The sequence below is a fragment of the Pseudomonas sp. D3 genome, from assembly GCF_029320995.1.
Lineage (GTDB): Bacteria > Pseudomonadota > Gammaproteobacteria > Pseudomonadales > Pseudomonadaceae > Aquipseudomonas > Aquipseudomonas paraveronii.
The window spans coordinates 1,151,731-1,209,401 of sequence record NZ_CP119772.1 but is presented as its reverse complement, the minus strand read 5'-3'; the positions used below and the strand labels follow the sequence as shown (position 1 = coordinate 1,209,401).

Here is a 57,671-nt window from a genome sequence, read left to right as displayed (position 1 = left end):
GTACCGCTGGCAATCGCGCGCAGGCCGTTGCGGTTGACCTGCACCGGAATGCTGTGAGTGGTGTCCGTCAGCAGCAATACGCGCGAGGTGTAGGGCATCAACTCGACCACCTGCCCCATCAAGCCACGGGCATCGAGTACCGGCTGGCCAAGGACTACACCGTCGCGCTCACCCTTGTTGATGATGATGCGATGGGTAAAGGGGTTGGGGTCCATGCCGATCAACTCGGCGACTTCGACCTTCTCGTTGACCAGCGCGGAGGAGTTGAGCAACTCGCGCAGCCGAACGTTCTGCTCGGTGAGGGCCGCCAGCTTTTGCATGCGCCCCTGCAGCAGCAGGTTTTCAGTCTTGAGTTTTTCGTTCTCGGCGACCAGCTCGGTGCGGCTGCCGAATTGGCTGGCCACGCCCTGGTAGAGACGTTGCGGCAGGTCGGTGATCCAGTAAGTCTGCATCAACACCAGCGACATTTGGCTACGCACGGGCTTGAGCAGTGCAAAGCGGGCATCGACCACCATCAGCGCGACCGAAAGCACGACCAGCACCAATAAGCGCACGCCCAATGAGGGGCCTTTGGCGAAAAGCGGTTTAATAGGCCGCTCCTCCCAGGCAAATGTTCTCTCTATTCATACGGCATCTAACCGGCCTGGATGCAGATTGAAGAAGATAAACGCCAACAGGCAGCACTGCAAAGTGCTGCCTGCGGGCGAAACATGGGCTTACCAGCAACCACTTATTCGCTGGAGAGCAGGTCCATGGTGTGTTTATCCATCATTTCCAGTGCACGGCCACCGCCACGGGCGACGCAGGTCAGCGGGTCTTCGGCGACGATCACCGGCAGACCGGTTTCCTGGGCCAGCAACTTGTCGAGGTCGCGCAGCAAGGCGCCACCACCGGTCAGTACCAGGCCACGCTCGGCGATATCGGAAGCCAGCTCCGGAGGCGATTGCTCCAGGGCACTCTTCACTGCCTGAACGATGGTGGCGAGGGACTCTTGCAGAGCTTCCAGCACTTCATTGGAGTTCAGGGTGAAGGCACGCGGCACGCCTTCGGCCAGGTTGCGACCGCGAACATCGACTTCGCGCACTTCGCCGCCCGGATAAGCGGTACCGATTTCCTGCTTGATGCGTTCGGCGGTGGATTCGCCGATCAGGCTGCCGTAGTTGCGACGCACATAAGTGATGATCGCTTCGTCGAAGCGGTCGCCACCAACACGGACGGACTCGGCATACACCACGCCGTTCAGGGAAATCAGGGCGATTTCAGTGGTACCACCACCGATATCCACCACCATCGAACCGCGCGCTTCTTCAACCGGCAGGCCGGCACCGATCGCAGCAGCCATTGGCTCTTCGATCAGGAACACTTCACGAGCACCGGCACCAAGCGCCGATTCACGGATGGCACGACGCTCCACCTGGGTGGACTTGCACGGAACGCAGATCAGCACACGAGGGCTGGGCTGCAGAAAGCTGTTTTCGTGAACCTTGTTGATGAAGTACTGCAGCATCTTCTCGCAGACACTGAAGTCGGCGATCACGCCGTCTTTCATCGGACGAATGGCAGCGATATTGCCTGGTGTTCGCCCAAGCATACGCTTGGCCTCGGTGCCAACGGCAACGACACTTTTCTGATTACCATGGGTCCGAATAGCCACAACCGATGGCTCATTCAGGACGATACCGCGCTCGCGCACGTAAATAAGGGTGTTGGCAGTGCCCAGGTCAATGGAAAGATCGCTGGAAAACATGCCACGCAGTTTCTTGAACATGGGGAAAGGACCCTAGGCAACGCGTGGGTAAAAAAGTGCGGCAAACTCTAACAACGACAGGGATTTTGGGCAAGGCGCCAATGTGCTAAATTGGCCGACTTTCTACGCACCAACCCCCACAATCGCGGCCATATGACCGTAGAAATGCGGTAGTGTTCCGACAATCTAACACACGGACGCCCTCCGTTCTGTTTTCCACTGGAGAATCCCATGGCGCTTGAACGCTCCGACGTGGAAAAAATCGCACATCTGGCCTCGCTTGGCCTGAATGATGCCGATCTTCCACAGACCACCGCAGCCCTGAACAGCATTCTCGGGCTGGTTGACCAAATGCAGGCCGTGAATACCGACGGCATCGAGCCCCTGGCTCACCCGCTGGAAGCCAACCAGCGCCTGCGCGCAGACGTCGTGACCGAAGTCAATCATCGCGAGGCCTACCAGTCCATCGCGCCAGCGGTCGAAAACGGCCTGTATCTGGTTCCGAAAGTCATCGACTAAAGGGAAAGAGCCTTTCATGCATCACATGACTCTGGCCGAGATCGCCCGCGGTCTCGCCGACAAAAAGTTTTCATCCGAAGAGCTGACCAAGACCTTGCTGGCGCGTATCGGCGCGCTCGACCCCAAGGTCAACAGCTTCATCAGCCTCACCGAGGAGCTGGCCTTGAGCCAGGCCAAGGCCGCCGACGCACGTCGCGCCAACGGTGAGAACGGCGCGCTGCTGGGCGCACCGATCGCCCACAAGGACTTGTTCTGCACCCAGGGCATTCGCACCAGTTGCGGCTCGAAGATGCTCGACAACTTCAAGGCGCCCTACGACGCCACCGTGGTGTCCAAGCTGGCCGCCGCCGGGGCCGTGACCCTGGGCAAGACCAACATGGACGAATTCGCCATGGGCTCGGCCAACGAGTCGAGCTACTACGGCGCGGTGAAAAACCCGTGGAACCTGGACTGCGTGCCAGGCGGTTCATCCGGCGGTTCGGCGGCGGCGGTTGCCGCGCGCTTCCTGCCGGCCGCCACGGCCACCGACACCGGCGGCTCGATCCGCCAGCCCGCCGCGTTCACCAACCTCACCGGGCTGAAGCCGACATACGGTCGCGTGTCTCGCTGGGGCATGATCGCCTATGCCTCCAGCCTCGATCAGGGCGGCACACTGGCACGCACCGCCGAAGATTGCGCAATATTGTTACAAGGTATGGCAGGCTTCGACGCAAAGGACTCCACCTGCATCGATGAGCCGGTGCCGGACTACAGCGCCAGCCTCAACACCTCGCTCAAAGGCCTGCGCATCGGCGTGCCAAAAGAGTATTTCAGCGCCGGCCTCGACCCGCGTATCGCCGAACTGGTCCACAACAGCGTCAAGGAGCTGGAAAAGCTCGGCGCCGTGATCAAGTCCATCAGCCTGCCGAACAACCAGCACGCGATTCCGGCGTACTACGTGATCGCCCCGGCCGAAGCGTCCTCCAACCTGTCGCGGTTCGACGGCGTGCGTTTCGGCTATCGCTGCGAAAACCCGAAAGACCTCAACGACCTGTATAAACGCTCCCGTGGCGAAGGCTTCGGTGTCGAAGTGCAGCGCCGGATCATGGTCGGTGCCTACGCCCTGTCGGCCGGTTACTACGACGCGTACTACCTCAAGGCGCAAAAAATCCGTCGCCTGATCAAAAACGACTTCATGGCGGCCTTTGAAGAAGTCGACGTGATCCTCGGCCCAACCACGCCGAACCCGGCCTGGAAGATCGGCGCCAAGACCGGCGACCCGATCGCCGAGTACCTGGAAGACCTGTACACCATCACCGCCAACCTCGCGGGCTTGCCGGGCTTGTCCATGCCCGCCGGTTTCGTCGATGGCCTGCCGGTCGGCGTGCAATTGCTTGCCCCGTATTTCCAGGAAGGCCGCCTGCTCAATGTGGCGCACCAGTACCAGTTGAACACTGACTGGCACACCCGCACCCCTACCGGCTTCTGAGGAGAACACTATGCAATGGGAAGTTGTGATCGGGCTGGAGATTCATACCCAGCTCGCCACCCAATCGAAGATTTTCTCCGGTAGTGCCACCACGTTCGGCGCAGAACCCAACACCCAGGCGAGCCTGGTAGACCTGGGCATGCCCGGTGTGTTGCCGGTGCTGAACCAGGAAGCGGTGCGCATGGCGGTGATGTTCGGCCTGGCGATTGACGCCGAGATCGGCCAGCACAACGTGTTCGCACGCAAGAACTACTTCTACCCGGACCTGCCCAAGGGCTACCAGATCAGCCAGATGGAGTTGCCGATTGTCGGCAAGGGCTACCTGGACATCCCGCTGGAAGACGGCACCATCAAGCGTGTCGGTGTGACCCGCGCGCACCTGGAAGAAGACGCCGGCAAGAGCCTGCATGAAGAGTTCAACGGTGCCACCGGTATCGACCTGAACCGCGCCGGCACGCCGCTGCTGGAGATCGTGTCCGAGCCGGACATGCGCAACGCCAAGGAAGCCGTGGCCTACGTCAAGACGATCCACGCGCTGGTGCGTTACCTGGGCATTTGCGATGGCAACATGGCCGAAGGCTCGCTGCGCTGCGACTGCAACGTGTCGGTCCGGCCAAAGGGCCAGGTCGAGTACGGCACCCGCTGCGAGATCAAGAACGTCAACTCGTTCCGTTTCATCGAGAAGGCGATCAACACCGAAGTGCGTCGCCAGATTGAACTGATCGAAGACGGCGGCAAGGTGATCCAGCAAACCCGCCTGTACGATCCGAACAAAGACGAAACCCGCGCCATGCGCAGCAAAGAGGAAGCCAACGACTACCGTTACTTCCCCGACCCGGACCTGTTGCCGGTAGTCATCGAAGATTCGTTCCTCGATGACGTCCGCGCCACCCTGCCGGAATTGCCGCCGCAGAAACGCGAGCGCTTCCAGGCGCAGTTCGGCCTGTCGGTCTATGACGCCAGCGTCCTGGCTTCGAGCCGTGAGCAAGCCGACTACTTCGAAAAAGTCGTGAGCATCGCCGGGGACGCCAAGCTGGCGGCCAACTGGGTGATGGTGGAGCTGGGCAGCCTGTTGAACAAACAGGCCCTGGAAATCGACGAAGCGCCAGTCTCGGCCGAGCAACTGGGCGGCATGTTGCTGCGGATCAAGGACAACACCATCTCCGGCAAAATTGCCAAGACCGTGTTCGAAGCCATGGCCAGCGGTGAAGGCAATGCCGATGAGATCATCGACAAGCGTGGCCTCAAGCAAGTCACCGACAGCGGCGCCATCTCCGCCGTGCTCGATGACATGCTCGCGGCCAACGCGGAACAGGTCGAACAATACCGCGCGGCAGACGAAGCCAAGCGCGGCAAGATGTTCGGCTTCTTTGTCGGCCAGGCCATGAAAGCCTCCAAAGGCAAGGCCAACCCGCAACAGGTGAACGAACTGCTGAAAAGCAAGCTCGAAAGCTGATAGCGGTGAACGGTCCGAGTGAGATTTCATGCTCGACTCGGACCTCCTGTGGGAGGGGGCTTGCTCCCGATAGCGGTGATTCAGTCAAAACAGTAGTGACTGACACTCCGCTATCGGGGGCAAGCCCCCTCCCACATTTGTGATGAGGGCACCTTGATAATGAAGCGCTTACTTGGCCTTTTAGCCCTGTTCTCTTTACTGGCCGGTTGCGCCAGCGGCCTCATCAACCCCAACGGCTACGACGAAACCGGCACCGCCTCCTATTACGGCGCCAAGCACCATGGCAAAAAAACTGCCAGCGGTGAACCCTTCAACCAGAACGCCCTGACCGCCGCCCATCGGCGCCTGCCTTTTGGCACGCAGGTCAAGGTGACCAATCTCGATACCGACAAATCGGTGGTGGTGCGCATCAATGATCGCGGCCCGCACACCCGTGGGCGGCTGATCGATCTGTCACGCCAGGCCGCCACGCAACTGGGCATGCTGGGCAGCGGCACCGCGCGGGTGCGCGTGCAAGCCCTGAGCAATTGAAGACGGAGCCCTGGCCATTTACGGATTAACCGCCCTCTCGCCCTGGAGCCTGATCGAATTGATCAGCGGCCTGGTGTTGCTGATCGTCGGTGCCGAAATCCTGGTGCGCGCCGCGGTGCGCCTGGCTGCCAGCCTTAAGGTCAGGCCGTTGATCATTGGCCTGACGATCGTCGCCTTCGGCAGCAGTGCGCCGCAGATGACGGTCAGCCTGCAAGCCACCCTGGCCGGCAACACCGACATTGCGGTGGGCAGCGTGATCGGCAGCAGCATTTTCAACATCCTCGTCACCCTGGGCCTGTCGGCGCTGATCGTTCCGCTGCGGGTCTCGAGGCAACTGGTGCGCCTGGATATCCCGGTGATGATCCTCGCCGGCCTGCTGGTATTTACCCTGGCGGCCAATGAAGAACTGACGCCGGTCGACGGTTCGCTGCTGCTGGTGGCCTTGCTGGCCTACCTCGGCGTGCTGCACTACCAGACCCGCCATTCACGTCGCCCGCGCACGCTGGACACCGTGGCCAAGGCGCCCTGGCTGAGCAGCGTATTGCTGATGTTCGGCGGATTGCTGGTGCTGGTGCTGGCCGGGCATTTGTTGCTGGGTGCGGCTGTGGATGTGGCGGGCGATCTGGGCCTGTCGGAGCGCATCATCGGCTTGACGCTGATCGGCGTCGGCACTTCGCTGCCGTGCCTGGCCACCTCGCTGATCGCAGCCCTGCGCGGCCAGCGGGAAATCGCCGTGGGTAACGTGATCGGCAGCAACCTGTTCAACCTGCTGGGCGTACTGGGGCTGACCGCACTGCTCGCGCCCTCGCCGCTGTCGGTGTCGCCCAATGCCCTGGATTTCGACCTGCCGGTGATGCTCGGCGTGGTGGTGCTGTGCCTGCCGGTGTTTTATTCCGGCTACCGCGTGACCCGTGCCGAAGGCCTGGTGCTGCTGGGGCTGTACCTGGCGTATGGGCTACATGTGATGGCATTCACCACCGGCATGCCGTTGGCCAACAAACTCGAACAACTGATGCTGTATTACGTCCTGCCAGTGCTGGTGGCTTTCCTGTTGTTCAGCACGCTGCGAGCCTGGCGCCGCCAACACAAGAGGGAATCGCAATGACCGATCCGAAAAAGCCAGGGGTAGAAATGCGTCGTCAGGTGATGGGCGATGCGTTCGTCGACCGCGCCTTGGGCAACGCGACCGAATTCACCCAGCCGCTGCAGGACTTCGTCAACGAACATGCCTGGGGCAGCGTGTGGAACCGCGACGGCTTGCCGCTGAAGACACGCAGCCTGATCACCCTCGCCGCCCTCACCGCGCTCAAGTGCCCGCAGGAACTCAAAGGCCATGTGCGCGGCGCGCTGAACAACGGCTGCACGGTGGAGGAAATCCGCGAGGCGCTGCTGCATTGCGCGGTGTATGCCGGTGTGCCGGCGGCGATCGAAGCGTTTCGGGCGGCGCAGGAAGTGATTGAGGCGTATCAGGCAGACAAGCCGTGACGCTCAGATAGCGATCACAAGATTCAGATCCAGCCACCCGCCTGCAACACGAAGATCCCGATATTCGTGGTCACCGCCGCCATCAAGGTGGTGATCACGATAATCGCCGCCGCCAGCTCATGATTGCCCTCGGCCGCCCTGGCCATCACAAAGCTCGCGGCTGCGGTCGGTGCGCCGAAGTACAGGAACAGAATCCCCAGTTCCGGCCCACGAAACCCCAGCAACCACGCCCCCAGAGTGGCGACCAGCGGCAGCCAGATCATCTTCATCAAGCTCGCACTCAACGCCATGTTGCCGCTCTTGCGCAACGCCGCCAGCGACAAGGTGCCGCCGATGCAGATCAGCGCCAACGGTAAAGTCATGTCGGCCAGGTACTGCGCGGATTTTTCCAGCCAGCCCGGCAAGCCGATCTGGAAATAGGCGAACGGCGCGGCCGCGATCACGCTGATGATCAGCGGGTTGGCCAGGACACTTTTGCAGATGCTCCACGGGTCGGATTTGATCACCGGGCTGTACACCGCCAGCACAATGGTCGACAGCGTGTTGTAGAACAGGATCACCAACGCCGCGAGGATCGCGCCGAGGGAGATGCCGTAATCACCGTACATACTGGCCGCCAGCGCCAGGCCGATCACCCCGTTGTTACCGCGAAAAGCGCCCTGGGTGTAGATGCCCCGGTCTTCACGCTTGCAGCGGAAAATCGCCCAGCCCCAGGCCAGGGCAAAACTCAACAGCGTGGCGACGGCGAAGTAGATCAGCAAACCTGGCTTGAGCGCCGAATGCAGGTCGGCATGCAGGATGCCGAGAAACAGCAGCGCCGGCATGGTGACGTTGAACACCAGCGACGACGCGGTGTGGATGAAGTTGTCGTTGATCCAGTTGATGCGCTTGAGCAACACGCCGAGGAACAACATGGCAAACACCGGCGCGGTGATGGTGAGGGTGGAGAGGAAGATAGCCAGCATGCCGGGGAGAACCTTGGTGAGCGTCGTTAGGGGGCTAATGATAAGCCATACGGCCCAGCGGCGCCTGATAGACCGCTATCGGGGGCAAGTCGAACCGTCGCATCGCCCCTCCCACATAGGGTCTGCGGTGTTCATCCATTATATGTCTGACGCAGACTCAGTGTGGGAGGGGCGGTGCGACGGTTCGACTTGCCCCCGATGAAGGCGACTCGGTCTCAAGTAATCGGCGCCGGGTTGAACAACGTAATGTCGTTATGCAGCTTGTGCTGCTCCGCCCACGTCTGCTTCTTGCCGCTGGCCACATCCAGGTAGAAGTGGAACAACTCCCACCCCAACTCCTCGATGGTCGCGCGCCCGGTGGCTATGCGCCCGGCGTCGATATCGATCAGGTCCGGCCAGCGCTGCGCCAACTCCGTGCGGGTCGAGACCTTCACCACCGGCGCCATCGCCAGACCGTAAGGCGTGCCGCGCCCGGTGGTGAACACATGCAGGTTCATCCCCGCCGCCAGTTGCAAGGTGCCGCACACGAAGTCGCTGGCGGGCGTGGCGCAAAAGATCAGGCCTTTGCCCTTGAAGCGCTCACCCGGGCCGAGCACCCCATTGATCGCGCTGCTGCCAGACTTGACGATGGAGCCCAGGGACTTCTCGACAATATTCGACAACCCGCCCTTCTTGTTCCCCGGCGTCGTGTTGGCACTGCGATCCGCCTCGCCCTTGGCCAGATAACGGTCGTACCAGTCCATCTCTCTGACCAATGCTTCGGCCACGTCCCTGGTCTGTGCGCGAGCAGTCAGCAGGTAGATGGCATCACGCACCTCAGTGACTTCGGAAAACATCACCGTCGCCCCCGCCCGCAGCAACAAGTCCGAGGCGAAACCCAGCGCCGGGTTGGCGGTGATGCCGGAAAACGCATCACTGCCGCCGCACTGCATGCCCAGGATCAGCTCGGACGCCGGCACGGTTTCCCGGCGGCGCTGGTCGAGTTTCTTCAGGCGCGCCTCGGCCAGCGCCATGATCTGCTCGATCATCTCGCCAAACCCGTGGCTGGAATCCTGCAGCCGATACAGCCACGGCTCGCTCAGGTCGACGGAGCTGTCGTTATCGTGCATCACCTGCCCGGCCTGCAATTTCTCGCAGCCCAGGCTGATCACCAGGGCTTCGCCGCCCAGGTTCGGGTTGCGCGCCAGGTTGCGCACGGTGCGGATCGGGATATACGCATCCGTCGCAGTGATCGCCACCCCACAACCGTAGCTGTGGGTCAGCGCCACCACGTCATCGACATGCGGGTACTTGGGCAGCAATTCGTCCTTGATGCGCTTGACCGCATGGTCCAGCACACCGGTGACGCACTGCACCGTGGTGGTGATGCCGAGGATATTGCGCGTGCCGACCGTACCGTCGGCATTGCGATAGCCCTCGAAGGTAAACCCTTCCAGCGGTGCCTGGGCCTCAGGCACCTCGGTAGACAGCGGCAAGCTGTCCAACGGCGGCGCGGTAGGCATGCGCAGTTGATCTTCCTGCACCCAACTGCCGCGTGGGATCGGCGCCAAGGCGTAGCCGATGGTTTGGCCGTAGCGAATAATCCGGCCGCCTACGGGGATATCTTCGAGGGTCACTTTGTGGCTTTGTGGAATGAAATCCACGGTCACCAGGCCGTCCGGGAATTCGGTCCCGGCCGGTACACCCTGGTCATTGACCACGATCACCACGTTGTCGCGCTCGTGCAAACGAATCGAGCGCGGCGAGTCGGCATGTTCAATCAACTGCATCACTCGGCCCCTTCAGGAATGCGCTTGGGTAAGGTGGGTCAACTCGGGCCCTTGGCTTGGCGGCTCTTTGAGCACCACGCGTTTGATCGGGCCGACAATCACCAGGTAACTGAACACCGCCACCAGCGCATTCGCGCCGACAAACACCAGGGCCCATTTGAACGAACCAGTGGTACTGATGATGTAGCCGATGACAATCGGCGTGGTGATCGACGCCAGGTTACCGAAGGTGTTGAACAGGCCGCCACTGAGGCCAGCGATTTGTTTCGGCGACGTGTCAGACACCACCGCCCAGCCCAGTGCGCCAACACCCTTGCCGAAGAAGGCCAAGGCCATGAAGCCCACCACCATCCACTCGATATCCACGTAGTTGCAGGCCACGATGCTGCTGGAGATCAGCAGGCCGCCAATAATCGGCGCCTTGCGGGCGAAGGTCAGGGAATGGCCTTTGCGCAGCAGGTAGTCGGATATCACCCCGCCCAATACACCGCCGATAAACCCGCAGATCGCCGGCAATGAGGCAACGAAACCGGCCTTGAGAATGGTCATGCCACGGTCCTGCACCAGATACACCGGGAACCAGGTCAGGAAGAAGTACGTGATGCCGTTGATGCAGTACTGGCCCAGGTACACGCCGAGCATCATGCGGTTAGTCAGCAACTGACGGATGTAATCCCACTTCGGACCGTCGGTTTTCTTACCCTTGCCCTTGTCCTGATCCATATCGACCAACGCACCATTGGCCGCGATGTGATTGAACTCGGCTTCGTTGATCATCGGGTGCTGGCGCGGGCTGTGGATAACTTTCAGCCAGACCAGTGAGAAAACAACGCCGATCACGCCCATCACGATAAACACGTGCTGCCAGCCGAAGCTGTAGACGATCCAGCCCATCAGCGGCGCGAACAGCACCGTGGCGAAGTACTGCGCCGAGTTGAAAATCGCCGAGGCCGTACCACGTTCGGCGGTGGGGAACCAGGCGGCCACAATCCGTGCATTGCCCGGGAAGGACGGCGCTTCGGCCAGGCCGACCATAAAGCGCAGCATAAACAGCGCCACGACCGCCGTGGAGATACCGAACTCACCGACGTAGCCTTGCAGCACGGTGAACAGTGACCAGGTGAAGATGCTCAGGGCATAGACTTTTTTCGAGCCGAACCGATCGAGCAGCCAGCCGCCGGGAATTTGCCCGGCCACGTAGGCCCAACCGAATGCAGAGAAGATGTAACCGAGGGTGACCGCGTCGATGCCGAGGTCTTTTTGCAGGCTGGAACCCGCTATCGCGATGGTGGCCCGGTCGGCGTAATTGATCGTAGTCACCAGGAACAGCATGAGCAGGATCAAATAGCGGACATGGGTCGGCTTGGTCGCTTGCATATAGAAGTACTCCCACTAATTATTTTTTTTGCGGGTAATGCGTGTTTTGTCCAGTGGTCACCGGCGCCTACACAAGCCGGTGACCACTGGGTGCTGCGTGTTACGAGCCGATGTAGCTGGTTTTCACCACGGTGTAGAACTCTTGCGCATAGCGACCTTGCTCACGCGAACCATAGGATGAGCCCTTACGGCCGCCGAACGGAACGTGATAGTCCACGCCAGCCGTCGGCAGGTTGACCATCACCATCCCGGCCTGGGAGTGGCGCTTGAAGTGGTTGGCGTATTTGAGCGAGGTGGTGGCAATCCCCGCCGACAAACCGAACTCGGTGTCGTTGGCCATGGCCAGCGCCGCCTCGTAGTCCGCCACGCGCACTACGTTGGCCACTGGGCCGAAGATCTCTTCACGGCTGATGCGCATGGCGGCTTCGCTGTCGGCAAACAGCGTCGGCGCCAGGTAATAGCCCTCGGTGTCGCAGGTCACCAGGCCGCCACCGCTCACCAACCGCGCACCTTCGCTCTGGCCGATGTCGATGTATTTCAAGTCCTGGTCCAACTGGGCCTGGGAGACGACCGGGCCGATGTCGGTGCCGCTTTTCAAGGCATGGCCGACCTTGATCGACTTCATGCGCTCGGCCATGGCCGCGACGAACTGGTCATGAATGCCGGCCGTCACGATCAAGCGGCTGGAGGCGGTGCAACGTTGGCCGGTGGAATAGAACGCGCTCTGTACCGATAACTCGACGGCCTGCTTGAGGTCGGCGTCATCGAGAATGATCTGCGGGTTTTTGCCGCCCATTTCCAACTGCACCTTGGCTTGGCGCGACACACAACTGACCGCGATCTGACGCCCCACACCGACCGAGCCGGTGAAGCTGATGCCGTCGACTTTCGGGCTGTTGACCAACACCTCGCCGACCACACGCCCGCTGCCCATCACCAGGTTGAACACACCAGCGGGGAAACCGGCGCGGGAGATGATTTCCGCCAGGGCCCAGGCGCAGCCCGGCACCAGCTCCGCCGGCTTGATCACCACGCAGTTGCCGTAGGCCAGGGCCGGAGCGATTTTCCACGCGGGGATGGCGATCGGGAAGTTCCACGGGGTGATCAAGCCGACCACGCCAAGGGCTTCGCGGGTGACTTCAACATTGACGCCCGGCCGCACCGACGGCACGTAGTCGCCGGACAGGCGCAGGCACTCGCCGGCGAAGAACTTGAAAATATTCCCGGCGCGGGTCACTTCGCCAATGGCTTCAGGCAGGGTCTTGCCCTCTTCCCGAGCCAGCAGCGTGCCAAGTTCTTCGCGGCGGGCGAGGATTTCGCTGCCGACTTTATCCAACGCGTCATGGCGGGCCTGGATTCCGGAAGTGGACCAGGCCGGGAACGCAGCACGGGCAGCATCGATGGCGGCGTTGACCTGGGCGACATCCGCCTTGGCATATTCGCCGACGACATCGGACAACTCCGACGGGTTGAGGTTGACGCAATAATCAGCGCCGGCCACCCATTGGCCGTTGATGTAGTTCTCAAAACGTTTGGCTTGGGACACGAATCTTCTCCTGACGCAAAAGGCCGCTGATTGCTCAGCGGCCTTATAGATAAGTTATTGCGGACCTTGCTTGTCGATCAGCGCGGCCAGGGCTTCGTATTCTTCCGGCAGCAGCTCGGTCAGTGGCGTGCGTACCGGGCCTGCGTCGTAGCCGACGATTTTGGCGCCTGCCTTGACGATGCTCACCGCATAGCCGGCCTTGCGGTTACGGATGTCCAGGTACGGCAGGAAGAAGTCATCGATGATCTTGCCGACAGTGGCGTGATCGTCGCGGGCGATGGCGTGATAGAAGTCCATCGCGGTTTTCGGGATGAAGTTGAACACCGCCGAGGAGTACACCGGCACGCCCAGCGCCTTGTAGGCAGCGGCGTAAATCTCTGCAGTCGGCAAGCCACCCAGGTAGCTGAAACGGTCGCCCAGACGACGGCGGATCGACACCATCAATTCGATGTCACCCAGGCCGTCCTTGTAGCCGATCAGGTTCGGGCAACGTTCGGCTAGGCGCTCCAGCAGTGGCGCAGTCAGGCGGCAGACGTTGCGGTTGTAGACCACCACGCCGATCTTGACCGACTTGCACACCGCTTCCACGTGGGCGGCAACCCCGTCCTGGCTGGCTTCGGTCAGGTAATGCGGCAGCAGCAGCAAGCCTTTGGCTCCGAGGCGCTCGGCTTCCTGAGCGTATTCGATGGCCTGACGGGTCGAACCACCCACACCGGCGAGGATCGGCACGCTGGTGGCGCAGGTATCCACTGCCGTCTTCACAACCTGGGAATATTCGCTGGCGGCCAGGGAGAAAAACTCACCGGTGCCGCCGGCAGCGAACAGTGCAGTGGCGCCGTAGGGGGCTAGCCACTCCAGACGCTTGATATAGCCGGCCTGATGGAAATCACCTTGTGCGTTGAAATCGGTCACGGGGAAAGACAGCAGACCGTGGGAGAGGATGGACTTCAGTTCTTGTGGATTCATTATTCGAACACCCTGGCAAAGACTTTCTATCGAAAGGTTATTGTTGGTTCTGGTTATGTCATACGTCATCGTACAACTATAAAATATTTCGTCAACTGCAATTCATCGACGTTCATCGAACCGCCTGTTGAGACAGCGCGTGTTGACGTAGGATTTTTTTCCTCTATGCTCAAATAACTGTATATGCATACAGTAAAAAGGAAGGTCCCCACGACATAGCAAGGAGCTAACATGTCCGGTCTTGAACTCGCAGCACCCGAAAAAAACCTACCCACCCTGCGTTTCGAAGGCGCTGAACACACCGCCATCGGTGACGACACGCTGTTGCGCTTCGCCAAGGACGCCCCGGCGATTGCCGCCCGACACGTCGAACTGCACCTGCCCAACGGCCTGGCGCTGACCTATGGTCAAGTGATCGCCCTGGGCGGTGACTTCTATGGCATTCCCGGCCAACCCATCAGTGATGGCACCTCCCCTGCCGAGCGCGTGCAACGCTTTAGCGCCGCATTCAACTCGCTGGCGGTGCTGCCGGCGTCACGGGAGGAAGCACCGAAGATCCTGGCGGTGATGCAAAAGGAGATCAACGCGGTCAACCAGGCGATCAAGGACGGCAAATCACCCCACGACGCCTACGCTGCGCTCGGTGATACGTTGTCCGAGGAGTGGAACCGCATCACCGGCGGTGGCAGTGTGGTTTCGGCGCTGTTTCCCCTGGGGCGTTACTTGAAGCTGGCGGCGGACAACGCCGACCACTTCGGCGAATGGGCGCTGTCGGCCTACCTGGCCGGGCATACGGCAGCGCTGCAACAAGCGGTCATCGCCCATCAGAGCGGCACCGACCAGGCGCTGGAACTGGCCTATGCAATGAACAGTTTTGCCGATCACTTCCTGACCGACCTGTTTTCCGCCGGCCACCTGCGAGTGCCGCGCAAACAACTGGCCGCCGTGGTGACGCCCGGGGATTTGGGCTCACTGGTCAGCCGCTTCATGCACGATGAAGACAGCAAGTTCGGGCTCAAGGTACGCAATGCCGTCGGTGACGAGTGGCATGCCTACGGGGATAAACGCTACTTCGATGCCGACGACGCGGCCAACCGGGCCCAGGTCCAACGCGCCGTGCAGGCGTCGGCCGATGAGATTTTCGACGCGTTTATCAGCGGCGTCGCGCCCTCCCCGGCCCACTTCAAGGCGCCGCTGTATGTGCCGGATCTGAATGCGGCGCAGAACCCGGCGAATAACTTTTCGCCGTTGTTCAAGATGCAGGGAGACAAGGTGCTGCGGCGCAAGGACGTGAATGACTTGAACGACAAGCATTGGACCGCTGATTGGTGGGGGTGGAGTACTTACTTGCTGCTCAAGGACTACACGCCCAATACACCTGCTTGAGGCGTACCGTTTGTCGTGACTGCATGACTGTCCTCAAGGGCCAAGTCCTTGGCTCTTGAGGCTTTTCATTCCCGTCATCCGCAGACGCAGAGCCAGGCAGACCCGTGGGTTCTGGTAACGGCTAAGTACATCTTCATGGCGGCACAAATCGAGCAGAACGTGATCGTGCTTGATGCCTTGACCACAGCGCCGCCTACCGACATTCGCCCACCGGCGGTTTGATCACTCGGCCCGTTCTGCCGCTTCATGGGCATGGCGCAGCCGCTCCCGACTGTTCGTCAAATGCAAGCGCATCGCCGCCCGCGCCGCGTCCGAATCCTGACGCGCGATTGCTTCATAGATTTCTTCGTGTTCGCGGCTCAAGCGCTTCATGTAGTGCTGCTGGTCATCCTGGGCCAGGCGCGCCGAGTTCAGGCGGGTACGCGGAATGATGCTAGTGCCCAGGTGAGTCATGATGTCGGTGAAGTAGCGGTTGCCGGTGGACAGGGCAATCTGCAGGTGGAACTGGAAGTCCGACGCTACCGCATCGCCGGCATGGGCGGCGCTTTCATTCAAGGCGTCGAGGGCGGCACGCATGCCGGCCAATTGTTCGTCGCTGCGGCGCAACGCGGCCAGGCCCGCAGACTCCACTTCCAGGCTGATACGCAGTTCCAGGATCGCCAACACATCACGCAGGGTCACGACGGTGGCCGGGTCAATGCGGAAGCCGCTGGGGCTTGGCGTGTCCAACACAAAGGTGCCGATACCGTGGCGGGTTTCCACCTGTCCCGCCGCCTGCAAGCGCGAGATGGCTTCACGCACCACCGTGCGGCTGACGCCATGGGCCTCCATGATCGCCGATTCGGTGGGCAATTTGTCGCCACGCTTGAGTTGGCCGTCGCGGATCTGCTCGGACAACACCGTGACCAATTCCTGGGCAAGGCTGCGGCGCTTGCGGGGAAAACGCGGGGCGGTGTTGGTGCTTTCCATGTTGGGTCATCTTTCTTGGTGAACTGAAGACGCATCATAGCCCATGGCGGTTGTACGATCACCGTCCCCGGCATGTCTTTCATCTACAACGACCAGGCAAAAAAATGCCCCGGCAACCGCCGAGGCATTTTTCAGGCTCGCCCGAAGGCAACAGCCGCTTACTTCACCACTTTCAGACTGGGCCGGCCGCTTGGACGCGGTGGCTCGGTATCCGGTGGCGGCACTTCATCGTCGTCTTCCCCTTCGATCGCGTCGTCATCCTCGAAAGGCGACTCCAGATCGAACACCATGCCTTGACCATTTTCCCGGGCGTAAATCCCGAGGATGGCGCCAATCGGCACGTACAGCGTATGCGGCACACCGCCGAAACGCCCTTCGAAGCTGACGGCTTCGTTGTCCATGTGCAGGTGGCGCACCGCACTCGGCGATACGTTCAGCACAATCTGCCCGTCACTGGCAAAACCCTGCGGAACCTGAACCGCAGGAAACTCGGAATTGACCAGCATGTGCGGGGTGCAATCGTTGTCCACAATCCACTCATAGAGCGCGCGAACCAGGTAGGGTCGACTGGAGTTCATCAACGGCTCCTTAAGCCTTAGCGCATATCGCGTTCGACACCAGACAGACTCGTCTGGAAAGCCTCACGCGCAAACTGGCGCTCCATGTAATCAAGCAGCGGCTTGGCCGGCCGCGGCAGTTCAATGCCCATAATCGGCAAGCGCCAGAGTATGGGCAATAGGCAGCAATCCACCAGGCTTTGTTCCTCGCTGAGGAAAAAAGGCTTGTCGGCGAACAGTGGCGAAACACCCGTCAGGCTCTCGCGCAATTCCTTGCGCGCCACGACACGGGCCGCCTCTTTGCTGCGCGAATCCAGAATCAAATCCACCAGCCCGCACCAGTCGCGCTGAATCCGATGGATCAGCAGGCGGCTGTTGGCACGCGCCACCGGGTATACCGGCAGCAAAGGCGGATGCGGGTAACGCTCATCCAGATATTCCATCACCACGGTTGACTCCCACAACGCCAGGTCACGATCGACCAGGGTGGGCAAGCTGCCGTAAGGGTTCACTTCGATCAGTTTCGGCGGGTGACGACCCACCTCCACACTGATGATCTCGGCGCTGACACCCTTCTCTGCGAGCACGATGCGTACTCGGTGGGAATAGTGGTCGGCGGGGTCGGAGTAACAGGCCAACCGATTGGTCACGCCCATGGCGGTCCTCCTCGCTTGTTGAAATTATCGGAAGCTCAAAAACGAGCGCGCCCAGAGAGCATCTCGGTAGTACCTGATGACCAGGTCGCTACGGTTTAGAGATGCCGCTGGGCGCGCAAGATTAACAGCAATTGCTTACGGTTGGATCAATGCACATCCTTCCAGTATTCGCGCTTGAGCAGATAAGCGAATACGAAGAAGAAAGCCAGGTACAGCAAGACATACGTACCAATGCGCTGGTGCTGCAGTTTGACCGGGTTGGCCGAGTAGGCCAGGAAGGTCACGAGATTCTTGACCTTCTCGTCGAACTGCTCTTCGTTCAGCGCGCCGGACTTGGGCACGATGGTCAGTTGATCGCACGCTTCATGTGTCAGCGGCGTGCCGGTCAACGGGTCAAATTGCTTCTTGCCGCCATCTACTACCTGAACCTGCTTGCATCCTATCACTTGGCGACCCTGCAGGCCGACCAGAACGTTAGGCATAGCGACGTTCGGGAACACCACGTTGTTCACGCCCCATGGACGTGCAGGGTCTTCATAGAAGGATTTCAGGTAGCCGTAGAGCCAATCGGTGCCGCGAACCCGCGCCACCAGGGTCAGGTCGGGCGGCGGAGCGCCGAACCAGGCCTTGGCGTCCGCCGGCTGCATGCCGATGTTCATGTGGTCGCCAATCTTGGCGCCGGTGAACACCAGCTTATTGAGCATCACCTCGTGCGGAATGCCCAAGTCATCGGCCACGCGCTCGTATCGCTGGAACTTGGCGCTGTGGCACCCCATGCAATAGTTGGCGAACGTGCGAGCGCCGTCCTGCATGGCCGCTTTGTCAGACACGTCGATAGCGACTTTTTCCAACTCGGGGCCTTGCTCGGCAGCGAAGGACAGTAGCGGCAGCGCCGCAAGCATCAATGCAACGAATAATTTTTTCATCAGCCAGTCACCCTTTCCGGAACCGGTTTGGTCTTCTCAAGCCGGGTGTAGAACGGCATCAGAATGAAGTAGGCGAAGTACAGGAAGGTGCAGACCTGCGACAGCAACGTGCGCTCAGGAGTCGGCGCCAGTACACCCAGTACACCCAGGATAACGAACGCAATGCAGAACACCCACAGCCAGATCTTGCTCAACCAGCCCTTGTAGCGCATGGACTTGACCGGGCTTCGGTCGAGCCACGGCAGCACGAACAGCACTGCGATGGCGGCGCCCATGGCGATCACGCCCATGAGCTTGTCGGGGATCGCCCGCAAGATCGCGTAGAACGGTGTGAAGTACCAGACCGGGGCAATATGCACAGGCGTCTTGAAGGCGTTGGCCTGTTCGAAGTTAGGTTTCTCCAGGAAATAACCACCCATCTCCGGGAAAAAGAACACGATCGAGCAGAACACGAACAAGAACACGACGACACCGACAATATCTTTTACGGTGTAGTACGGGTGGAACGGAATGCCATCCAGCGGGATGCCGTTCTCGTCCTTGTGCTTCTTGATGTCCACACCATCAGGGTTGTTCGAACCCACTTCGTGCAGCGCCAGGATGTGCAGCACCACCAAACCGAGAATCACGATCGGCAAGGCCACCACGTGCAAGGCGAAGAAGCGGTTCAGGGTGATGCCCGAGATCAGGTAGTCACCACGAATCCATTGGGTCAGGTCGTTGCCGATCACCGGGATCGCGCCGAACAGCGAGATGATCACCTGGGCGCCCCAGTACGACATCTGGCCCCACGGCAGCAGGTAGCCCATGAAGGCTTCAGCCATCAGCGCCAGGTAGATCAGCATGCCGAACACCCACACCAGCTCACGCGGCTTCTGGTACGAACCGTAGAGCAAACCACGGAACATATGCAGGTAGACCACGATGAAGAACGCCGAGGCGCCGGTGGAGTGCAGCAGGCGCAGGATCGAGCCGTACTCGACGTCACGCATGATGTATTCGACGGAAGCAAACGCCTCCTCCGCCGACGGGGTGTAGCTCATGGTCAGCCAGACGCCGGTGACGATCTGATTGACCAGCACCAGCAGTGCCAGGGAGCCGAAGAAGTAGAAGAAGTTGAAGTTTTTTGGCGCGTAATACTTGCTGAGATGGTCTTCCCACATTTTGGTGGCGGGGAAGCGCGCATCGACCCAATCCATGAACTTACTCATCACGCGTTCTCCTTGTCGAGGCCAATGACAATGATGTCGTCAGATTCGTAGTTATGCGGAGGCACGGGCAGGTTCAGTGGAGCAGGTTGCGATTTGTAGACGCGGCCGGCCAGGTCGTAGTGCGAACCGTGGCAGGGGCAGAAATAACCGCCGACCCAATCCTTGCCCAGGTCGACTGGCGCCACTTCAGGGCGGAAAGTAGGTGAGCATCCCAGGTGGGTACACAGACCGACCAGCAGCAGAATCTCTGGCTTGATCGAACGTGCTTCGTTTTTGGCGTAGGCGGGTTGGTCGGAAAACTCAGATTTTGGGTCAGACAACTGGCCTTCGATCTTTTTCAGATTTCCCAGGATTTCCTCCGTTCGACGAACAATGAAGACCGGCTGACCGCGCCACTCAGCAATCATCTGCTGGCCTGGCTCGATCTTGCCAATATTCACTTTCACCGGTGCACCTGCGGCTTTCGCCTTGGCACTGGGAAACCATGACCCCACGAACGGGACCGCAGCCCCCACCGCTCCTGCAGCACCCACCACGGATGTGGCTGCTACCAAGAAGCGACGCCGGCCTGCATTCACGCCGTCATTGCTCATTCAGTCCTCTCCCATCAGCTTTTTGGCCTGTTAAATCAGGCGTCTACTAAGTATTAAATCTGAACTTATAAAAATTTTGCCGAATGGTAATGAAAAGCCCCACCTCTGACAAGGGAATTACCCGGAGCTCCAGCTCCAAGCCTTGTAGTATAGGGGGTCTACGGCTGTGGCAAGTTGTCACGCCGAAATTTATACATAAATCGCAGGCAATAAAAAACGCCCAGCTCCGTGAGGAGGCTGGGCGTTTTTGTGGAACGTAAAGCGAATTAACGCTTCGAGTACTGCGGACGCTTACGCGCTTTACGCAGACCGACTTTCTTACGTTCAACTTCACGGGCATCACGAGTCACGAAGCCAGCTTTGCGCAGAGCGCCACGCAGGGTTTCGTCGTACTGCATCAGAGCGCGAGTGATACCGTGGCGGATTGCGCCAGCTTGACCACTTACACCGCCACCGATAACGGTGACGTAGATGTCGAACTTTTCACCGGTCTCGGTCAGTTCCAGCGGCTGACGAACTACCATGCGGGCAGTTTCGCGGCCGAAGAAATTTTCCAGAGTGCGGTTGTTGATCGAGATGTTACCAGTGCCCGGACGCAGGAAAACGCGTGCGGTTGCGGTTTTGCGACGGCCAGTGCCGTAATTTTGAGTCGCCGACATAATGAACTATTCCGTTAAAACTTCAGTTCTTGGGGCTGCTGAGCAGCATGAGGGTGAGCAGCGCCCGCATAGACTTTCAGCTTGCGAAACATATCGCGACCCAGTGGGCCCTTCGGCAGCATGCCTTTAACCGCGATTTCAATCGGGGCCTCAGGCTTCTTGGCGATCAGACCTTCGAAATTAGAAGACTTGATGCCGCCTGGGAAACCGGAGTGACGGTAGTACATTTTGTCTTGCGCTTTGTTGCCGGTAACACGTACCTGCTCAGCGTTGATGATCACGATGTAGTCACCGGTGTCAACGTGAGGGGTGTATTCAGGCTTGTGCTTGCCACGCAGACGGCTGGCGACTTCAGTGGCCAGACGACCCAGAGTCTGACCAGCGGCGTCGACGACAAACCAGTCGCGCTGAACTGTTTCCGGTTTTGCAGTAAAAGTTGTCATTCTTTAATAGCCTCAGGGGCCGCCCTGTAAATTAGACGGCGGATCTTACTGAATAGTGCGTACTTTGACAAGTCAAAGGCAGCCGGATACAGACGCTATCGGGGGCTCGGGTCGGCGCGTCCGTTCAACGGCAAGATTCTTCGGCAGGCGGCGCATCACTTCCACTGCAGAAAGAGGTGGGCAATTATGCAGATTGCGAAAAAAATTTCAACCTGCTTTTATGATTGTTTTCCCCAAAGGAGCACCCGATGGATTATCGACAGCTGGGCCGTACCGATCTGAACGTAAGCGCGATAGCCTTGGGCACCATGACCTGGGGCGAGCAGAACAGCGAGGCAGAGGCCTTCGCACAGATCGAACGGGCCAAGGCCGCAGGGATCAACTTCCTCGACACGGCGGAAATGTACCCGGTGCCGCCCAAGGCCGATACCTACGCCACCACCGAGCGTTACATCGGTAATTACTTCAAAAGCCACGGCGACCGGGCCGACTGGATTCTCGCCAGCAAGATCGCCGGCCCCGGCAACACCATCGACTACATCCGCGGCGGCCACCCGCGCCACAACCGCAAGCACATCGTCGACGCCCTGGATGCCAGCCTCAAGCGCCTGCAGACCGACTGGATCGACCTCTACCAGTTGCATTGGCCGGAGCGCAGCACCAACTTCTTCGGCCAGTTGGGCTACACGCACAAGGACGAAGACGACCTGACGCCGCTGGAGGAAACCCTCGAAGCGCTGGACGCGCAAGTGAAGGCCGGCAAGATCCGCCACATCGGCCTGTCCAATGAAACACCCTGGGGCACCATGAAATTCCTCGCCCTGGCCGAAGCCCGTGGCTGGACCCGCGCAGTGTCGATCCAGAACCCCTACAACCTGCTCAACCGCAGCTTTGAAGTGGGCCTGGCGGAAATCGCGATTCGCGAACAGTGCGGCTTGCTGGCTTATTCGCCCTTGGCGTTCGGCATGCTCAGCGGCAAATACGAAGGCGGCGCACGCCCGGCAAAAGCCCGCCTGACGGAATACAGCCGCTTCAGCCGCTACTTCAACCCGCAGTCGGAAGCGGCGTGCAGCCGCTATGTGGCACTGGCCCGCGCACACGGCCTGGACCCGGCGCAGATGGCGTTGGCGTTCGTTACGCAGCAGCCGTTCGTGACCAGCAACATCATTGGTGCGACGACGCTTGAGCAACTGGACAGCAACCTTGCCAGCGCAGACCTGAAACTGTCGAAAGAGGTGCTGGAGGGGATTGAGGCGATTCAGAAGGATCATCCGAATCCGGCGCCTTGATTGACCTTTAGGCCGCCATCGGGGGCAAGCCCCTCCCACATTCGACCGCATTCTCATATGGGAACTCGGTCAACTGTGGGAGGGGGCTTGCCCCCGATGAGGCCCTCAGCCACACCACCGAAATCAGAGCGCCCGCGCAATAATCTCCTTCATGATCTCGTTGGTCCCCGCATAAATCCGCTGCACCCGCGCATCCGCCCAGGCGCGGGCGATCGGGTATTCCCACATGAAGCCGTAGCCGCCATGCAATTGCACGCACTCGTCGAGCACCTTGCATTGCAGGTCCGTGGCCCAGTACTTGGCCATCGCGGCGGTGGGCACGTCGAGCTTGCCCTCAAGGTGCAATGCCAGGCACTTATCGACGAACACGCGGCCGATCTGGATCTCGGTGGCCATCTCCGCCAATTTGAAGCGGGTGTTCTGGAAATCGGCAATCGCCTTGCCGAACGCCCTCCGCTCACGGGTGTAGTCGAGCGTCCATTGCAGCGCTGCTTCGGCTGACGACAGCGCGCCAATCGCCACGGTCAAGCGCTCCTGGGGCAACTCCTGCATCAAATAGGCAAAGCCCATGCCCGCCTGGCCCAGCAAGTTTTCCTTGGGTACACGGACATCCTGGAAGAACAGCTCAGAGGTGTCCTGGGCCTTCATGCCGACTTTCTCCAGGCGCTTGCCCTTATCGAAGCCCGGCGTGGCGGCCTCCACCAGGAACAGGCTGGTGCCCTTGGCGCCGGCCTTGGGGTCGGTCTTGGCGACCACGATCACCAGATCGGCGAGAAAGCCGTTGGTGATGAAGGTCTTGGAGCCGTTGATCACATACTCATCGCCGTCCAGCACTGCGCTGGTCTTGACCCCTTGCAGATCGGACCCGGCACCCGGCTCGGTCATTGCGATGGCCGTGACCATCTCGCCGGAGATCAATCTGGGCAGGTATTTGTGCTTCAACGCCTCACTGCCGTAATGCAGGATGTACGGCGCGACAATATCCGAATGCAGGGAGAAACCGATGCCGGTCAGCCCCAGACGGCTGATTTCTTCGATCACCACTGCGCTGTAAAGAAAGTCCGCACCCAGGCCGCCGTACTCCTCCGGCAGATGGGAGCACAACATCCCCGCCTCGCCGGCCTTGTTCCACAGCGTGCGGTCGATATAGCCCTGCTTCTCCCATTGCGCGTGGAACGGCGCGGCGTCTTTTTCAAGGAAGGTGCGCACGCTCTGGCGGAAGAGCTCGTGTTCCGAACTGAACAAGGTTCTGGGGATCATGGGTCACCTGCGTGGATTGTCGGACAAAGACGAACCACAGAGCCTATGCCCCGACGACGTCACGGGACACTGGACACATGCGACAAAAAATAAGACGATCCAGCCGTCTGGTGACCACTTTCCCCTATAAGAATAAATGAAATTATGTCTAACCAAATCTCCACGCCCCTGCGGCGCGTCAGCATTTTGGCCATTGATCGGGTATTCGCTTCCACCCTCATGCAAGCCAAGGATTTCTTCCACCTCGCCAGCCTGCGTTACGGCAAACAACAAGGCCTGGGCCTGACCCCCGCGTTCGAAACCCGCCTGGTCAGCCCCGACGGGCAATCGGCACACAGCTTCAGTGATGTGATCATGCCGATGGACGGCGGGCTGGAAGACGCCGACATCATCGTGCTACCGGCTTTCTGGGATGACTTCGACGCCCTGTGTACGCGTTACCCGCAAGTGCTGCCGTGGCTGCGTGAACAGCACGCCCGCGGCGCCGTAGTCTGCGGCGTAGCCAACGGGGTGTTCTGGCTGGCCGAAGCCGGGCTGCTCGATGGGAAGGAGGCGACGACCTACTGGCGTTTCTTCAATGCCTTCAGCGAGCGCTTCCCCAAGGTCCAACTTAACCAGGACAAGCACCTCACCGACGCCGACAACCTGTACTGCGCCGGCGGTACCACCTCCGCCTGCGACCTCTACATTTATTTGATCGAACGCTTCTGCGGCGCCAATATCGCCCAGGCCGTGGCCCGCGACATTCTTTACGAAGTGCAGCGTAGCTACTCGCCGGGACGGATCGGTTTCGGTGGGCAGAAGCTGCACCAGGACGTGATCATCCTGCAAATCCAGCACTGGCTCGAAGAACATTTCGCCGACAAGTTCCGCTTCGAGGACGTCGCCCGGGAACACGGCATGAGCATCCGCAACTTCATGCGCCGCTTCCAGACCGCCACCGGCGACAAACCGCTGCATTACCTGCAACGGCTGCGGATCGAGACGGCAAAAGGACTGCTTTCGGGCAGCCGCAAGAGCATCAAGACCATCAGTTATGAGGTGGGTTACGACGATGCGAGCTTCTTTGCGCGGTTGTTCAGGCAGCACACCGAGCTGTCACCGAACCAGTATCGCCAGCAGTTCCAGCAAGCCGCGTAATCAGGGCCGTACAGAGGCCGAATGTGGGAGGGAGCTTGCTCCCGATGGCGGTGGATCAGTCACTACATCATTGACTGACATTCCGCTATCGGGAGCAAGCTCCCTCCCACATTGGAGCTGCGTCGTGCTTAGGGCTTGTGCGCCCGCGACAGGAACTCGTGGGATTGCATTTCCAGCAAGCGGCTCAGGGTGCGCTGGAATTCAAAGTTCAAGCGACCGCCGGTGTAGAGGTCCTTGAGCTCGACTTCCGCCGAGATGATCAACTTGACGTTGCGGTCATAGAACTCGTCGACCATGTTGATAAAGCGGCGCGCGATGTCGTCGGTGCTGACGCTCATCTGCTCCACGCCACTGAGGATCACGGCGTGGAAGATCTTGCCCAGTTCGATGTAGTCGTTCTGGCTGCGCGGGCCGTCGCACAGTTCACGGAAGTCGAACCACGCCACGTCATCGCAGGTGCGCAAGGCGATGATTTCGCGGTTTTCGATGATCAACTTGTCGTTTTCCACCGCCTGGGTGCATTCCGGCGTGAGGGCGCGGAAGCTTTTGCGCAGGCTTTCTTGCGCCGCATCGTTGAGCGGGAAGTGGAACAACTCCGCTTGCTCCAGGTGCCGCAGGCGGTAATCGACGCCACTGTCGACGTTGACGATCTCGGTGTTCTGCTTGATCAGCGCAATGGCCGGCAGGAAACGCGCGCGTTGCAGGCCATCCTTGTACAGGCCATCGGGCACGATGTTCGAGGTAGCGACCAGGGTCACGCCGTTCTTGAACAACTCTTCCATCAAGGTGCCGAGGATCATGGCGTCGGTGATGTCGGAGACGAAGAACTCATCGAAACAGATCACCCGCGCTTCTGCGGAGAACCGCTTGGCGATGATGGTCAGCGGGTTTTTCTCGCCCGGCAGGGTTTTCATCTCTTCGTGGACGCGCTTCATGAAGCGGTGGAAGTGCGTGCGGACCTTTTCCCTGAACGGCAACGCTTCGAAGAAGGTGTCCACCAGGTAGGTCTTGCCGCGACCGACGCCGCCCCAGAAGTACAGGCCCTTGACCGGCGTGTAGCCTTTCTTGCCAAACAACTTGCTGAACACCCCGGGTTTGCTCTGCGAGGCCGCGACCAGGTCTTCGTACAGGCGTTGCAAATGACGCACCGCCGTTTCCTGGGCCGCATCGTGGAAGAATTCAGGGCGTTTCAGATCAGCTTGATATCGTTCTAGGGGCGTCATAATTTCGTTAGCAAGGCAACAAAAACGGGCCGTCACTGTAACGACGGCCCCGGATAATGGCAATCAACCCTTGGTCGGGTTAATCCTCGAGGGGGGTCAATGCGACGCGCAGGGCTTCGATGGCGGCATCGCGCGACGCGGCATCGGCGAACGTAGCGCTGTCGGCCACTGCGGCGGCGTCCAGCCATACACTGAAGCTCAGGGCTTCAGTGCGCACGTCCAGCGCAGCGCCACTTTGCAATTGCTTGGTCACTGCGCCAGCCGCTTTGCCGTCGGCAAAATTGCGCGACAACAGCAGTTGCTCGCCATCGGCCGCCAGCAGGCGGAAGCGGAAGCTGCCGTCGTCTTCACGAAAGCTCACGAAGCGTGCAGCTTTGGCGGCCTTTTTCTTGGTGCTGACCGGCGCTGCGGCCTGGTTGACGAACGAACGCAGGCCCACTGCCTCACGCAGTTCGGCGAGGAACGGCGCGGCCACGGCGCGGGCTTTTTGGGCACCGATCAGCAGCAGGTCTTCCATGTCCGCCGGGCGCGACATCAATTGGTGATAGCGCTCGCGGGATTCACCCAGTTGACCGTCCAGCAGTTGGAACAGACGGTTCTTCGCCTCGCCCCAGCCCAGGCCTTGCAACAACTCGGCGCGAAACTCCTGCTCCTGGGCCTTGCTGGCAAACGCCTGGTACAGGGTGAACAGGTGCGAATTGTCCGGGTCCTTGGCTTCACCGGGCGCGCGGGAGTCGGTGACGATCCGCGAGATCGCGTCTTTCATGTCCTTGGCGCTGCTGAACAACGGGATGGTGTTGTCGTAGCTCTTCGACATCTTGCGACCGTCCAGGCCCGGCAAGGTGGCGACGCTTTCTTCGATCAACGCCTCGGGCATGGTGAAGAACTCTTTACCGTTGCCGAACAGGTGGTTGAACCGCTGGCCGATGTCGCGGGCCATTTCCACGTGCTGGATCTGGTCGCGGCCGACCGGCACCTTGTGCGCGTTGAACATCAAAATGTCCGCTGCCATCAGCACCGGGTAGCTGTACAGGCCCATGGTGATGCCCGCATCCGGGTCTTCGCCGTTTTCCACGTTCTTGTCCACCGACGCTTTGTAGGCGTGGGCGCGGTTGAGCAGGCCCTTGGCGGCGACGCAGGTCAGCAGCCAGGTCAGCTCGGGGATCTCGGGGATGTCGGACTGGCGATAGAACGTCACCCGGTTCACATCCAGGCCACCGGCCAGCCAGGTCGCGGCGATTTCCATACGCGAGCGCTGGATGCGCTGCGGGTCATCGCATTTGATCAGGGCGTGGTAGTCGGCCAGGAAGTAGAAGGAGTCGGCATTGGCGTCCTGACTGGCAAGGATCGCCGGGCGGATCGCCCCGGCGTAGTTGCCCAGGTGCGGCGTGCCGGTGGTGGTGATGCCGGTGAGGATACGGGTACGAGTCGTCATGGGTAATCGCTTATCAGACTGCTATCAATTCGAGAGGCGCGGCAGCACCAGATCCTTCAGATCGGTCAGCTTGCCATGAAAAAAGTGTCCGCATTCTGCCACTTTCAGCAGCTCATGGGGGCGTTTCAGGGCGGCGGACCAGTCATAGACGCGTTGCGGGTCGACGACTTCGTCGGTTTCCGGCTGGATCAGGGTCAACGGGCAGTTCTGGGGCAGCACGTCGGTATCGCCCAGACGCATCACCGCAGCGGCGACCATGAACAGGTGCGCGAGCTTTTCGCCCTTGGCTTCCAGACGGCCACCGAGGCTGGCGGCGACATAGCCACCAAAGGAAAAACCGAGCAAGGTGATGGGCAGGTCGGGGTGTTTTTTGCGCAGCCAGGTGGCGGCCGCTTCGGCATCGTCTACTTCACCGCTGGCCATGTCATGGGTGCCGGCGCTGGCACCGACGCCACGGTAATTGAAACGCAACGTGATCAAACCGGCATCGCGCGCGGTGCGTTGCAGGGTCGAAACGACTTTATTGAGCATCGTCCCACCCTGCACCGGATTCGGATGGCAGATCAGCGCCAGGCCACGTGGTTCGGGGTTGTCGAGGTACAGGGCTTCCAATTGACCTACCGGGCCATCGATCAAAACAGGGGTTTCACGCATGAGCAAGGAATGAACTCCGTGACCTCTCAAAGGGTCGACTCGTCTAGCTAAAAGTCTGTGCATGGCATCATTGCGAGCTTAATCGCGGTATACAGCGCAGGTCCGAGCCGTTAACGTAAAGCAAAGCCGTTTATAGAGGAAGGACTCGTGGAACACTCGCTCTTAGTTTGGTTGTTGCCGACTCTTGCCCTGGTTGCCGGTGTCGCCATTGGATTCCTGGTTGCTCGCTTGCTGCCGAATGCCGCGCCTAACCGCACGCAGCGTCAGTTGGATGACATTCAGGAACGTTTTGACAGTTATCAGAACGAAGTTGTTACCCACTTCAACAGCACCGCGACCCTGGTCAAGAAGCTCACACAGAGCTACCAGGAAGTACAGGATCACCTCGCCGATGGCGCCAACCGCCTGGCGCTCGACGACATCACCCGTCAGCGCCTGCTGGCCGCGCTGCATTCCGATGCACCGCAGACCCCACGGGATCGCCTGACCCCGCCACGGGAAAACCAGGAGCCGCCACGGGACTACGCGCCAAAAACGCCGAACGCCCCAGGCATGCTGGATGAGCATTACGGCTTGAAGAAGTAAGTCTTTTCAGGCGCTGTAAAAAAAGCCCGGCTGATCGATGATCAGCCGGGCTTTTTGTTGGGCCTCAATCTCCAGACCAGCGGGGATGCCATTGTGGGAGGGAGCTTGCTCCCGATAGCGGCGGATCAGTTGATACATGGGCTGACTGACACACTGCTATCGCGAGCAAGCTCCCTCCCACACTGACCGAGTTGGGCCTCAGGAGACGGGCTGTTCCTGCAACAACCCACTGTCGATCCGCACATGCCGCCCATGGAAGCGCTTGAGGCTGCTGCGATGGCCAACGCTGACGATGCTCAGCCCCGGCAGTTCATCGATCAACGCCTGGTACAACGTCGCCTCATCCTCTTCATCCATGGCCGAGGTCGCTTCGTCCATGTACAGCCACTGCGGTGCGAACAACAATGCACGGGCAAAGGCCAGGCGCTGCTGCTCGCCCGGCGAGAGCATGCGCTGCCAGTGATTGGCTTCCTCCAGCCGCGCGACCAGGTGCGGCAAGCGGCAGGTTTGCAGGACCTGTGCATAACGTTCGTCCACGTACACGCCGTCGTCCTGTGGATAACTCAGCGCGGCCTTCAACGTGCCAATCGGCAGATACGGCTTCTGCGGCAGGAACAGGTAGCGCGCCGCCGGCAGGCGAATGCTGCCGTGGCCCGCCGGCCACAGTTGGCCCATGGCACGCAGCAACGTACTTTTACCGCTGCCGGAACGCCCGCTGAGCATCAGGCGCTGGCCTGGCTCGACGATCATGTCGGCGTCGGCGAGCAAGTGGCGACCATCGGCCAGATCCATGCCGAGCTTCTCTACCACCAGGCGCTCGCCTTCCGGGCGCACGTCGATGGCCGCAGGGCGCTGCTCGTTATCGCTCATGGCCTGCTGGAAACTCAGCAGACGATCACTGGTGGCGCGCCAACTGGCCAGCTCCGTGTACGCGCTGATAAACCAGCTGAAGTTGTCCTGGACGTTGCCGAACGCCGAGTTGATTTGCATCAGCTCGCCCAACTCGATCTTGCCGGCGAAGTAGCGCGGCGCGGCGACGATAAACGGAAAGATGATTGCGATCTGGCCGTAGCCGGCAGTGAAGAAGGTCAGGCGCTTGGACACTTTCATGATGTCCCAGAAGTTATGCCAGACCCGGCCGAAGCGTTGGCTCAAACGTCGATTTTCATTCGGCTCGCCGTTGTACAAGGCGATGCTCTCGGCGTTCTCGCGCACCCGCACCATGGAAAAACGCAAGTCCGCTTCAAAGCGTTGCTGCTGGTTGTTCAGCCCAATCAAGCGACGGCCGATCAAGTGCGTCAGCCAACTGCCCACGGCGGCATAAAGCAAAGCACACCAGAACATGTAGCCGGGGATGGTGAAGCCAAACACTTCGATACTGCCCGACACGCCCCACAGGATGATGGAAAACGACACCAGGCTGACTACGTTGCGCAGCAGCCCCACCCCCAAGTTCAAGGTGCTGGAGGTGAAGCTATTGAGGTCTTCGGAAATCCGCTGGTCCGGGTTATCGGTGTAATCGCCCTGCTCCAGCTGGTAGTAGTTTTTGTCGCTGAGCCAACGCGCAAAGTGTTTTTCGGTCAGCCAGGCACGCCAGCGGATGGTCAGCATCTGGGTTAGGTACAAACGGTAAACCGCACCGAGGATGGCCACCGCAGCGATACCGCCAAAATAGCCAATCAGTTGCCAGAAAGCCGCCGTGTCCTTATGTTCCAGGGCGTTGTAGAAATCCTTGTACCAGTGGTTGATCCACACGGAGATCGCGACGCTGAACAGTGACAAACCAATCACCGCCACCAACAACAACCAGGCCTTGCCCTTCTCTTCACTGCGCCAATAGGGCGTGATCATCGCCCAGGTTCGGCGAAAAAAGTGCCCACGCACCGCGTCATTGACCGCGGAGTACTCAGCGTTCTGATTCATCGTTCAGGCTCTGTAAGAAAATGTAACAGGCGTTTGAACCGATCATAGACGATCGGTTCAAGGCGCCGTGCGGCCTGAAGCAGATTGTTCAGCCGGCGTTCAGCGCCGTACCGGGCGCTTCTGCAACTTACGCTGCAGGGTACGACGGTGCATGCCCAGGGCACGGGCGGTGGCCGAGATATTGCCTTCATGCTCGGTCAGCACACGCTGGATGTGTTCCCACTGCAGGCGGTCCACCGACATTGGGTTTTCCGGCACCAGGGTGTCGAGGTCGGCGTGCTCGGAGAGCAAGGCCGCCAGCACGTCGTCGGCGTCCGCCGGTTTGCACAGGTAGTTGCAGGCGCCGCGCTTGATGGCTTCGACGGCGGTGGCGATGCTGGAATAACCGGTGAGGATTACCACGCGCATTTCCGGATCGAGTTCGAGCAGCTTGGGCAGCAGCACCAGGCCGGAGTCGCCGTCCATTTTCAAGTCGAGCGCGGCGTAGTCCGGCAAGTCGGCCTGGGCGATGCTCAGGCCTTCTTCTGCGGAACCTGCCGTGCTGACGCGAAAACCGCGACGGCTCATGGCACGCGCCATGACGCGGGTAAAGGTAGCGTCATCATCTACCAGCAACAGGTGCGGCAGTTCTTCGCCTTCGACTTGGATCTCGTCACTCATCGATATCTCCTCGTGCGACACGGGGTAGGCGCAGCTCGGTGAGCGTGCCACCTTCCTCATGACTATAGAGCTTCACTGAGCCGCCCGCGCGGGTCACGCTGGCCTTGCTCAAAAACAGGCCGAGGCCGAAGCCTTTGCCCTTGGTGGTAAAGAACGGTTTGCCGATCTGCTCGGCGATGGCCAGCGGCACGCCGGCGCCGTGGTCACGAATGCTGATGGTCAGGTCTTCGGTATTCCAGTCCAACTGCACTTCGAGGCCTTCGGGGCAGGCATCGGCGGCATTGTTCAGCAGGTTGAGCAGGGCCTGGGTCAAGTCCGGCGGCGGCGCCAAGCGCGGCACGCTGCCCTGCCCCAGCAGGTGGAAACGGTAACTGGCTTCGGGGCGCATCAAGTGCCAGCGGTTCAAGGCTTCGTCGAGCCACTGGGTCACGTCCTGCATCTCCACCGCCAGGCGGCGATTGGCTTCGGCGGCGCGTACCAGTTGCTGCAAGGTTTGCTTGCACTGCTTGACCTGTTCGCGCAGCACGCCGAGATCTTCTTGCAGCGCCGGGTCGTGATGGTCCTGGGTCATTTCGTTGAGCAGTACGCTCATGGTCGCCAGGGGCGTGCCCAACTCATGAGCTGCACCGGCAGCCTGGGTGGCGACGGCCAGCAGTTGCTGGTCGCGCAGGCCCTCTTCGCGGCGAATGGCACGCAACTCTTCCTGACGGCGCAGTTCTTCGGCCATGCGGGCGGCAAAAAAGGTGATGACGGCAGCGGACAGCGCGAAGCTCAACCACATCCCGTAGATCTGCAGGTTTTCCCGGGCGATGGGGAACGTCTGCAACGGGTAGAACTGCGCCAACAGCAAGGTGTACAGGGTCAGGGCGATGCCGGAAAGCACCACCGAGTAGCGCCACGGCAAGGTCACGGCCGCGATGGTCAGGGGCACCAGGTAATACGAAACAAACGGATTGGTGGAACCGCCGGAGAAATACAGCAACACACTGTGGATAAACAGGTCGCAGGCCAACTGCAGGGCGTACTCCAGCTCGGTCACCGGCCAGGTGGTGCGCAACCGGATGGCGGTAAACACACACAGCACGGTGGAAAAGCCCAGGGTCACGCTCAGTTGCAGCCATGGCAGCGCCAGCAGGTCGAACCAATAGGCAAGCCCGACCGAACCGGCCTGCGCGGCCAGCACCAGGGTGCGAATGAACGTCAGGCGCCAGAGGTTCTGGCGGGTGGCGGAAGTCAGTTTTACGACGGCGAGCATGAGCTCTCCCGGTGAGCGCTGCAGGCGGATCGGCAGGAGTATAAACGAAGCAGACACGCTGGCACGGCGTGTGTGGCTCTTTGACGCAGGCGCGGTAAATTACCGTTCGTCGGCGCCACGACAATGTGTAGCGAATGTGTAAACCCGAAGAACCCGACACCACCGTCTACAGTCATATCGACACGAACATCCCAAGGAGTTTCCATGTCCCGTTTCATTCGCAATGCTGCCGTTCTCACCCTCAGCGCCGGGGTCCTGGCCAGCCTTCCGGCCGTCGCCGCCGATGAACTGCATTACAACCAGATTTCCCTGCGGGCCGAGGTCAGCCAGGAAGTAGCCCGCGACCAGATGATCGTCACCCTCTACACCGAATCCCAAAACACCGACCCGGGCAAGCTCGCCGCGGAAATCACCACCACCATGAACAAGGCCCTGGCCCAGGCTCGCGAAGTCAAAGGCGTGACCCTGCGCCAGGGTAGCCGCAACAGCTACCCGATCTACGACAACAAGAACCAGAAAATCACCGGCTGGCGCGAACGTGCCGAACTGCGCATGGAAAGCTCGGACTTTGCCGCCTTGTCCAAGCTCACTGGCGAAATGCTGACCCACCTGAAGATGAACAGCATGGACTTCGCCATCGCCAACCCGACCCGCAAGGCCAGCGAGGATGCACTGCTCAAAGACGCCGTCAACGCGTTCAAGGCGCGTGCGCAACTGGCCACCGATGCGTTGGGCGGCAAGGGTTACAAGATCGTCAACCTGAACTTCAACACCAATGGTTATCCACAGCCTTACGCGCGCGGCGCCATGATGATGAAAGCCGCAGAGATGGACTCGGCGCCGACGCCGGAAGTGGAAGCCGGCACCAGCCAGGTCAGTATGTCGGCGGAGGGGGTCATTGAAGTGCTTCAATAACCCTCCCACGAACCCAAAAAACGGCGCGACCTCAGGCTCGCGCCGTTTTTTTGTGAATGGCAATCAGCAGTAACCCCCGCTGACATCTAGCGTGGAATCGTTTTCTCGATTTTCGGCACACATCAGTACCCTCAGATAAACAAGGAGTGATCTGCGGGCGTGTATCCACATCACTACCGAGAACTCCAACGATGACACTTTCCGTCGTAAACCCAGCGTCGACCCAAACCTTCACCCCCAGCCCGTCAGCCGCCTCGGATACTTCATCCGACTCCGCCACGCCCTCTACCCCGCGCGCGCCGGGCGATAGCCAATTGGTGCAAAACTTCCTCAGTGCGCTCAACAGCACAAGAGGCGAATACGCCGCCCCGATTCAAATCCCGCCAAACTCCACACTGGGACAGTGGCGAACCCAATTGGCCATCGCGCTAAGTAACCCCGACTTTCAACACTGGATAAAGAGCAAAGGCATTGCGCCCGCAAGCATCGTCATTCTTCCCGACAGTGGTGCAATTTCGGCCGCCATTCACGGCCAGCGCCGCACGCTCAGCCTGACCGATAACTCCGGCTGGTCAACGGTTGCAGGCCCCATATTGTCAGCGAGCAAGGTCATCGCCAGTGGCGGCGCGGACCCCGTTCACTATAACGATGCCCTGCGCGATACGTTCGAGCTGGGCAAAGTCGCGCATTTCTATGGTTTGCCAGACCTGACAAAGGCCACGACAGACACGCTTGAACGGCCCCATGCCTTTGCCGCGCCCGCGCCAACCGACACCTACCGCTCCCCCTCCATACGCGGGGAACAGGCGCTATCAGAGCAGCAACGCACAGTCGCAGATATTTACAAGCGCCATGAGGCCACTGCCCACCCTGCCGCACCAGGTGACGCCGCACTGGTGGAAGGTTTCACCCGCGAATGGCAGAAAAAAATCGATGGCCTCCCGGCCGGGCTGATTGCGGTGCCGCCCCAGACAGTCCTGGGGCAATGGCTGGGGCACTATCGCAACGTGTTCGAAGGCCCGGTGGTGCAAAACTGGTTACGCGAACAGAAAATCGATCCTGCCACGGTGAAAATCGTTCCATCCACCGGTGCCATGTCAGCCAAGGTCTACGGGGTTGAAAAGCAGTTTTCGCTCAACGACACCTCGGGCTGGAGACAAGTCGCCGGGCCTTTGCTCGACGCCGCCAGCGTCATTGCGCCTGCCCCAAAACAATCCCTGAACCTGAGCTTCGGCGCAGGGTCTATCGGCGCGTCAATGAAGACGATCGCGACGTTTTATGGCGAACCCAATACCGCCAACGTCGGCCAGAGCCAGCAGCGCGTGCTCCAGTTAAATCGCCAGAAAACCTTCGACGCCCCGCCAAACGAAAAGCAATCCATAGGCGCGCTTGAAACACAGCGCGCCGCTGCCGGGCAGTTTTATACCCAGGCGCCTCAAAAACTGGCCTACACCAAGCTGGCAACAGGCGTGGCGCAAGCGATGCCAAACCTGCGCGCGCAGGCCAAACAACTGGCGCAGAACATCCTCCGGGAGCATTTACCCAAGGACCAACTGGCCAAACTGGAACCGTTGGACGCCGACAAACTGTACCTGCATCGCTTTCACGGCGGCGTGACGGAAGCACGCGCGCGGTCAGGTTGGGAGCACCCCGGTGAGGAGCCTCACAACTCGAAAACCCTGACGGAGGCGGTACTGAATAACTTCTCCGAACATGACTGGGACCCCGGCGAGCTGGATAGCAACGGCGGCATCTATACCGAAGGTCCAGGGCAGAGCAAGAAAAACGGCTACGGCGCGCACAACGAATTCCCCTTCTCCCCTTCCGTCTTCATGCGTGGCGTATGGAGTGCCAACTTCCAAGGTATCGCCACGAAAAAAATCGACGAGTTCTGGAACACGCACGAAAGCGATTTTCGTGCGGTGGCAAAAGGCGAATTCGTCAATCAGGCCCGCCAGCAGTTGAAGGCATTTGAGGCCAAGTCCCCGACCGAACAGGCGCTGTTGGCCGACGAACATAAATTCAGCCGTGATGACTATAAGTTGGTGATGGGGGCGGTCTCTAATGTTGCCGCTGATGAAAACACCCCCATCACCGTTGACCAACTGCGCGCGGAGGCACCGGCAAAAGGCAAACTTCGGGCACATGCCTTCGATATAAACGGTTATCCCAGCAACATCATTCGATTTGCCGATCTGGATGACGGCCAATACAACTACGAAAACAACCGTCGAGACGGCAGGCAAATACTCTGGATTGCGGGCGCCACCCCGGCGTTTTTACGCTTCGACTCGCTGAAGAAAATGGACGACTGGGTGGTCGATCAAGCCAAGGACCCGCAAAAACGCGCAGCCCTGGCCTCACACTTTTCCGCCTATAACCGCCAGGACGGCGGTGCTTTCGGCAAGTACGGCGTGGACTCTTCACTGGCCCATCTCGCCAGTGGCGACTGGGAGAGCTGGGAAGGCAAAACCATCGACCGCGGTGATATTAAAATCGAGAACGACGTCTTTACGCACCTCAAGGACGAGGCGAAAGCGCGCATGACCAGCGACGCCGATACGGCAATCAAATCCAACAAAGAGGTCAACCGGGATACCTGGCTTCATGACATTTCGGTGGGCGCGCAACTCTTTGCCAAACTGGCGCCCCTTGGCTGGCCGCTCGCCGCTGCCGCAGTCGGTACCGGCCTTACGGAAATCGCGCTGGGCGCTGAAAAAGCCGGGTCGGGCGATACCCAGGCAGAACGCAAAGATGGCGCCTGGAAAACCTTCGACGGCACACTTAACACGCTGTTTTCGGCGGGCGCCAGCGGGGCGGCGAAAGATCCGTTTGAACTGCCGCAAGAAAAACTCCCGTCGCCAGAGGCACCGGTTCCGCCCATTGGTGAAAACCCAATCCATACACCGCAGGCGGACGGATCAGGCATCCCTCCCACCCTGAATACACCGCCTTTTACGGCCAACCGCTTCCGGACGCCTTCATCCAGCCTCGTAAAAATGAGCGAGCATGCCGTGCCTAATGGCGAGCAATTCATCGCCAATACCACGCCCGATGCGCTGGGTGTTTATCGAGTCACGGACAGCGAGGGCAAGCGCTGGAACTTTGTCCGTCATACCGATGAAACCGGCAGCAGCAAGGTATTCGAGATCGAAAGCCGTTACCGGATGGGGGATAGCGCAACGTCGATTATCAGCCCTGCGACCGGCAGGGCGGTGATGCGCGTCCATCCTGGCCGTGACGGCGAATGGGTAAGAGCGCCGGCTGATGGCGGCATGAAATGGCCATGGCAACGCTCGGTTTCGCCGACGCCAAGTACCGAAGCCAAGCTCTCGCCAATGATTTCAGACCAGTTCCTGGAACTGGATGGCTCGAAAATGAAGGGGGCCGACATACTGGACAAATACTTCAATCTTAATGAACACGGTTATACCTACGGCATTGTCGTGAACGATGAAGGTAACACCCTACCGCAAATCTCCTGGACAACCGAAGAGAACCCAGCCAAGGCCACACTGCCCCCAAAAGCCAGCGCTTCGACGTTAGGCACAAGCGATTACAGTGAGCAGTTCATTAAAGATATCAATCGCAGCAAGTTCACAATACAAACACCGGATGGCATCGCACTGGAAATTGACATCGCCAAGCAGCAGCAGGAAGCAGGCAAGAAATTCTCAACCGACGAACTCAATGAAGCCATACAAAAAAATGTCGAGGCCCTTGAAAGAGTCATTCCTGATCCCGCACTAAGAGCACGAGTGTCTGAAGTTGCCAATCAATGGCTGCTAGGCGCTGCCCCGGATGAATTTCAGAGTTCTCGATTCAAAGGCACCGTCTTTGGTAGCGGACGTGATCCACATTACTACATCCACTATGACCCGGCAGAAGGTGTCACCACCGTCACCGCAAAATCCGATTTCATCGTTACCAAACTAGACGAACAGGATGGTGAACTCGAACCTATTACTGACATCCATGCAAAAGCCTCAAGGACGATAACGATACGAGCCAGCAATGAAATTGGCAGCGACGGTTATGTCATAGAACCCTCGGCGCCTACACGTATAGAAATCACACCGACGCTGAACTGATAAGCACCCATCCACTATCTGCTCCCCCCTGAACGGCGGTAACCTCGGTGACCGCCGTTTTTTCGTTTGGGCAGTGTTATATGCCAGCCATCTCAGGGGTCTCCATGGACAGAATCACCTTCAAACCACTGCTCCTCGCCGCCGGCCTGTTGGCCTGTATGCCGATGGCCCAGGCCGCCAGCACCCTGGTCTACTGCTCTGAAGCCAGCCCCGCCGGTTTCGACCCCAGCCAGTACACCAGCGGCACCGATTTTGATGCCTCTGCCGAAACCGTGTTCAACCGCTTGACCCAGTTCAAGCGCGGCGGCACCGAGGTCGAGCCCGGCCTGGCGACCAGTTGGGAGGTCTCCAAGGACGGCCTGGCGTACACCTTCCACCTGCGTGACGGCGTCAAGTTCCACACCACCGATTTCTTCACGCCCACCCGCGACTTCAACGCGGATGACGTGTTGTTCACCTTCAACCGCCTGCTGGATGCCCAAAGCCCGTTTCGCAAGGCCTATCCATCCGAGTCGCCCTACTTCACCGACATGGGTTTGAACACCACGATCAAAAGCGTCGACAAGCTGGACGAGCACACCGTGCGTTTCAGCCTGAATAACGTCGATGCCTCGTTCGTACAGAACCTGGCAATGAGCTTCGCCTCGGTGCAATCCGCCGAATACGCAGCCCAACTATTAAAGGAAGGCCGGGCCGAAGAGATCAACCAGAAACCGGTGGGCACCGGGCCGTTTGTATTCAAGCGCTACCAAAAGGACTCGCAGATTCGCTATGTCGCCAATAAACAGTATTGGAAACCCGAGGATGTGAAGCTCGACAACCTGGTGTTCGCGATCACCCCGGACGCCGCGTCGCGCTTGCAGAAACTCAAGGCCGGCGAATGCCAGGTCAGCGGCTACCCGCGCCCCGCCGATATCGAGGTGATGAAACAAGACCCCAACCTGCGTGTGCTGCAACAAGCGGGGTTCAACCTCGGCTTTCTGGCCTACAACGTGACGCATCCGCCGCTGGATCAACTCAAAGTGCGCCAGGCCTTGGACATGGCCATCGATAAACCCGCGATCATCAAGGCCGTGTACCAGAGCGCCGGCCAATTGGCGCAGAACGCATTACCTCCCGCACAGTGGTCTTATGACCCGACGATCAAGGATGCCCCCTTTGACCCGACCAAGGCGCGAGCGCTACTAAAAGAAGCAGGGGTTGCACCCGGTACTACCATCAACCTGTGGGCGATGACCGTACAGCGCGCCTCCAATCCGAATGCGCGAATGTCGGCACAAATGATCCAGCAGGATTGGGCAAAGATCGGCATCAACGCCAACATCGTCAGCTATGAGTGGGGCGAGTACATCAAGCGCGCCAAGAATGGCGAGCACGATGCGATGATCTACGGCTGGACCGGCGATAACGGCGACCCGGATAACTGGCTCGGCGTGCTCTACAGTTGTGCCGCAGTGAAGGGCAGCAACTACGCCAAATGGTGTAACCCCGCCTACGACAAACTGGTGCAGCAGGCCAAGGTCAGCAGCGACCGCGAGCAGCGTATCAAGTGGTATCAGCAGGCGCAGAAAATACTTAAAGAACAAGTACCTATAACGCCTATTGCGAACTCGACGGTTTTCCAGCCGCTTCGAAAGGAAGTGCAGGACTTCAAGATCAGCCCCTTTGGCCTGACCCCGTTCTACGGCGTGAGTCTAGATAAGTAACAGCAACGCCCCAACTGAGTGCGCCAGACGTCTCAGTTGGGCCTTTTTGGTGCCTCTTCCGCCCCGAAAAAACCCTCAAAATGTACGCATTTGTGTCGTAAGTTTCATATTTGCGACATTCTTGTACGTTCGTACCACTCTTTCACCCTTGCAACCGTTCAGCATCTTGCAATGGGTATGGCCCCTGCATAAGTATCCGCAGGTCGACTCACGAGGTCGCCCTCACTACCAAAAATGACAACAAATCATGAGGCCAACATGCTTAAACACGCAGTCATTCCGTTACTTGTTAGCGCTGGCCTTATGGCCGCAGCGCCTTTCGCCCAAGCGGCGACTAACCTGGTGTTCTGCTCCGAAGGGAGCCCGGCCGGTTTTGATCCAGGCCAGTACACCACCGGAACAGACTTCGATGCTTCGGCCGAAACCATGTTCAACCGCCTAAGCCAGTTCGAACGTGGCGGCACCGCCGTTGTTCCTGGCCTGGCCACCCGCTGGGACGTGTCCCCGGATGGCCTGACGTACACCTTCCACCTGCGTGAAGGCGTCAAGTTCCACACCACCCCGTACTTCAAGCCCACTCGTGAATTCTCGGCTGACGACGTACTGTTCACCTTCAACCGGATGATCAACAAAGACGATCCATTCCGTAAGGCCTACCCCACCGAGTTCCCGTACTTCACGGACATGGGGATGGACACCAACATCAAGAACATCGAGAAAGTCGATGCCCACACGGTCAAGTTCACCCTTGGCACCGTGGACGCCGCCTTCATCCAGAACCTGGCGATGAGCTTCGCGTCGATCCAGTCGGCCGAATACGCCGCCCAACTGCTGAAAAACGGTACGCCACAGGACATCAACCAGAAGCCAGTCGGCACCGGCCCGTTCGTGTTCAAGAGCTACCAGAAAGACTCGAACATTCGCTACACCGGCAACAAGGACTACTGGAAACCTGAGGACGTGAAGATCGACAACCTGATCTTCGCCATCACCACCGACCCGTCGGTACGCATCCAGAAACTCAAGAAAAACGAATGCCAGATCACCCTGTTTCCGCGTCCGGCCGACCTCAAGGCACTGGGCGACGACAAGGATTTGAAACTGCCGCACCAGGCCGGTTTCAACCTGGGCTACATCGCCTACAACGTCATGCCGGTGCTCAAGGGCCAGACCGCGCCTAACCCGCTGTCCGACCTGCGCGTACGCCAGGCGTTGGACATGGCGGTGAACAAGCAGCAGATCATCGACTCCGTGTACCAGGGCGCTGGCCAATTGGCGGTCAACGCCATGCCGCCGACCCAGTGGTCCTACGACACCACCATCAAAGATGCCCCGCACGACGTGGCCAAAGCCAAGGAACTGCTCAAGGAAGCCGGGATCAAGGACGGCACCGAGATCACCCTGTGGGCCATGCCGGTACAACGTCCGTACAACCCAAACGCCAAGCTGATGGCCGAGATGCTGCAGAACGACTGGAAACAGATCGGCCTGAAGGTCAACATCGTCAGTTACGAATGGGGCGAGTACATCAAGCGTTCCAAAGGCGGCGAGAACCAGGCCATGATCATTGGCTGGAGCGGCGACAATGGGGACCCGGACAACTGGCTGAACGTGCTGTTCGGCTGCGACTCGCTGTCGGGTAACAACTTCTCCAAGTGGTGCGACAAGAAATTCGACGGCATCGTGAAAGAAGCCAAGGCCACATCGGATGTCGCCAAACGCACCGAGCTGTATAAGCAGGCGCAACATATCCTCAAAGATGCAGTCCCGATGACACCTATCGCGCACTCGACGGTGTATCAACCCATGCGCAACACCGTACAGGACTTCAAGATCAGCCCGTTTGGTCTGAACTCCTTCTACGGCGTGGGCGTAAGCGGCAAGTAAGGACCGATAGCGGCGACGCTTGATAACGTCGCCGCTATTGCATCCGCCAGACCAGTAGGAAACAGACCACATTCGCGCTCGCTGCCGTCCTACGGCAATGAACTTCGATTCGCGGCTCCGTTGCCTACAAGGTCAGTCAGATTTTGCGCATTTACTGCGAAGTCCTCGACCCCTAACGTCGTAGGACAGCAGAGGCTCCAATCTGATGGGCACTTGCTGTGTGTGGGATCAGTGATGTCCCCCTGGCCGTATGCCGGGGTGATTGCTCGCTGATGACAACTACAAACAAGGATCGGGATCGTCATGCGCCATACCACCGTTCTATCCGCAATTTTTGGCACCAGCCTGCTGGCTGTAGCCACGATGGGCCACGCCGCCGAGAAAAAGAGCCTGGTGTTCTGTTCGGAAGGCAGCCCGGCAGGCTTTGACACCGCGCAGTACACCACCGCCACCGACAACGATGCCGCCGAGCCGCTGTATAACCGCTTGGTTGAGTTTGAAAGGGGCGCGACCAACGTCGTACCGGGGCTAGCCACCAAGTGGGATATTTCGCCAGATGGCCTGACCTACACCTTCCAACTGCGTGAAGGGGTGAAATTCCACAGCAATAAAGAGTTCAAGCCCACGCGTGACTTCAACGCCGACGACGTGTTGTTCACCTTCAACCGCATGCTTGACCCCGAACATCCGTTTCGCAAGGCCTACCCCACCGAGTTTCCATACTTCAACGGGATGAGCCTGAACAAGAACATCGCCAAGGTCGAGAAAACCGGCCCGTACACCGTGGTGATGACCCTGAACACGGTCGACGCGGCGTTCGTGCAAAACATCGCCATGAGCTTTGCCTCGATTCTGTCGGCCGAGTACGCCGAGCAGTTGCTCAAGCAAGGCAAGCCCAGCGATATCAACCAGAAGCCGATCGGCACCGGCCCGTTCGTCTTCCAGCGCTACCAGAAAGACTCGCAGATCCGCTACACAGGCAACAAGCAGTACTGGGACCCGAGCCGGGTCAAGCTCGACCAACTGATCTTTGCCATCAACACCGACGCTTCGGTGCGGGTGCAAAAGCTCAAGGCCGGCGAATGCCAGATCACCCTGCATCCGCGCCCGGCGGACGTCGACGCCCTCAAGGCCGACCCGAACCTGCAACTGTTGACCAAGCCAGGCTTCAACCTTGGCTACATCGCCTACAACGTGCGCCATAAACCATTCGACCAGCTCGAAGTGCGCCAGGCGCTGGACATGGCGGTGAACAAGCAGAGCATCCTGAACGCCGTGTACCAGGGCGCGGGGCAACTGGCGGTCAACGCCATGCCACCGACCCAGTGGTCTTATGACGACAGCATCAAAGACGCCGCCTACAACCCGGAGAAAGCCAAGGAGCTGCTCAAGGCCGCCGGCGTGAAGGAAGGTACCGAGATCACCCTGTGGGCGATGCCGGTGCAACGGCCGTACAACCCCAATGCCAAGCTGATGGCCGAGATGCTGCAGAACGACTGGGCCAAGATCGGTCTCAAGGTCAAGATCGTCAGCTACGAGTGGGGCGAGTACATCAAGCGCACCAAGAACGGTGAGCACGACATCAGCCTGATCGGCTGGACCGGCGACAACGGCGACCCGGACAACTGGTTGGGCACCCTTTACAGCTGCGACGCCATTGGCGGGAACAACTACTCCATGTGGTGTGACCCGGCATACGACAAGCTGATCAAGCAAGCCAAGGTCGTCACCGACCGCGAACAACGGACTGTTCTGTACAAACAGGCACAGCAACTGCTCAAAGCGCAGGTGCCGATCACGCCCGTCGCCCACTCGACGGTCAACCAGCCGTTAAGCGCCAAAGTCGAAGGTTTCAAAGTGAGCCCCTTCGGCCGCAACGTGTTCTCGGACGTCAGTATCACCCCATAAGAAAATAACCGGATTGCGGAGAGTGGATAACACTCTTCGGCAAACGTGCAGCCTTCTATTGGGAAATTTCCTACGGCAAACGTTTGCAAATGCTTGAACGAGTTACACACCAATAGTCGGTTCACCTAAAAGACCGGCATAAAAAAAAGAGAACCAAAGGAGCTTCATCCATGAAACTGAGCAGCAAAGCGCTTCTGGCCCTGGCCATCAGCAGCATCACGGCGACCGCCTATGCGGAAACCCAGAGCCAGGACTTCGTTCCTACCACACTGGCCGGCGCCAGCGCCCAAAGCGAGGCCAAGGGCTTTATCGAAGGATCGAGCCTGGGCGGTACCACGCGTAACTGGTTCTCCAGCGAGAAAAAATTCCGCGGCGAGCGCTTTACCTACGAGAAGCACGGCCAGGAGCGCACCGACGCGAACCGCACGAACTGGCTGCAAGGCACCATCCTCAACTATTCGTCGGGCTTCACCCAAGGCACCGTGGGCGTGGCAACCGAAGTCGCGGCCTACAACGTAGTGGCCCTGGACCGCAGCAAGCGTGACATCAAGGGCGGCTCCAACCGCACCCTGGCTGACTCCGACGGCGACGCCGTAGGCCAGTGGAGCAAACTGGGCCTGGCCAACGCCAAGTTCCGCGTGTCGAACACCACCTTGACCGCCGGTCGCCAGAACTTCAGCAGCGGCATCATCGACACCATTGGCAACCGTGCGCTGCCTTCGAGCTTCGAAGGTGTGGCAATCAACAGCGAAGAGTTCAGCAACCTGTCGTTCCAGGGCGCCTACTTCGATCGCGTATCGCCACGTACCGAACAGAGCCTGTCGAAATTCCGCAGCGAATACGGCAATGGCAGGCAGGAAGCCGACCACGTCTACACCGCCGGTGTGAACTGGCAGCCACTCAAAAGCCTGAAAACCAGCTTCTTCGGCGCCAACGTCAAGGACTTCTGGAACCAGTACTACTTCGGCGCTACCCATGAACTGGGTGACAGCCAAACCCTGGCCCTGACCACAGGTCTCAACTACTACAAGACCGTCGACGAAGGCAAAAAGTTGATGGGCAAGATCGACAACGATACCTACTCGCTGTCGCTCGGCCTGACCCACCAGGCGCACAGCCTGACCTTCTCGTACCAGGAAGTGAACGGCAACGAGTACTTCGACTACCTGCACGAAACCAACGGTATCTACCTGGCCAACTCCCTGACCTCTGACTTCAACGGTCCGAACGAGAAGTCCTTCCAGGTTGCCTACGGCCTCAACATGGCCGAATACGGCGTGCCTGGCTTGAAGTTCAACATCTACTCGGCTCGCGGCTGGGGCATCGACGGCACTCACTACACCGGCGACGGCGGCGTGAGCAAGTTCGCTTACAACGGCATTCAGGCCCAAGACGGCGAGCATCACCAGGAATACGGCGTGGGTACTTCCTATGCCATCCAAAGCGGTGCCCTGAAGGCCACCACCATTCGTGGCACCTATGTGACTCACCGCGCCAGCGCCAACCAGGCTGACGGCAACATCCGAGAGTTCCGCCTGGTCACCACCATCCCGTTCAACATTCTTTAATCAGCGCCAGGTAGACGGCGGGCTCAGGACGAGCCCGCCCTCTACGCTTGTCTGGTCCCATCGATTGCAGAGGGCTCCGAATGAACATGCTCCCGTTACAAGCCGCCATTGCCGCTGCGCTGTTGAGCGTGGCGGTTGGCATTTCGGCCAAACCGCTGGTGGTCTGCACCGAAGCCAGTCCGGAAGGTTTCGATCCGGTCCTGTACACCACGGCCGTCACCGCCGACGCCGCCGCCGAAACTATGTTCAACCGCCTGGTGGACTTCAAGCCCGGCACCACCGAAGTGGTCCCCGCGCTGGCCAAAGACCTCCCGCAAATCAGCGCCGACGGCCTGACCTACACCTTCCACCTGCGTGAAGACATCAAGTTCCACACCACCGACTACTTCAAACCCACGCGCAACCTGAACGCCGACGACGTGCTTTGGAGCTTCCAGCGCCAGCTGGACCCGAAACACCCGTGGCACACCAAGTCCAACGTGGGCTACCCGTACTTTGAAAGCATGGGCTTCAAGGAACTGCTCAAGAGCGTCGAGAAGACCGACGATCACACTGTCGTCTTTACCCTGACGCGCCGTGAAGCACCGTTCCTGGCCGACCTGGCCATGGCGTTTTCCTCGATTCACTCCGCCGAATACGCCGACCAGTTGCTCAAGTCCGGCAAGACCGATGACCTCAACGCCAAGCCGATCGGCACCGGCCCGTTCATCTTCACCCGCTACGCCAAGGACGCCCAGGTGCGCTTCAAGGCCAACCCGGACTACTTCCGCGGCAAGCCACCGGCCGACCCGCTGATCCTCGCGGTCACCACCGACAACAACGTGCGCCTGCAGAAGCTCAAGGCCAACGAGTGTCAGGTCGCGCTGTATCCAAAGCCGGATGACATCCCAAGCATCAAGAAAGACCCGAACCTGAAGATCGATGAACTGGCGGCGATGACCACCAGCTACACCGCCCTGAACACCACCCACAAGTACATGAGCGACCCGCGGGTACGTCACGCGATCAACATCGCGTTCGACAAGGCCGGCTATACCAAAGCACTGTTTGGCGAAGGCAACGCCGTCGTGGGCACCGGCCCGTATCCACCAACGCTGCTAGGCTTCAGCGACACACTGAAAAACCCGCCACGCGACCTGGACAAGGCCCGCGCCCTGCTCAAGGAAGCCGGCGTACCGGAAGGCACCGAATTCACCCTGTTCACTCGCGCCAACGGCGGCCCGACCAACCCCAACCCAATGATGGGCGCCCAGCGTATGCAGGCGGATCTGGCCCAGGTTGGCCTGAAGGTCAACATCAAGGTCATGGAATGGGGCGAGATGCTCAAGCGCGCCAAAGCCGGTGAGCACGACATGGTTTCCGCAGGCTGGGTAGGTGATAACGGCGACCCAGATAACTTCCTCACGCCTAACCTGAGTTGCGATGCCGCCAAAAACGGCGAAAACTACGCGCGCTGGTGTAACGAGGAGTTTCAAGCCTTGATCGACAAGGCCCGCGCAATCGAGGAACCGGCAGCACGGGCTGCGCTCTATGAACAGGCACAGGACGTTTTCGGCAAGGATCAACCATGGCTTCCCATGGCTTACCCGAAACTGTTCACCGCCATGCGCAAAAACGTAGAAGGCTTTACCCAAAGCCCTCTAGGTAACAATAACTTCGCCACCACCCAGGTGAAGTAAATAAGAAAAACGCTCGACACCGTCGACGTTGACGGTGCCGAACCTGCCTAACCGGCTGATTGAGGTACACCACAAGATGTTTAGTTTTATTGCCCGCCGATTGGGGTTATTGATCCCCACATTCTTCGGCATCACGTTGCTGACTTTTGCGTTGATTCGCATGATTCCCGGCGACCCCGTCGAAGTCATGATGGGCGAGCGCCGCGTCGACCCCGAGATGCACGCACAGGCAATGGAACGCCTTGGCCTTAACAAGCCGCTGTATGCGCAATACCTGGACTATGTCGGCAAGCTCGCCCAAGGCGACCTTGGCGAGTCCCTGCGCACGCGCACCAGCGTGTGGACCGAGTTCACCGCACTCTTCCCGGCGACCCTGGAACTGTCCATGGCCGCCCTGTTGTTCGCCGGTATCCTGGGCCTGTTGGCGGGGGTGATCGCGGCCTTGAAGCGAGGATCGCTGTTCGACCACGGGGTGATGGGCATCTCCCTCGCGGGCTATTCGATGCCGATCTTCTGGTGGGGCCTGATCCTGATCATGTTCTTCTCGGTGAGCCTGGGCTGGACCCCGGTTTCCGGGCGTATCGACCTGCTCTACGACATCGAGCCACGCACCGGTTTCATGCTGATCGACACCCTGCTGGCAAACGAGCCGGATGCGTTCTGGGACGCCCTGCACCACCTGATCCTGCCGGCTATCGTGCTCGGCACCATCCCGCTGGCGGTGATTGCGCGGATGACCCGCTCGTCGATGCTCGAAGTACTGCGCGAAGACTACATCCGCACCGCCAAGGCCAAAGGCCTGTCGCCGGCGCGCGTCGTCTTCGTCCACGGCCTGCGTAACGCGCTGATCCCGGTCCTCACCGTGGTCGGCCTGCAAGTCGGCACCTTGCTGGCCGGTGCGGTATTGACCGAAACCATCTTCTCGTGGCCCGGCATCGGCAAATGGCTGATCGAAGCCATTGGCGCGCGGGACTACCCGGTGGTGCAAAACGGCATTCTGCTGATCGCCTGCCTGGTGATCGTGGTGAACTTCGTGGTGGATATCCTCTACGGCTTCGCCAACCCACGCATCCGTCACCAGCGCTGAGATCATGACCATGACCACACCCACTCCAGTGTCAGCAGTCGATCAAAGCCTGCTGTACCCGTCCCCGTACAAAGAATTCTGGCAAGCCTTCTCCCAGAACAAAGGCGCAGTTGCCGGCCTGCTGTTTATGCTGCTGATCGTGTTCTGCGCGCTCTTCGCCCCCTGGGTGGCGCCGCACAACCCCAGCGAGCAATACCGTGACTTCCTGCTGACCCCGCCGTCGTGGCTGGAAGGTGGGCAGATCCAGTTCCTGCTCGGCACCGACGAACTCGGCCGTGACTTGCTCTCGCGCCTGATCCAGGGCTCGCGCCTGTCGCTGCTGATCGGCTTGTCGTCGGTGGTGATGTCGCTGATTCCGGGCATCCTGCTCGGGCTGTTCGCCGGGTTCTTCCCGCGCCTGCTCGGCCCGACCATCATGCGCCTGATGGACATCATGCTGGCCCTGCCGTCGCTGCTGCTGGCCGTTGCCATTGTCGCGATTCTCGGCCCTGGCCTGATCAACACCGTGATCGCCATCGCCATCGTGTCGCTGCCGTCCTACGTGCGTTTGACCCGCGCTGCGGTGATGGGCGAACTGAACCGCGACTACGTGACCGCCGCCCGCCTGGCCGGTGCCGGCCTGCCCCGCCTGATGTTCATCACCGTGCTGCCCAACTGCATGGCACCGCTGATCGTCCAGGCGACCCTGAGTTTCTCTTCGGCGATTCTCGATGCCGCAGCCCTCGGCTTCCTCGGCTTGGGCGTGCAACCGCCAACGCCGGAGTGGGGCACCATGCTGGCTTCGGCCCGTGACTACATCGAACGCGCCTGGTGGGTCGTGAGCCTGCCGGGTCTGACCATTTTGCTCAGCGTGCTGGCAATCAACTTGATGGGCGACGGCCTGCGCGATGCGCTAGACCCGAAACTCAAGAACGCCGCCTGAGGAGCTTCCCATGTCACTGTTAGAAATCAAAAATCTCAACGTGCGCTTCGGCGACAAGACCGCCGTGCCGGTGGTCGACGGCCTCGACATTAGCGTCGACAAAGGCGAAGTGCTGGCGATCGTGGGCGAGTCGGGCTCGGGTAAATCCGTGACCATGATGGCGCTGATGGGCCTGATCGAGCACCCCGGCATCGTCACCGCCGACGCCCTGAACTTCGACGGCAAAGACATGCTCAAGCTGAGCAACCGCCAGCGTCGGCAAATCGTCGGCAAAGACCTGGCGATGGTGTTCCAGGACCCGATGACCGCACTGAACCCCAGCTACACCGTGGGCTTCCAAATCGAAGAAGTGCTGCGCCTGCACCTGAAGATGTCCAGCAAGCAAGCGCGCAAGCGCGCCATCGAACTGCTGGAAAAAGTCGAGATCCCTGGCGCTGCCAGCCGGATGGACGCCTACCCGCACCAATTGTCCGGCGGTATGAGCCAGCGTGTGGCCATCGCGATGGCGATTGCCGGCGAACCGAAGTTGCTGATCGCCGACGAACCGACCACCGCGCTAGACGTGACCATCCAGGCGCAGATCATGGACCTGCTGCTGGCCCTGCAAAAAGAGCAGAACATGGGCCTGGTGCTGATCACCCACGACCTCGCGGTCGTGGCAGAAACCGCCCAGCGCGTGTGCGTGATGTACGCCGGCCAAGCGGTGGAAGTCGGCCAGGTGCCGCAACTGTTCGATATTCCGGCGCATCCCTACAGCGAAGCGCTGCTCAAGGCGATCCCGGAGCACAGCCTCGGTGCCGCGCGCCTGGCCACGCTGCCCGGCATCGTGCCCGGCCGTTATGACCGCCCGCAAGGTTGCCTGTTGTCGCCGCGTTGCCCCTACGTGCAGGACAGCTGCCGCCAGACCCGTCCGGGCCTGGACCCTAAATCGAACAGCCTTGCACGCTGCTTCTACCCCTTGAACCAGGAGGTGGCGTAATGGCCGTCGTTCTTACCGCCCGCGACCTGACCCGTCACTACGAAGTGTCCCGTGGCCTGTTCAAGGGCCACGCCACCGTGCGCGCCCTCAACGGCGTGTCCTTTGAGCTGGAAGCCGGCAAGACGCTCGCGGTGGTAGGCGAGTCGGGTTGCGGCAAATCCACCCTGGCCCGTGCGCTGACGCTGATTGAAGAACCGTCTTCAGGCTCGTTGAAAATCGCCGGCCAGGAAGTTACCGGCGCCAACAAAGCGCAGCGCAAGCAATTGCGCAAAGACGTGCAGATGGTATTCCAGAGCCCGTATGCCTCGCTGAACCCACGGCAGAAAGTCGGCGATCAACTCGGCGAACCGTTGCTGATCAACACCAACCTGTCCGCCGCCGAGCGCCGCGAAAAGGTCCAGGCGATGATGAAGCAGGTGGGCCTGCGCCCTGAGCATTATCAGCGCTACCCGCACATGTTCTCCGGTGGCCAGCGCCAGCGGATCGCATTGGCCCGCGCCATGATGCTGCAACCCAAAGTGCTGGTGGCGGATGAACCGACCTCGGCGCTGGACGTGTCGATCCAGGCCCAGGTGCTTAACCTGTTCATGGATTTGCAGCAGGAATTCAACACCGCCTACGTGTTCATTTCCCACAACCTCGCGGTGGTGCAACACGTTGCCGACGACGTGATGGTGATGTACCTCGGCCGCCCAGTGGAAGTCGGCCCCAAGGACGACATCTACGCCCGCCCCTTGCACCCGTACACCCAGGCGCTGCTGTCGGCGACCCCGACCATTCACCCGGACCCGAACAAGCCGAAGATCAAGATCGTCGGCGAGTTGCCCAACCCGCTGAACCCACCGTCGGGTTGCGCCTTCCACAAGCGCTGCCCGTATGCGACCGAGCGTTGCAGCAGCGAGGAGCCGCAGTTGCGGCCGTTGGATAACCGCCAGGTGGCTTGCCACTATGCGGAGCAGTTCGTCGCCTGAAACGAGCACCGCGCTCCCGTGTGGGGAGCGCGGTGACACAGCGTTCTACAGCCCTTCCCGTCAGATTGCGCATCAGCCTGGTGGGAGGGGCTTTTTTTCGCCGGATCTACGTTTGGCTATCGCCTTCATCATCCGAGCTGTCATCGCCCGGCTCGTCGGTGGTGGAGTCGTCATCGCCCTTGCTGCCACCCTGATCCTCATCGCCAGCCTCCGATTCGGACTTGGCCAACTGCAGGACCTTGCCCTCCCCACTCTGAACCGCAAACACCGCCGCCCCGCTCTGTACGGGGTTATGTGCCCAGGCCGTCGACATTCCCAATGACAACAGCACCAGCACCTTTAGCAACAGCACGACGCGTTGAACAATACTCATGGTCGATCCCCTCCAGTCAGTAGGTGAGTCCCGCACGACGGCTGTTTAGTACCGCCAGCGTTGACGCTAGTCCCAATGCCGGGTTCTCGCCAATCCCATACCGGGGGAGATCAAAAAATGTGGGAGGGAGCTTGCTCCCGATAGCGGTGGATCAGCCAGCACAGAGAGTGGCTGATCCACCGCTATCGGGAGCAAGTCGAATCGTCGCACCGCCCCTCCCACAGGTTGTTTTGTCGCGCCCATGAAAAAGGGCGAAGCCATGACAGCTTCGCCCTCTTGTCCAGCGCTCAGACCTTAATGGTGCTCGCGGGTCGCGCGGAATTTCACATCCGGCCAGCGCTCTTCCATCAGCGCCAAATTGACCCGGGTCGGGGCCAGGTAGGTCAGGTGACCGCCGCCGTCGATCGCAAGGTTTTCCACGGCTTTGTTGGAGAACTCTTCCAACTTCTTCTTATCGCTGCAATCGATCCAACGCGCCGAATACACGGTGATTGGCTCGTAGGAGCATTCGACCTTGTATTCCTCTTTCAAGCGGCTGGCGACCACATCGAACTGCAGCACACCGACGGCGCCGAGGATGATGTCGTTGCTGCGCTCGGGGAAGAACACCTGGGTCGCGCCCTCCTCCGCCAGTTGCTGCAAACCTTGGCGCAGTTGCTTGGATTTCAGCGGGTCGCGCAGGCGCACGCGGCGGAACAGTTCCGGGGCGAAGTGCGGGATACCGGTGAAGCCCAGCGTTTCGCCTTCGGTGAAGGTGTCGCCAATCTGGATGGTGCCGTGGTTGTGCAGGCCGATGATGTCGCCGGCGTAGGCTTCTTCGAGCTGTTCACGCTCCGAGGAGAAGAACGTCAGGGCGTCGCCGATGCGCACGTCCTTGCCGATGCGCACGTGGCGCATCTTCATGCCTTTTTCGTATCTGCCGGAGCAGATGCGCATAAAGGCGATACGGTCGCGGTGTTTGGGGTCCATGTTCGCCTGGATCTTGAACACGAAGCCGGCGAATTTCTCTTCCACCGGCTCCACGGTACGCTCGTTGGCGACCCGGGCCAGCGGGCGCGGGGCCCAGTCCACCACGGCGTCGAGCACGTGGTCGACACCGAAGTTGCCCAACGCGGTACCGAAGAACACCGGGGTCAGTTGGCCGTCGAGGAATTCCTGCTGGTTGAATTCGTGGCAGGCGCCCTGCACCAGTTCCAACTGGTCGACAAAACGGTCGTACTCATCGCCCAGGTGGGCGCGGGCTTCGTCGGAGTCGAGCTTTTCGATGATTTTCACATCGGTGCGTTCGTGACCGTGGCCGGCGGTGTAGACAATGATGTAGTCGTCGGCCAGGTGGTACACCCCCTTGAAGTCGCGGTAGCAACCGATCGGCCAAGTGATCGGCGCGGCCTTGATCTTCAGGACGGCTTCGATTTCATCCAACAACTCGATCGGGTCGCGGATGTCGCGGTCGAGTTTGTTGATAAAGCTGACGATCGGCGTGTCGCGCAGACGGCAAACGTCCATCAGCGCAATGGTACGTGGCTCGACGCCCTTACCGCCGTCGAGGACCATCAAGGCCGAGTCCACCGCGGTCAGGGTGCGGTAGGTGTCTTCGGAGAAGTCTTCGTGGCCCGGGGTGTCGAGCAGGTTGATCATGTGATCGCGATATGGGAACTGCATGACCGACGTGGTAATGGAAATACCCCGTTGTTTTTCCATTTCCATCCAGTCGGAGGTGGCATGGCGGTCGGATTTGCGGGATTTCACCGTGCCGGCCACTGCGATTGCCTTGCCCATCAGCAGGAGCTTCTCGGTGATGGTGGTTTTACCGGCATCGGGGTGGGAAATAATGGCGAAAGTGCGGCGTTTCGCGACTTCGGCGGCCTGGTGGGTCATGGGAAATCGCCTGGCAGGTGAGTCAAAAAAGGGCGGCGAGTATAGCGCAAACCCAGGGTGCCGGACCACCGTTCACCCGGTTGGGGGTGGCTAAATACTGCCAAGTATGGAACCTTTTAAAAGGTAGAGACGTCCACTCCCCTGCTACCGCACTCGGAACAGGGGCTGAAAAATCAGCAAGTTAGCCTGACGAGGCTGCGCTCATAGCTCGACCTCATGCCGTCTTACCGGCATTGGCGAGCTGCTTTTCGCGTCCACATCCGTTGACAGCCAGAAATGGCATGCCACGAAGAAATGTGTTCGCCGACTGAACAAAAGGAGTCCGCCTGTGGCTATTCGCTATGGCAAAGGGCTGATAGGAGGAGCGGTTGTCGTCGCTCTCCTGGCCCTGCTGATCCACTGGATCGGCATCAACACGATCGAACTGTACCGCGACGATTTGTTGTTTTACCTGCAAGCTCACCTGATTCTCGTCCTAGTCTCCATGCTGGCCGCCCTGATTGTGGGCATCCCCGCCGGTATCCTGCTCAGCCGACCGAACATGGTCGGGCGCGCAGAACGCTTCATGCAAATCTTCAACATCGGCAACACCGTCCCGCCCCTGGCCGTACTGGCCATCGCCCTCGGCGTCCTCGGCATCGGCAGCGGCCCGGCGATCTTCGCGCTGTTCCTCGCCTCCTTGCTGCCCATCGTGCGCAACACCTACGAAGGCCTGAAAAACGTCCAAGGTTCGCTGAAAGAAGCCGCCACCGGCATCGGCATGACCCCGCGCCAGGTGCTGTTTCGCGTCGAGTTGCCGAACGCCGTGCCGATCATCATCGGCGGCGTGCGCGTGGCACTGGCGATCAACGTCGGCACCGCGCCGCTGGCGTTCCTGATCGGTGCCAACAGCCTGGGCAGCCTGATCTTCCCCGGCATCGCCCTGAACAACCATCCGCAACTGCTGCTCGGTGCCGCATGTACCGCGTTGCTGGCATTGCTGCTCGACGGCCTGGTGACCATGGCCAGCCGCCTCTGGCTGGAACGCGGGTTGCGTCCGTCTTAAGGCTTGGCATAGGAACCAACATGAAAAAACTGACATTGATATTGAGCTGCGTCCTGCTGTTCGCAGGTATTGCGCAAGCCGCAGAAAAACCAGTCATCCGCATCGGCGCCCGGGTGTTCACCGAACAGACCTTGCTGGCCGAAATCACTGCCCAGTACCTGCGCACCAAGGGCTATGACACCCGCGTAACCGGCGGCCTGGGCAGCAATCTGGCGCGCAGTGCCCAGGAAAGCGGGCAACTGGATATGCTCTGGGAATACACCGGGGTGTCGCTGGTGAATTACAACCATGTGGACGAGAAACTCAGCAGCGAACAGTCCTACGCACGGGTGAAAGAACTCGATGCAAAAAGAGGTCTTGCCTGGCTGTCGCCGTCTAAATTCAGCAACACCTACGCGTTGGCGCTGCCAGAGAACGTGGCCAAGGAATTTCCGCAGATCAACAGTATCAGCGACCTGACCCAAGCCCTGGCGCAAACAAACAAAGGCACGCGCCTGGTGGCCCTGGACACCGAATTCGCCAACCGTTCCGACGGGATGGACGGCATGGTCAAGCTGTACGACATGAACCTGACCCGCAAAAACACCCGGCAGATGGACGCCGGCCTGGTCTATACCGCGCTGCGTAATGGCCAGGTGTTTGCCGGTTTGGTCTACACCACCGACGGTCGCCTGAGCGCCTTCAAATTGAAGCTGCTCGAAGACGACAAACATTACTTCCCGGACTACACCGCCGCGCCGGTGGTGCGCCAGGCGTACCTCGATGCACACCCACAACTGGCGGCAGACCTCAAGCCGCTGGCCGCACTGTTCGACGATGAAACCATGCGCCAGTTGAACGCGCGGGTCGACGTCGACCATGAAAGCCCGTCCGCCGTGGCCGCAGATTTCCTGCGCCAACATCCGATCAACTAATTAAGAGGAGAAGACATGGAATTTCTGAACGCCTTTTCCCATCTTGATTGGGCACTCGTCCTGCACCTGACCTGGCAGCACATCACCCTGGTCGGCATCGCCGTGATCCTCGCGATTGTCGTCGGCGTGCCCCTCGGCGTGCTGATGACCCGTTTCCCGAGCTTGGCCGGCCCGCTGCAAGCCAGCGCCACCGTGCTGCTGACCGTGCCGTCCATCGCCCTGTTCGGTCTGCTGCTGCCGTTCTACTCCACATTCGGCCAGGGCCTGGGGCCAATGCCGGCGATCACCGCCGTGTTCCTCTACTCCCTGCTGCCGATCATGCGTAACACCTACCTGGCCCTGACCGGCGTGGACCCGGGTATTCGCGAAGCCGCCAAAGGCATCGGCATGACCTTCGGCCAGCGCCTGCGCATGGTCGAACTGCCCATCGCCGTGCCGGTGATCCTCGCCGGGGTGCGCACCGCCGTGGTGATGAACATCGGCGTGATGACCATCGCCGCCACCATCGGCGCCGGCGGCCTGGGTGTACTTATTCTGGCTTCCATCAGCCGCAGCGACATGTCGATGCTGATCGTCGGCGCCGTGCTGGTCAGTCTCCTGGCCATCTTCGCCGACCTGCTTCTGCAATGGCTGCAACGCTCGCTGACTCCAAAAGGACTGCTCAAATGATCGAACTTCAACACCTGACCAAGACTTTTCAAAGCAACGGCAAAACTGTCTCCGCCGTGAACGACGTAAGCCTGACCGTCAATGAAGGCGAGATTTGCGTATTCCTGGGGCCCTCGGGCTGCGGCAAGAGCACCACGCTGAAAATGATCAACCGCCTGATCAAACCTACGTCGGGCAAGATCCTGATCAACGGCGAAGACACCACCGACCTCGACGAAGTGACCCTGCGTCGCAATATCGGCTACGTGATCCAGCAGATCGGCCTGTTCCCGAACATGACCATCGAGGAAAACATCGTGGTGGTGCCCAAGTTGCTGGGCTGGGACAAGCAGAAATGCCACGACCGCGCCCGCGAGTTGATGAGCATGATCAAGCTGGAACCCAAGCAGTACCTGCACCGCTATCCGCGCGAACTGTCCGGTGGCCAGCAACAGCGCATCGGCGTGATCCGTGCGCTGGCGGCGGATGCGCCGTTGCTGCTGATGGATGAGCCGTTCGGCGCGGTCGACCCGATCAACCGCGAAATGATCCAGAACGAATTTTTCGAGATGCAGCGCGCACTGAACAAGACCGTGATCATGGTCAGCCATGACATCGATGAAGCCATCAAGCTGGGTGACAAGATCGCCATCTTCCGCGCCGGCAAGCTGCTGCAGATCGACCACCCGGACACCCTGCTGGCGCACCCGGTGGACGAGTTCGTCAGCAACTTCGTCGGCCAGGACAGCACCCTCAAGCGTCTGCTGCTGGTAAAAGCCGAAGATGCAGCGGACAACGCGCCGTCGGTCAGCCCGCAAACCCCGGTGGCCGAGGCCCTGGATCTGATGGACGAACTCGACCGCCGCTATGTGGTGGTCACCTGCGCCGAGAACAAGGCGCTGGGTTATGTGCGACGTCGCGACCTGCACCGTCAGACCGGCACTTGCGGTCAATACCTGCTCGAGTTCAACGCCACGGCGGCGTATGACGAGCACTTGCGCATCCTGTTGTCGCGCATGTACGAGTTCAACCGCTCGTGGTTGCCGGTGCTGGATGCCGAGCGGGTGTTTTTGGGTGAAGTGACGCAGGAGTCGATTGCCGAGTACTTGAGCTCCGGTAAGTCGCGTGGGGGCAAGACCAGTATCGTTTCGCCTGCCGAGACTGCGCTGGCCTGATCTGACACAACACGCGTAAAACTGTGGGAGGGGGCTTGCCCCCGATGGCGGTGTATCAGTCAATATATTCATGGCTGACACACTGCCATCGGGGGCAAGCCCCCTCCCACATTTGGCCTGTGGTGTGTCAGGGAAATACCCTCAATTATCCGCCTGCGGGGAACATCAATCCGTCACACCTGTCGGTTACATAAGTAGCTGCACGCGGTCCCGCGACGAACGCGTGCAAAAACGCGACATTTTTAGTTGATCTATGGCCCCTCAAGTCCTAAAGTTCGCGCCGAACGTCCATGCTGGAAACGATCCATCCGGCTCAAGTACTGACGACGAGACAGCAAGGCCAAGGGAAGCGGTTATTCCCATGGCCTTTTTGCTTTCGGCGACATGCCTTGGGAAGTAGGCGAACCAAAGTGGGGATACGGAGGACGTTCATTTGCACCCATTGATCAATTTAGTTTGCCCTTAGGAGTTCCCAGCATGTCGATCAACGTCGAAGACTATTTCGCGCGCGCCACTTTTGACAAAATGAAGGCGTTCGCCGACAAGCAAGAAACCCCGTTCGTGGTGATCGACACTGCGATGATCAGCCAGGCCTACGATGACCTGCGCGCCGGTTTCGAATTTGCCAACATCTATTACGCGGTCAAGGCCAACCCGGCCGTCGAGATCATCGACCTGTTGAAAGACAAGGGTTCGAGCTTCGACATCGCCTCGATCTACGAGCTCGACAAAGTGATGGACCGCGGCGTCAGCGCCGACCGTATCAGCTACGGCAACACCATCAAGAAGTCCAAGGACATCCGCTACTTCTATGATAAGGGGGTGCGCCTGTTCTCCACCGACTCCGAAGCCGACCTGCGCAACATTGCCAAAGCCGCACCGGGCTCGAAAATCTATGTGCGTATCCTCACCGAAGGCTCGACCACGGCTGACTGGCCTTTGTCGCGTAAATTCGGCTGCCAGACCGACATGGCCATGGACCTGCTGATCCTGGCGCGTGACCTGGGCCTGGTGCCGTATGGCCTCTCGTTCCACGTCGGCTCGCAACAGCGCGACATCAGCGTGTGGGACGCGGCGATTGCCAAGGTCAAAGTGATCTTCGAGCGCCTGAAGGAAGAAGACGGCATCCACCTCAAGCTGATCAACATGGGCGGCGGCTTCCCGGCCAACTACATCACCCGCACCAACAGCCTGGAAACCTACGCTGAAGAAATCATCCGTTTCCTCAAGGAGGATTTCGGCGACGACCTGCCGGAAATCATCCTGGAACCG

General features: G+C 59.9%; 52 protein-coding genes (2 of these 52 only partly in view). 27 read left to right on the top strand and 25 right to left on the bottom strand.

The window, feature by feature from the left end; translation table 11 throughout:
* Together mreC and mreB are read right to left on the bottom strand one after the other, a co-directional pair.
* Positions 1 to 590, bottom strand: partial view of a rod shape-determining protein MreC gene (gene mreC / locus P3S72_RS05310; RefSeq protein ID WP_276197898.1) — the 5' portion only. Its footprint begins 526 nt before the window's first position; 590 of the gene's 1,116 nt are visible here — the first part of the coding sequence; its start codon is at positions 588 to 590; the stop codon falls past the left edge of the window.
* A gap of 140 nt (positions 591 to 730) precedes the next feature.
* Entirely contained in the window at positions 731 to 1,768 is a 1,038-nt protein-coding gene (gene mreB, locus P3S72_RS05305; RefSeq protein WP_002555108.1) for a rod shape-determining protein MreB, read from the bottom strand.
* Between the two features lie 210 nt (positions 1,769 to 1,978).
* On the opposite strand from mreB, the gene gatC reads away from it, so the two are divergent.
* The 6 genes from gatC (at position 1,979) to P3S72_RS05275 (ending at position 7,206) form a co-directional block, all read left to right on the top strand.
* Entirely contained in the window at positions 1,979 to 2,266 is a 288-nt protein-coding gene (gatC, locus tag P3S72_RS05300; RefSeq protein WP_247408111.1) for an Asp-tRNA(Asn)/Glu-tRNA(Gln) amidotransferase subunit GatC, read from the top strand.
* A gap of 16 nt (positions 2,267 to 2,282) precedes the next feature.
* Positions 2,283 to 3,734 (top strand): Asp-tRNA(Asn)/Glu-tRNA(Gln) amidotransferase subunit GatA, encoded by a 1,452-nt coding sequence (gatA, locus tag P3S72_RS05295; protein ID WP_276196523.1) that lies wholly within the window; start codon positions 2,283 to 2,285, stop codon positions 3,732 to 3,734.
* A 10-nt stretch (positions 3,735 to 3,744) separates the two neighbouring features.
* Positions 3,745 to 5,190 carry an Asp-tRNA(Asn)/Glu-tRNA(Gln) amidotransferase subunit GatB gene (gene gatB / locus P3S72_RS05290; protein WP_276196522.1) on the top strand — a complete coding sequence of 482 codons (1,446 nt, stop codon included), beginning with the start codon at positions 3,745 to 3,747 and terminating at the stop codon, positions 5,188 to 5,190.
* A gap of 159 nt (positions 5,191 to 5,349) precedes the next feature.
* Positions 5,350 to 5,721 (top strand): septal ring lytic transglycosylase RlpA family protein, encoded by a 372-nt coding sequence (locus P3S72_RS05285; RefSeq protein WP_276196521.1) that lies wholly within the window; start codon positions 5,350 to 5,352, stop codon positions 5,719 to 5,721.
* Between the two features lie 58 nt (positions 5,722 to 5,779).
* Positions 5,780 to 6,826 carry a calcium/sodium antiporter gene (locus tag P3S72_RS05280; RefSeq protein WP_247395479.1) on the top strand — a complete coding sequence of 349 codons (1,047 nt, stop codon included), beginning with the start codon at positions 5,780 to 5,782 and terminating at the stop codon, positions 6,824 to 6,826.
* On the top strand, positions 6,823 to 7,206 hold the full coding sequence (locus P3S72_RS05275) for a carboxymuconolactone decarboxylase family protein (RefSeq protein ID WP_276196520.1): 384 nt from the start codon (positions 6,823 to 6,825) through the stop codon (positions 7,204 to 7,206). Before P3S72_RS05280 ends, P3S72_RS05275 begins: the two co-directional genes overlap by 4 nt.
* Positions 7,207 to 7,229: 23 nt before the next feature.
* Here P3S72_RS05275 and P3S72_RS05270 read toward each other — a convergent pair whose 3' ends face one another.
* The 5 genes from P3S72_RS05270 to kdgD form a co-directional block, all read right to left on the bottom strand.
* Positions 7,230 to 8,171 (bottom strand): AEC family transporter, encoded by a 942-nt coding sequence (locus P3S72_RS05270; RefSeq protein WP_247395481.1) that lies wholly within the window; start codon positions 8,169 to 8,171, stop codon positions 7,230 to 7,232.
* 215 nt (positions 8,172 to 8,386) lie between these two features.
* Positions 8,387 to 9,940: a galactarate dehydratase gene (garD, locus tag P3S72_RS05265; RefSeq protein WP_276196519.1), complete on the bottom strand. Its 1,554-nt coding sequence runs from the start codon at positions 9,938 to 9,940 to the stop codon at positions 8,387 to 8,389.
* A gap of 12 nt (positions 9,941 to 9,952) precedes the next feature.
* Positions 9,953 to 11,317 (bottom strand): MFS transporter, encoded by a 1,365-nt coding sequence (locus tag P3S72_RS05260; RefSeq protein ID WP_276196518.1) that lies wholly within the window; start codon positions 11,315 to 11,317, stop codon positions 9,953 to 9,955.
* Positions 11,318 to 11,417: 100 nt separating this feature from the next.
* Positions 11,418 to 12,863, bottom strand: a complete 1,446-nt coding sequence (locus tag P3S72_RS05255; RefSeq protein ID WP_276196517.1) for an aldehyde dehydrogenase family protein — start codon at positions 12,861 to 12,863, stop codon at positions 11,418 to 11,420.
* Between the two features lie 54 nt (positions 12,864 to 12,917).
* Positions 12,918 to 13,829, bottom strand: a complete 912-nt coding sequence (gene kdgD / locus P3S72_RS05250; protein ID WP_276196516.1) for a 5-dehydro-4-deoxyglucarate dehydratase — start codon at positions 13,827 to 13,829, stop codon at positions 12,918 to 12,920.
* A 231-nt stretch (positions 13,830 to 14,060) separates the two neighbouring features.
* Here kdgD and P3S72_RS05245 point away from each other — a divergent pair, with 231 nt between their 5' ends.
* On the top strand, positions 14,061 to 15,215 hold the full coding sequence (locus tag P3S72_RS05245; protein ID WP_276196515.1) for a phospholipase: 1,155 nt from the start codon (positions 14,061 to 14,063) through the stop codon (positions 15,213 to 15,215).
* 48 nt (positions 15,216 to 15,263) lie between these two features.
* On the top strand, positions 15,264 to 15,437 hold the full coding sequence (locus P3S72_RS05240) for a hypothetical protein (RefSeq protein ID WP_276196514.1): 174 nt from the start codon (positions 15,264 to 15,266) through the stop codon (positions 15,435 to 15,437).
* Here P3S72_RS05240 and P3S72_RS05235 read toward each other — a convergent pair whose 3' ends face one another.
* The 8 genes from P3S72_RS05235 to rplM form a co-directional block, all read right to left on the bottom strand.
* On the bottom strand, positions 15,438 to 16,184 hold the full coding sequence (locus P3S72_RS05235; protein WP_276196513.1) for a FadR/GntR family transcriptional regulator: 747 nt from the start codon (positions 16,182 to 16,184) through the stop codon (positions 15,438 to 15,440).
* Positions 16,185 to 16,342: 158 nt separating this feature from the next.
* A complete protein-coding gene (locus tag P3S72_RS05230) occupies positions 16,343 to 16,762 on the bottom strand; it encodes a ClpXP protease specificity-enhancing factor (RefSeq protein WP_247395489.1) in 420 nt (139 codons plus the stop codon).
* A gap of 17 nt (positions 16,763 to 16,779) precedes the next feature.
* Positions 16,780 to 17,397: a glutathione S-transferase N-terminal domain-containing protein gene (locus tag P3S72_RS05225; RefSeq protein ID WP_276196512.1), complete on the bottom strand. Its 618-nt coding sequence runs from the start codon at positions 17,395 to 17,397 to the stop codon at positions 16,780 to 16,782.
* A gap of 146 nt (positions 17,398 to 17,543) precedes the next feature.
* Positions 17,544 to 18,323: a cytochrome c1 gene (locus P3S72_RS05220; protein ID WP_276196511.1), complete on the bottom strand. Its 780-nt coding sequence runs from the start codon at positions 18,321 to 18,323 to the stop codon at positions 17,544 to 17,546.
* Complete coding sequence (locus P3S72_RS05215; protein WP_017845421.1) at positions 18,323 to 19,534, bottom strand: cytochrome bc complex cytochrome b subunit; 1,212 nt, start codon at positions 19,532 to 19,534, stop codon at positions 18,323 to 18,325. Before P3S72_RS05215 ends, P3S72_RS05220 begins: the two co-directional genes overlap by 1 nt.
* On the bottom strand, positions 19,534 to 20,127 hold the full coding sequence (gene petA, locus P3S72_RS05210; protein WP_247395492.1) for a ubiquinol-cytochrome c reductase iron-sulfur subunit: 594 nt from the start codon (positions 20,125 to 20,127) through the stop codon (positions 19,534 to 19,536). The genes P3S72_RS05215 and petA overlap by 1 nt, the downstream gene beginning before the upstream one ends.
* 266 nt (positions 20,128 to 20,393) lie before the next feature.
* Complete coding sequence (gene rpsI, locus P3S72_RS05205) at positions 20,394 to 20,786, bottom strand: 30S ribosomal protein S9 (RefSeq protein WP_276196510.1); 393 nt, start codon at positions 20,784 to 20,786, stop codon at positions 20,394 to 20,396.
* A 14-nt stretch (positions 20,787 to 20,800) separates the two neighbouring features.
* The gene (rplM, locus tag P3S72_RS05200) at positions 20,801 to 21,229 is read right to left on the bottom strand and encodes a 50S ribosomal protein L13 (protein WP_010568039.1); all 429 of its coding nucleotides are present in this window, start codon (positions 21,227 to 21,229) and stop codon (positions 20,801 to 20,803) included.
* A gap of 248 nt (positions 21,230 to 21,477) precedes the next feature.
* Between rplM and P3S72_RS05195 the strand changes: the two genes are divergently transcribed.
* A complete protein-coding gene (locus tag P3S72_RS05195; protein ID WP_276196509.1) occupies positions 21,478 to 22,518 on the top strand; it encodes an NADP(H)-dependent aldo-keto reductase in 1,041 nt (346 codons plus the stop codon).
* A 123-nt stretch (positions 22,519 to 22,641) separates the two neighbouring features.
* On the opposite strand, the gene P3S72_RS05190 is transcribed toward P3S72_RS05195, so the two are convergent.
* Positions 22,642 to 23,778 (bottom strand): acyl-CoA dehydrogenase family protein, encoded by a 1,137-nt coding sequence (locus P3S72_RS05190; RefSeq protein ID WP_247395494.1) that lies wholly within the window; start codon positions 23,776 to 23,778, stop codon positions 22,642 to 22,644.
* 219 nt (positions 23,779 to 23,997) lie between these two features.
* Here P3S72_RS05190 and P3S72_RS05185 point away from each other — a divergent pair, with 219 nt between their 5' ends.
* Complete coding sequence (locus P3S72_RS05185; protein WP_247395536.1) at positions 23,998 to 24,918, top strand: GlxA family transcriptional regulator; 921 nt, start codon at positions 23,998 to 24,000, stop codon at positions 24,916 to 24,918.
* 128 nt (positions 24,919 to 25,046) lie between these two features.
* On the opposite strand, the gene zapE is transcribed toward P3S72_RS05185, so the two are convergent.
* The 3 genes from zapE to P3S72_RS05170 all read right to left on the bottom strand — a co-directional run bounded on the left by zapE (position 25,047) and on the right by P3S72_RS05170 (position 28,230).
* Complete coding sequence (gene zapE, locus P3S72_RS05180) at positions 25,047 to 26,141, bottom strand: cell division protein ZapE (RefSeq protein WP_247395495.1); 1,095 nt, start codon at positions 26,139 to 26,141, stop codon at positions 25,047 to 25,049.
* 79 nt (positions 26,142 to 26,220) lie between these two features.
* The gene (locus tag P3S72_RS05175) at positions 26,221 to 27,576 is read right to left on the bottom strand and encodes a tryptophan--tRNA ligase (RefSeq protein ID WP_276196508.1); all 1,356 of its coding nucleotides are present in this window, start codon (positions 27,574 to 27,576) and stop codon (positions 26,221 to 26,223) included.
* Positions 27,577 to 27,600: 24 nt separating this feature from the next.
* Positions 27,601 to 28,230, bottom strand: coding sequence for an alpha/beta fold hydrolase (locus tag P3S72_RS05170; RefSeq protein WP_247395537.1), 630 nt, complete (start codon positions 28,228 to 28,230; stop codon positions 27,601 to 27,603).
* Positions 28,231 to 28,377: 147 nt separating this feature from the next.
* Here P3S72_RS05170 and P3S72_RS05165 point away from each other — a divergent pair, with 147 nt between their 5' ends.
* A complete protein-coding gene (locus P3S72_RS05165) occupies positions 28,378 to 28,815 on the top strand; it encodes a DUF1043 family protein (RefSeq protein ID WP_247395497.1) in 438 nt (145 codons plus the stop codon).
* Positions 28,816 to 28,821: 6 nt separating this feature from the next.
* On the opposite strand, the gene P3S72_RS05160 is transcribed toward P3S72_RS05165, so the two are convergent.
* The 4 genes from P3S72_RS05160 to P3S72_RS05145 all read right to left on the bottom strand — a co-directional run bounded on the left by P3S72_RS05160 (position 28,822) and on the right by P3S72_RS05145 (position 32,653).
* The gene (locus P3S72_RS05160) at positions 28,822 to 28,953 is read right to left on the bottom strand and encodes a hypothetical protein (RefSeq protein WP_276196507.1); all 132 of its coding nucleotides are present in this window, start codon (positions 28,951 to 28,953) and stop codon (positions 28,822 to 28,824) included.
* A 60-nt stretch (positions 28,954 to 29,013) separates the two neighbouring features.
* The gene (locus P3S72_RS05155) at positions 29,014 to 30,738 is read right to left on the bottom strand and encodes an ABC transporter ATP-binding protein/permease (protein ID WP_276196506.1); all 1,725 of its coding nucleotides are present in this window, start codon (positions 30,736 to 30,738) and stop codon (positions 29,014 to 29,016) included.
* Between the two features lie 99 nt (positions 30,739 to 30,837).
* On the bottom strand, positions 30,838 to 31,398 hold the full coding sequence (locus P3S72_RS05150) for a response regulator transcription factor (RefSeq protein ID WP_004372278.1): 561 nt from the start codon (positions 31,396 to 31,398) through the stop codon (positions 30,838 to 30,840).
* The gene (locus P3S72_RS05145; RefSeq protein WP_247395499.1) at positions 31,391 to 32,653 is read right to left on the bottom strand and encodes an ATP-binding protein; all 1,263 of its coding nucleotides are present in this window, start codon (positions 32,651 to 32,653) and stop codon (positions 31,391 to 31,393) included. Before P3S72_RS05145 ends, P3S72_RS05150 begins: the two co-directional genes overlap by 8 nt.
* Before the next feature lie 204 nt (positions 32,654 to 32,857).
* On the opposite strand from P3S72_RS05145, the gene P3S72_RS05140 reads away from it, so the two are divergent.
* The 11 genes from P3S72_RS05140 (at position 32,858) to P3S72_RS05090 (ending at position 50,366) form a co-directional block, all read left to right on the top strand.
* Positions 32,858 to 33,568 carry an SIMPL domain-containing protein gene (locus tag P3S72_RS05140; protein ID WP_276196505.1) on the top strand — a complete coding sequence of 237 codons (711 nt, stop codon included), beginning with the start codon at positions 32,858 to 32,860 and terminating at the stop codon, positions 33,566 to 33,568.
* A gap of 191 nt (positions 33,569 to 33,759) precedes the next feature.
* Positions 33,760 to 37,659, top strand: a complete 3,900-nt coding sequence (locus P3S72_RS05135; RefSeq protein ID WP_276196504.1) for a DUF6543 domain-containing protein — start codon at positions 33,760 to 33,762, stop codon at positions 37,657 to 37,659.
* A gap of 104 nt (positions 37,660 to 37,763) precedes the next feature.
* Complete coding sequence (locus tag P3S72_RS05130) at positions 37,764 to 39,365, top strand: ABC transporter substrate-binding protein (protein WP_276196503.1); 1,602 nt, start codon at positions 37,764 to 37,766, stop codon at positions 39,363 to 39,365.
* 258 nt (positions 39,366 to 39,623) lie between these two features.
* A complete protein-coding gene (locus P3S72_RS05125) occupies positions 39,624 to 41,252 on the top strand; it encodes an ABC transporter substrate-binding protein (protein WP_276196502.1) in 1,629 nt (542 codons plus the stop codon).
* Between the two features lie 303 nt (positions 41,253 to 41,555).
* Complete coding sequence (locus P3S72_RS05120) at positions 41,556 to 43,160, top strand: ABC transporter substrate-binding protein (RefSeq protein ID WP_276196501.1); 1,605 nt, start codon at positions 41,556 to 41,558, stop codon at positions 43,158 to 43,160.
* Positions 43,161 to 43,330: 170 nt separating this feature from the next.
* On the top strand, positions 43,331 to 44,728 hold the full coding sequence (locus tag P3S72_RS05115; protein WP_276196500.1) for an OprD family outer membrane porin: 1,398 nt from the start codon (positions 43,331 to 43,333) through the stop codon (positions 44,726 to 44,728).
* An 80-nt stretch (positions 44,729 to 44,808) separates the two neighbouring features.
* A complete protein-coding gene (locus P3S72_RS05110) occupies positions 44,809 to 46,407 on the top strand; it encodes an ABC transporter substrate-binding protein (protein WP_276196499.1) in 1,599 nt (532 codons plus the stop codon).
* 76 nt (positions 46,408 to 46,483) lie between these two features.
* Positions 46,484 to 47,494 (top strand): ABC transporter permease subunit, encoded by a 1,011-nt coding sequence (locus P3S72_RS05105; protein ID WP_247395514.1) that lies wholly within the window; start codon positions 46,484 to 46,486, stop codon positions 47,492 to 47,494.
* Between the two features lie 10 nt (positions 47,495 to 47,504).
* Complete coding sequence (locus tag P3S72_RS05100; RefSeq protein WP_247395517.1) at positions 47,505 to 48,416, top strand: ABC transporter permease subunit; 912 nt, start codon at positions 47,505 to 47,507, stop codon at positions 48,414 to 48,416.
* Between the two features lie 10 nt (positions 48,417 to 48,426).
* Positions 48,427 to 49,395 (top strand): oligopeptide/dipeptide ABC transporter ATP-binding protein, encoded by a 969-nt coding sequence (locus tag P3S72_RS05095; RefSeq protein WP_102617145.1) that lies wholly within the window; start codon positions 48,427 to 48,429, stop codon positions 49,393 to 49,395.
* Positions 49,395 to 50,366 (top strand): peptide ABC transporter ATP-binding protein, encoded by a 972-nt coding sequence (locus P3S72_RS05090; RefSeq protein ID WP_247395518.1) that lies wholly within the window; start codon positions 49,395 to 49,397, stop codon positions 50,364 to 50,366. Before P3S72_RS05095 ends, P3S72_RS05090 begins: the two co-directional genes overlap by 1 nt.
* A gap of 106 nt (positions 50,367 to 50,472) precedes the next feature.
* Here P3S72_RS05090 and P3S72_RS05085 read toward each other — a convergent pair whose 3' ends face one another.
* A complete protein-coding gene (locus P3S72_RS05085) occupies positions 50,473 to 50,739 on the bottom strand; it encodes a hypothetical protein (protein WP_276196498.1) in 267 nt (88 codons plus the stop codon).
* 294 nt (positions 50,740 to 51,033) lie between these two features.
* Entirely contained in the window at positions 51,034 to 52,617 is a 1,584-nt protein-coding gene (locus tag P3S72_RS05080; RefSeq protein ID WP_247395520.1) for a peptide chain release factor 3, read from the bottom strand.
* 328 nt (positions 52,618 to 52,945) lie between these two features.
* Here P3S72_RS05080 and P3S72_RS05075 point away from each other — a divergent pair, with 328 nt between their 5' ends.
* From P3S72_RS05075 to P3S72_RS05055, 5 genes are all read left to right on the top strand, one after another.
* Positions 52,946 to 53,662: an ABC transporter permease gene (locus P3S72_RS05075; RefSeq protein ID WP_247395521.1), complete on the top strand. Its 717-nt coding sequence runs from the start codon at positions 52,946 to 52,948 to the stop codon at positions 53,660 to 53,662.
* 20 nt (positions 53,663 to 53,682) lie between these two features.
* A complete protein-coding gene (locus tag P3S72_RS05070; RefSeq protein ID WP_247395522.1) occupies positions 53,683 to 54,576 on the top strand; it encodes a glycine betaine ABC transporter substrate-binding protein in 894 nt (297 codons plus the stop codon).
* Between the two features lie 15 nt (positions 54,577 to 54,591).
* Entirely contained in the window at positions 54,592 to 55,245 is a 654-nt protein-coding gene (locus tag P3S72_RS05065) for an ABC transporter permease (protein WP_247395523.1), read from the top strand.
* Positions 55,242 to 56,399: an ABC transporter ATP-binding protein gene (locus P3S72_RS05060; protein ID WP_276196497.1), complete on the top strand. Its 1,158-nt coding sequence runs from the start codon at positions 55,242 to 55,244 to the stop codon at positions 56,397 to 56,399. Before P3S72_RS05065 ends, P3S72_RS05060 begins: the two co-directional genes overlap by 4 nt.
* A 477-nt stretch (positions 56,400 to 56,876) precedes the next feature.
* Positions 56,877 to 57,671, top strand: the 5' portion of a protein-coding gene (locus P3S72_RS05055) for a type III PLP-dependent enzyme (protein WP_276196496.1). 369 nt of this gene lie beyond the right edge of the window; 795 of the gene's 1,164 nt are visible here — the first part of the coding sequence; its start codon is at positions 56,877 to 56,879; the stop codon falls past the right edge of the window.

Bases quoted from the DNA above. Each gene is read 5' to 3' on its own strand.
- mreB (WP_002555108.1), bottom strand. From the start codon at position 1,768: ATGTTCAAGAAACTGCGTGGCATGTTTTCCAGCGATCTTTCCATTGAC.
- gatC (WP_247408111.1), top strand. From the start codon at position 1,979: ATGGCGCTTGAACGCTCCGACGTGGAAAAAATCGCACATCTGGCCTCG.
- gatA (WP_276196523.1), top strand. From the start codon at position 2,283: ATGCATCACATGACTCTGGCCGAGATCGCCCGCGGTCTCGCCGACAAA.
- gatB (WP_276196522.1), top strand. From the start codon at position 3,745: ATGCAATGGGAAGTTGTGATCGGGCTGGAGATTCATACCCAGCTCGCC.
- P3S72_RS05285 (WP_276196521.1), top strand. From the start codon at position 5,350: ATGAAGCGCTTACTTGGCCTTTTAGCCCTGTTCTCTTTACTGGCCGGT.
- P3S72_RS05275 (WP_276196520.1), top strand. From the start codon at position 6,823: ATGACCGATCCGAAAAAGCCAGGGGTAGAAATGCGTCGTCAGGTGATG.
- P3S72_RS05270 (WP_247395481.1), bottom strand. From the start codon at position 8,171: ATGCTGGCTATCTTCCTCTCCACCCTCACCATCACCGCGCCGGTGTTT.
- garD (WP_276196519.1), bottom strand. From the start codon at position 9,940: ATGCAGTTGATTGAACATGCCGACTCGCCGCGCTCGATTCGTTTGCAC.
- P3S72_RS05260 (WP_276196518.1), bottom strand. From the start codon at position 11,317: ATGCAAGCGACCAAGCCGACCCATGTCCGCTATTTGATCCTGCTCATG.
- kdgD (WP_276196516.1), bottom strand. From the start codon at position 13,829: ATGAATCCACAAGAACTGAAGTCCATCCTCTCCCACGGTCTGCTGTCT.
- P3S72_RS05245 (WP_276196515.1), top strand. From the start codon at position 14,061: ATGTCCGGTCTTGAACTCGCAGCACCCGAAAAAAACCTACCCACCCTG.
- P3S72_RS05235 (WP_276196513.1), bottom strand. From the start codon at position 16,184: ATGGAAAGCACCAACACCGCCCCGCGTTTTCCCCGCAAGCGCCGCAGC.
- P3S72_RS05230 (WP_247395489.1), bottom strand. From the start codon at position 16,762: ATGAACTCCAGTCGACCCTACCTGGTTCGCGCGCTCTATGAGTGGATT.
- P3S72_RS05225 (WP_276196512.1), bottom strand. From the start codon at position 17,397: ATGGGCGTGACCAATCGGTTGGCCTGTTACTCCGACCCCGCCGACCAC.
- P3S72_RS05220 (WP_276196511.1), bottom strand. From the start codon at position 18,323: ATGAAAAAATTATTCGTTGCATTGATGCTTGCGGCGCTGCCGCTACTG.
- P3S72_RS05215 (WP_017845421.1), bottom strand. From the start codon at position 19,534: ATGAGTAAGTTCATGGATTGGGTCGATGCGCGCTTCCCCGCCACCAAA.
- petA (WP_247395492.1), bottom strand. From the start codon at position 20,127: ATGAGCAATGACGGCGTGAATGCAGGCCGGCGTCGCTTCTTGGTAGCA.
- rpsI (WP_276196510.1), bottom strand. From the start codon at position 20,786: ATGTCGGCGACTCAAAATTACGGCACTGGCCGTCGCAAAACCGCAACC.
- rplM (WP_010568039.1), bottom strand. From the start codon at position 21,229: ATGACAACTTTTACTGCAAAACCGGAAACAGTTCAGCGCGACTGGTTT.
- P3S72_RS05195 (WP_276196509.1), top strand. From the start codon at position 21,478: ATGGATTATCGACAGCTGGGCCGTACCGATCTGAACGTAAGCGCGATA.
- P3S72_RS05190 (WP_247395494.1), bottom strand. From the start codon at position 23,778: ATGATCCCCAGAACCTTGTTCAGTTCGGAACACGAGCTCTTCCGCCAG.
- P3S72_RS05185 (WP_247395536.1), top strand. From the start codon at position 23,998: ATGCAAGCCAAGGATTTCTTCCACCTCGCCAGCCTGCGTTACGGCAAA.
- zapE (WP_247395495.1), bottom strand. From the start codon at position 26,141: ATGACGCCCCTAGAACGATATCAAGCTGATCTGAAACGCCCTGAATTC.
- P3S72_RS05175 (WP_276196508.1), bottom strand. From the start codon at position 27,576: ATGACGACTCGTACCCGTATCCTCACCGGCATCACCACCACCGGCACG.
- P3S72_RS05170 (WP_247395537.1), bottom strand. From the start codon at position 28,230: ATGCGTGAAACCCCTGTTTTGATCGATGGCCCGGTAGGTCAATTGGAA.
- P3S72_RS05160 (WP_276196507.1), bottom strand. From the start codon at position 28,953: ATGTATCAACTGATCCGCCGCTATCGGGAGCAAGCTCCCTCCCACAAT.
- P3S72_RS05155 (WP_276196506.1), bottom strand. From the start codon at position 30,738: ATGAATCAGAACGCTGAGTACTCCGCGGTCAATGACGCGGTGCGTGGG.
- P3S72_RS05150 (WP_004372278.1), bottom strand. From the start codon at position 31,398: ATGAGTGACGAGATCCAAGTCGAAGGCGAAGAACTGCCGCACCTGTTG.
- P3S72_RS05145 (WP_247395499.1), bottom strand. From the start codon at position 32,653: ATGCTCGCCGTCGTAAAACTGACTTCCGCCACCCGCCAGAACCTCTGG.
- P3S72_RS05140 (WP_276196505.1), top strand. From the start codon at position 32,858: ATGTCCCGTTTCATTCGCAATGCTGCCGTTCTCACCCTCAGCGCCGGG.
- P3S72_RS05135 (WP_276196504.1), top strand. From the start codon at position 33,760: ATGACACTTTCCGTCGTAAACCCAGCGTCGACCCAAACCTTCACCCCC.
- P3S72_RS05130 (WP_276196503.1), top strand. From the start codon at position 37,764: ATGGACAGAATCACCTTCAAACCACTGCTCCTCGCCGCCGGCCTGTTG.
- P3S72_RS05125 (WP_276196502.1), top strand. From the start codon at position 39,624: ATGCTTAAACACGCAGTCATTCCGTTACTTGTTAGCGCTGGCCTTATG.
- P3S72_RS05120 (WP_276196501.1), top strand. From the start codon at position 41,556: ATGCGCCATACCACCGTTCTATCCGCAATTTTTGGCACCAGCCTGCTG.
- P3S72_RS05115 (WP_276196500.1), top strand. From the start codon at position 43,331: ATGAAACTGAGCAGCAAAGCGCTTCTGGCCCTGGCCATCAGCAGCATC.
- P3S72_RS05110 (WP_276196499.1), top strand. From the start codon at position 44,809: ATGAACATGCTCCCGTTACAAGCCGCCATTGCCGCTGCGCTGTTGAGC.
- P3S72_RS05105 (WP_247395514.1), top strand. From the start codon at position 46,484: ATGTTTAGTTTTATTGCCCGCCGATTGGGGTTATTGATCCCCACATTC.
- P3S72_RS05100 (WP_247395517.1), top strand. From the start codon at position 47,505: ATGACCACACCCACTCCAGTGTCAGCAGTCGATCAAAGCCTGCTGTAC.
- P3S72_RS05095 (WP_102617145.1), top strand. From the start codon at position 48,427: ATGTCACTGTTAGAAATCAAAAATCTCAACGTGCGCTTCGGCGACAAG.
- P3S72_RS05090 (WP_247395518.1), top strand. From the start codon at position 49,395: ATGGCCGTCGTTCTTACCGCCCGCGACCTGACCCGTCACTACGAAGTG.
- P3S72_RS05085 (WP_276196498.1), bottom strand. From the start codon at position 50,739: ATGAGTATTGTTCAACGCGTCGTGCTGTTGCTAAAGGTGCTGGTGCTG.
- P3S72_RS05080 (WP_247395520.1), bottom strand. From the start codon at position 52,617: ATGACCCACCAGGCCGCCGAAGTCGCGAAACGCCGCACTTTCGCCATT.
- P3S72_RS05070 (WP_247395522.1), top strand. From the start codon at position 53,683: ATGAAAAAACTGACATTGATATTGAGCTGCGTCCTGCTGTTCGCAGGT.
- P3S72_RS05065 (WP_247395523.1), top strand. From the start codon at position 54,592: ATGGAATTTCTGAACGCCTTTTCCCATCTTGATTGGGCACTCGTCCTG.
- P3S72_RS05060 (WP_276196497.1), top strand. From the start codon at position 55,242: ATGATCGAACTTCAACACCTGACCAAGACTTTTCAAAGCAACGGCAAA.